Origin of the sequence: Clostridium hominis (assembly GCF_014287825.1) — a bacterium.
Classification (GTDB): Bacteria; Bacillota; Clostridia; order Clostridiales; family Clostridiaceae; genus Clostridium; species Clostridium hominis.
In genome coordinates, this window is sequence record NZ_JACOOO010000001.1 from 1 (window position 1) to 57,671 (window position 57,671).

Consider the following 57,671-nt stretch of genomic DNA (forward strand, 5'->3'; position numbering starts at 1 on the left):
ATTAGATAATTTACCAGATGGAATGCTTATATTCCAAAATAGCATATTAATATATTCGAATAGTGAAGCAACCCAATACTTTAGAAGTTTACTAGAAGTAAATCTTAAGGAATTATTTATGATGAATTTCTTAGATTTTATAATTAAAGATGATATAAGTAAGAAAGAATTAGAATTAGGATTTAAGCGGAATATAATAGTTACAGATGAAATTGGAAAAAAAAGACAAGTTGAAATAGAGTTAATTCCAATAAAGGATGATGTTAAAGTTGTTGTTATTAAAAGTAATGATTATTTAATAAGAAGTTTACAACTTGAAAAAGAATATAGTTTATATTTAGAAGATGAAGAAGTAAAAGATGAGTTTTATTCTAATATTTCTCATGAATTAAGGACTCCAATTAATATTATCTCTTCCGCATTACAACTAAATGAAAAAATTTTAGATGATAATAAATTTGATGTTATAAAAAGAAATAATATTATAATAAAACAAAATTGCAATAGACTAATAAGAACTATTAATAACTTTATTGATACTAATAAGATTACAGAAGGGTATTTACATATTCCTAAAAGTAAAATAAATATTGTTACTATAATAGATAATATTGCTGAGGTTGCTAGCCAATATGTTGTTAAGAAAAATTGCAAATTAGTATTTGATCCTTTTCAAGAAGAAATATATATATATGCAAATTCTGAGAGTATAAACAGAATATTTTTTAATATTATTTCTAATTCTTTAAAATATGGAGAGGAGAATGAAATAATTTTTATATCCGCTAAAGCAAAAAATGATAAAGTGAAAATAAATGTTGAATATAAAAGTAGGGAAATATCTAAAGAGAGAATAAAAAATATGTTTAAAAAGTTTTCTAAATGTGAAAACTACTTAACTAGAGATGCAGAGGGGAGTGGATTGGGGCTTTTTATAACAAAAAAATTAGTTGAGCATAATAGTGGAAATATAAGCTTTAACTATAAAGATGGACAAAATATTTTTGAGATTATTATGCCTATAGATAAGAGTGGACAAGATGGAGATAGTAATTGGAATTTGAATATAAATGATCTTAAAAGGCAAGCTGATATAGAGTTTTCTGATATATATTTCTGAATACACATATATAATTATTTACAATAGTAATTTTATATATCAAGTTATTGTTATGTATAAATTAACATTATAAAACATATAGTATATTGAAAAATATACAAGAGGTGTTTTATGAGAAAAAAAGAAAGTAAAGATATTAAAAATAAAAAGAATATTAGTAATAAAATAGACAAGCAACAAAAAAAAGTAGCAAAGAAAATGAAGAAAAAAGAAAAAGGAAATATATTAGGAAGAATTTTTAAGATTAATAATAAGTTTAATCTTGTAGCTTTAATAAAAAATATTTTATTGGCATTAGGTGGAGGATTATTAATAGGTTTTTTAACTAGGAATAGTATGATAGTCTATAATAATTTGAAGAAACCTATATTTACGCCACCTGCAATTATATTTCCCATAGTGTGGACAATCTTATATATATTAATGGGAATAGCAGCTTATAGAATTTATATGAATAATAAATCAGGAAGGGATGATAAAGGCGCATATTTTTACTACTTAATACAGTTATCTATAAATTTTTTATGGAGTATAATATTCTTTAATTTTAGGCTTTATGGAATTTCATTTATTTTAATAATAGTACTCGTGATTTTAATTATTTTAACAACTATTAAATTCTTTAAGGTGGACAAAATAGCTGGAGCACTTATGATTCCGTATATTTTATGGGTATCTTTTGCCTCTATGTTAACATTTTTTATTTGGATGTTTAATGAAATGTAACTTGTATTATAAAGTTAAAAGTATTGAAAATACAAGGTTTTATAGATTTTAATAACTTGTACAAATAGCAAACGGCATAAAAACGGCATAAATATTTTAAAAGTATGAAATTTTTGAAATAAAAAAGATGAAGATACATTTCTTCATCTTTTTTATAGGTTATTAATTATTTTCTTAGCATTGTCCATCATAGCATCTGTAACATGACTATATGTTTCCATAGTTTCTTTTACATCATGACCTAATATTGTAGCTGCAGTTTTAAAGTCTATATTATTAGCTATTAAATTAGTTGCAAAGGTATGACGTAATTCATGTAGTGTTACTCCAAACCCCTTCTTTAATTGCAAATCGAGGTTAACCGTAAGTGTAACTGTTGCAGCAATAGATATAAGTCTATTATCTATATTAGTTGGATAATCTTTTTTTATTTGCTGAAGCTCGTTACTTAAAAAGGTAGACATTGGAATTATTCTATATGAATTTTTGCTTTTTAAATCGCCAAATACATATTTACCATCTTCTTTACGTCTTTTAAGTTGTCTGCTTATAGTAATGGTTTGGTTTTTAAAGTCTATATCGCTCCACATAAGCCCACATATTTCACCAGCTCTTAATCCAGCTTTAACAGCTAATAGTACGGCAATATAATAATTCAAACTGTAATCTTTCTTAGTTTCATAGATTTTTAATAGCCTTATTACTTCTACAGGCTCTAAAGCCTTTTTTAATGTTTTTTTACTCTTTGGTACATTGATTCCTTTTAGTGATGGGATTTTAACTTCAAAAGTTATACTAGCCCAATTAAGAAATGTTTTAAATATCTCTAATGTTTGAGATATTGTTCCAGGACTAAATTTTGATACCATATTGTCAACTGCATTTTGTATATCAATTCTTTTTAAGTCCTTAATTATAATATCATCAAGATTAAATCTCTTAAAAGCATCATTGATAGATGTATATGTATTAAATTCTTTTTGAACTTTAATATGATTTAGATAAAGTTCCTTAAGATCCTTTATTGGAGCTTGGTTAAAATCATCATTATATTTATAGTTTTCTTTAAGCTCTTCAATAATTTTATCAGCATATAACTTGGCAATAGATTTCTTTTTGAAACCTTGCTTAGTCTTTTGTCTCCATTTACCATACTGGTCCTTATATTGAACTATAACTTGTATTCCCTTATCTTTATCTCTATATGTAACGTTATACTGCATAATTTCCCCCTATATAACTATTTTAGTAGTAAGTATACCCACACATTATAAAACTAAACTAGAATAATTTCATTACTCCAAAATTGGGAGAGAAATATATAATATAATTATTTATTTCATAGTATGTCCCATATTTAGATTTATAATATTCTATTGCATCTATTAGAAATTGGTCAGTTACTCCTAAATATTCAGCTAATTCATATCTATCTCTTACCCCAGATTCATAAGAGTTAATTATTGCAACTATACCGACTTGTTTTTCATATGCCCAATTACGAGCTCTAATTTCTTGTTTTATGTTTCTTATATCATTTTGATCAATTATATCACCATAACTTGTAAAGTGATGTCCAAGTTCTTCTGCAAGTATACAGGCCTTTTCACAGCTTGTCTCTATATTAGAATCTATTATTACTTTTCCGTTTTTATACAAACCTTTAAATCCATACTTTAAAGGTTTTTCTTTAACTCTAACATCTTTATCATATTTTTTTAATAATTTCTCATATGGCATTAAAAACTCCCTTTCCATACAATGTAAACATATGTTCTTAGTGAGTATTATAAGATTTTATTTATTGTATGTAAATAGCAAAATAGAATAATCATTACTTTTTAGGGTATTTATGTTAAAATATTATTAATAAGTATACTAAGGAGGAATTTATGGAAACCATAATAATAGCATTAATTTTTTCAGTCCCAGGAATAATTGTTAATAGAGTATTATTTAGAATTTTCCCTAAATCTATTGAAACAAAATCAGAATATGAAAAAACTATAACAGCAATTATAGATAGTATATTTGTATTAGTAATTAATATGGTTATATTAAATTTATTTTTAAAGAAGAACATATTAACTTTCAATATACTTTTAGATAAATTAAGCTATATAATATTTTTTATGAAGTATGTAATTTTGACTTTATGTAGCTGTATAATAGTAAGTTTAATAAAAAAATTTATATTTAATCCAATAGTATTATTAGTAATAAATAAATATAAAGAATCGAAGGATGGGATTAAAGAGAATGAGTGGCCTAGTGCTTGGGAATCTATTTTTGAAAATTCTAAAATATCCAAAAATGATATGTATATCACATTAGAGAAAAATGGTCAGATTATAACTTCTGGTATGTTAGCAACATATGCACCACCAAATCAAGAAAGAAGAGATATACTACTTAAAGATACACAAGGATTTAAGCTTTATTTAGATAATGATAAGAATCTGCCAAAAGAAAAGAAATTATTAGATATTATTGAATGTGAATATTATGACTTCAATAACGATCTCTTGATAAAAGTTTATGATAATAAAAAATTAGTAAAATATTTAAATGAGCCTTAAAAGGCTCATTTTTATTTGCTATTTGGTGTCGGTGGCAATTTATTACCTGTTGTTGAAGTTGTTGTTGAAGTTGTTTGCCTAGATCCAGGATGATTCCTTATTTCACTTCCACCTCTAGTGCAAGTAGGTTGTCCGTTCTCATACCAATACCATAAACCATGAATCTGATGCCATCCTGGTACAGCCTCCCTATACTTCTGATCTGATTCACTAATAGCTGTGAAATATTTATTAAGTTTTAATGTAAGTGCTGCAGAGGATACTCCTGATAATCCTAGACTATTTAATATTTGAGATACCGCGGCCTGAGTAGCTGTTCCTCCAAAAAAGTGAGCTACTATTGTTACTCCAGCTGTAACACCGACGGCTGTTACTATGTCAGCTGCTGCAGTTATAGTATTATCTGCGGATCTCATAAAATTAATTACTCTCCCTGGAGCATTAGTATATACATCATATAATCCATAACTTTCATTTCCTACTGAATCTCCTATTTTTATATAATCAACTTTTTGATATTTTAGCTTTGCTGCTACATAATAAGTATCATCTAACAATGATAATCTTGATTCGTGGACTTTTTCTATTTCAAATCTGTCTCGTTCAATATCTTTATATTCGTAACCTTCTAATGTTGAGTCAGTATTTATTATATTATCTATTCTTTCCTTATGATTAATTTGAGATAATAATATTCTCTCTAAGTTCTCATAAAAATTTGTATTAACTTGATTTAGTATATTTCCATCAGCATCATATATTGTATGTATAATATCTCCAGTTTCTTTGTTAACTTCATAAGAATAAGTATCATCTATAAAAGTATTATCTATATTCTTATAATTCTCAATAAAATTTTGATAATCAACTCTTTCTTCTTGAGTAAATTCTGGTTCGTTTAGTATTTGCATTATATTAGTATAAGCATCATTAGTTTCATATTTTAAAGTTTGTGCATTTGCAGTTATACTTGTAAAAATACAAATAACTAACATTAAAGATATAGATCTAAATTTTTTCACTATCATTTTTTATTCCCCCTTTATAAACAATTAACATTTTATAACATATTTTACTTTTTTTAAATTATTTTTATATTATTGGTTAATTTGTTTTTTATTTCACTATATGTTAATATAGTAACATAAATAAAAAGGGAGGAATTTGTTTTGCTTAAGAAGAACTTCGGAAAAACTTTATCTATATTTTTGATAGTATTTATTTCGTCTAGTATAACCTATTCCATAATCAGTATCACAAATATACGCAATGATGAAAAATATACTAAACTTCTATTAGCATCTAAATTAAATGAAATTTCAGTATTGCTTAAAGATAATTCAGAAAATAATAATGATCAAAGTTCGTTTACTAATAAATTTTCTTATAAATTAGGGGAATTATCTTCTTTATATTGGAATGGAGTTAATCCAGATGAAAACTTAGGCCCTATAATAGCAGTATTCGAAAGTGCCATAAAAAACTCAAATTTAAATAATAATTTAAGCAGTGATGAATTATTAAGTTTATCAATATTATTCAACAATTTATCTAAAGATCCTTCTGATATAAACTCTTCCAATGATATTGTCGAATTTTTAAAAAAATAGTAACAAAGATAAATTTTAATAAACAACAAAAAATATATATTAAAAAAGACTATGTAGAAATCACAAATACACAGTTTCTTGTTAATTAATAAATGAAAGATTGTTAGTAATAGTTGCTAATAATCTTTCATTTATAAAAATGAGATCTATTCTCTTGTTATTATTCCTTGTTCGTATAGGTTCTTTATTCTATAAAATTTAGATCTAGCTATATCCATGCTTCTTGCAGCAGCTATAACTGAAATTTCATTTCTATTAACCATATCATAATACATAAAAAAGTTATCTGGAATTGTTAATGGTCGGCCTGTAGCTTTAGCAATTCCTTCTGCTTGTTTTATTCTCTCATAAGCTGCTTTAATTAAATATATGCTAAATATATCAGATCCAATAATAATAGTTTTTCTATCTAAATCTACTATCATATCTTTTTTATCTATCATTTATATGTTCCTCCAAATGTTTAATAAAAAATAAGTATTGTTACTAAATATATTATAGCATCAAATTATATTATTAGTTTTAATAAAATTCAACAAAATAGAAGCCAAACTCATGAGACTGATTGAGTTTGGCTTTTATGTCTTGAAAAAAATAAATAAAAAGATATTTAAATTATAGACATACAATCAATAGCTTATTCAATTATTTATCTAGACTCTTTTTAGCTTCTTCATATTGCTCTTGAGTATACGAAATATTATTTCGCTTTAACATTTCTACATACTTATCTAAGTCTACAATTTTTTCACCTTGTCTCATCTCGAAAGGGTTGTTTATATTTTTAAGTTTCAATTTATGCATCTTCAGTACCTCCAATATTAATTAATAAATTTATTATAGCATGACTAGTTAGCAATAAATATTTAATATAAAAACTTATTAGTATGTTCTAAAAATGTATCCATTGAATACAATGTAACATAAAACAATTTTAAAGGGGGTGCCATTGGTGGCAGAAAGGTTAAGAGTTATTATAGAGTTTTCTAAAAAGAAAGAGAGAGATTTAAAATTATACCAAGAATTAATAAAATACTCTAATCCAGGAACAGTTGTTAAAGATATGCTTTATGGGATTATTCCGTTACCAAATGTAATAAATGTATCCAATGAGAATGAAAAGTAGTGGGAGAGTAGTCCGTACAGTACGGAAGTGTACGGACAAGCCTTTTAAAAGAGAGGGAAAAGAGAGCAAAAAAGAGTGGGGGAGTGGTCAAAAATTGAACAGTATTAAAGAATGGGAATTAAGCGGACAACTTACTACAGGAGAAAAAATAGTTTTAGTAATTAAAAATAAAGATTTTAAATTATTGGAATATTTATCAGAACAATTAAATAGAGGAATTTATGATTTAGCTTTTCAAATTTATGAATTTGGATTAGATTCTTTGGAGGTGTCATAAATGAGTTTTATTAGAGATTTAATAGATAAAATTTTAAATACCAATGAAGATGATCCTATATTAGATGCAAGAATAGAGTTTAGATTAAACAATAAAGAAAAGATATTAATTAAAAAATATTGTGATTTAAAAAGAATTACAATAAGTGAATTTATTAGAAGTACTGCAATGAAAGAAATAGATACATTCATAAATGCAAATTATAAGGGGGAATATATTAAATGTTAAACCCTCTAGTAGTAGCAATTCCAATAAATTTATTAATTATATATTGTATTGTAATGGATATAACAGATAATAAAAAAGGAAAAAGAAAAAAATATAAAGATAATAATGAAGATTATGTTGAGAGAAACGATATTGCGAATGAAAGTATTATTCAGATTGTTGAGGCAGTAACTGGCGCTGTGGTAGCAGCTGTTAAAGAAGTTAATAAAGAAAATATTTAAATAGTAATTCGGCATAAAAACGGCATAAAAAAATATTTTTTTTGGGTTGGACAAGTTATATATAAAACATATAAAATCGCATAATATCAATGCTTTTAAAGAATTTGGTTACATATAGTTTTATTAAGTGTACAAGCTTAATACTTGGATGTTTAATGAAATGTAGAAAAAAATATAGTATAATGTAATAGGCTTTCTTTATGGAAGTCTATTTTATTTTAGAAAAAGTAAGGAATGTGATTATGGGAAAAACATTATTTATAGCTGAAAAACCATCTGTAGCAATGGATTTTGTAAAGTTATTAAAAGTAAATGGTAGAAGAAATAATGGCTATATAGAAGGGGAAAATAGCATATTTACTTGGTGTGTGGGACATATGGTTACAATGAGCTACCCAGAAGCATATAATGAAAAATTAAAATATTGGAATTTAAGAGATTTACCTTTTTTGCCAGAGGAATATAAATATCAGGTAATTCAATCAGCAAGTGGTCAATTTAATGTAGTATCATCACTTATGAACAGGGAAGATGTAGATACTATTTATGTTTGTACTGACTCAGGGAGAGAAGGGGAGTATATATATAGATTAGTAGATGATATGGCAGGAAAGCCAAATAAGATCAAAAAAAGAGTTTGGATTGATTCTCAAACAGAAGAGGAAATAAAAAGAGGAATTAAAGAGGCAAAGGATTTATCTTACTATGATTCTTTAGCACATTCTGCTTACTTAAGAGCAAAAGAAGACTATATCTTTGGTATTAATTTCTCAAGACTATTAACTTTAACCTATGGAAAAGCACTAGCAAGTTCCTTGAAAAAAGATAAGAATGTTGTAATAGCGGTGGGCCGTGTTATGACATGTGTTTTAGGAATGGTTGTGGATAGAGAAAGAGAAATAAGAGATTTTAAGAAAACTTCATTCTTTAAAATAGTAGGTTCTTTTAGTAGAGAAAGTGAAGGAAGTATAATAAAAGGTGAGTGGAAGGTGTTAGAAGGATCAAGATATTTAGATTCTCCTAAGCTCTATAATGAAAGTGGATTTAGAAAACGAGAAGACGCTGAAAGCTTAATGCAAGAATTAAGAGATGTAGGTCATGGAATTATTAAGGAAGTTAAAAAGACAAAAGAAAAGAAGAATCCACCATTGCTATTTAACCTAGCAGAATTGCAAAATGAATGCACCAAAAGATTTAAGATAAGTCCGGATGAAACATTAAAGTATGTTCAGATGCTTTATGAAAAAAAGATGGTTACATATCCAAGAACCGATGCTAGAGTATTATCTACGGCTGTAGCAAAGGACATAAAGAAAAATTTGAGTAAATTAACAAACTTACCAATTGGTAAGGCACTACAAGATGCAGCTCAAATGATAATTTCAGAAGATAAAGCAAAATCAATTTTAAAAAGCAAGTATGTTGATGATTCTAAGATTACGGATCACTATGCTATTATCCCAACTGGAGAAGGGAGAGAAGTTATTGGAAAGCTAAGCGAGCTAGAAAGAAAAATATACAGTATAATTTTGAGAAGATTTTTAGCAATATTTTATCCATCAGCTCAATATAGTAAAATGAATGTAATTATAGGGATTGATATAGAAAACTTTACTTTAAGTAAAAAAGTATGTGTAGATAGGGGATATCTTGATATTATTGAAGGTGAGAAGGAAGAGAGTGGAGATGATTTTCCGGAAAACATAAGAAAGGGAAATAAAGTTGTTATTGATGAGCTTGAAATAAAAGAAGGTGAAACTACTCCTCCCAAAAGATATACTACTGGTTCTATGATTATTGCAATGGAAAATGCAGGTAAACTTATAGAAGATGAAGAGTTAAGAGAGCATATAAAGGGAGCGGGGATAGGTACTTCGGCAACTAGAGCTGAAATATTAAAAAAGTTAATTAACATAGACTACATAACTTCAAATAAAAAAACACAGATACTTACACCTACTGAATTAGGTGAAATGATATATGAATCTATAAGAATATCCATTCCGTCTTTATTAAATCCATCATTAACTGCATCTTGGGAAAAGGGATTAAAGCTTGTTAATGATGAAGAAATAAAGCCGGAAGAGTTTATGACTAAGTTAGAAACATATACAAAAAAGAATACACAAAAGGTATTACAAAATACTAATATGGGAATGCTTTTAAGAGAAGTTAATAAAGTTAAAGAGGTATATACAAAATAAAAAAAGTTTCAAGTTATAGATTATTAATCTAAGCTTGAAACTTTTTTTTACTTTATAAAGTTAGCTAGTAAATTATAACATAGAGGAGCTAGAAAAACAGTTATTACACCTGCAATTCCAATTGATAATGAGCTCATAGCTCCTTCGGTTTCTCCCATTTCAAAAGCTTTTGATGTCCCAACAGCATGTGAAGAGGTACCAATTCCAACTCCAATAGCCACAGGATTAGTTATTTTAAATACCTTACAAACTGGAGGAGCTACTATTGCCCCTACTATACCAGAAAGTATTATTGCAAGAACAGTAACTGGTGCCAATCCACCTAATTGATTTGTAATTTCAATTCCAATAGGAGTTGTAACCGACTTTGATAATAATGATATTGTTATAAGGTTATCTAGCTTTAGAAAAACAGATATAGATATAATTGATAATATACCTACCAAACTACCTATAGTGATACCAAGAAGTATAGGTAAAAAGTTTTTCTTTAATAGTTCGAATTGCTTATATAAGGGAACAGCAAGAACAATAGTTGCAGGTCCTAAAAACATATTAATAAATTTACCACTTTCATTGTAGGTATCAAAGTCAATATTAAATAATTTTAAAAATCCTACAACAATAATAATAGCTATTAGAAGAGGATTAAAAAGAGGAAGTTTGGTTTTTCTGTAAATTATTAATCCAACTTCAAAAGCTATTAAAGACACAAAAAGTCCAAAAAATATATTATTAGTGAAGATATCCATTATTTCTAAGCTTCCTTTCTATTATCGTCTATTTCTTTATGTAATTTCCTTTTTGATAACATATTTGAGGTAAATTGTACGACGATTCCAGTGACAGCCATAACAATTATAGTAGTTACTATACATATAATAACTATTTGGATGGCTGAAGATTTAATACTGTCAAATGAGTTCATTAATCCTACACCAGCCGGAATAAAGAAAAAAGCTAAATGATCTAAAAAGAAATTAGAGATAGTATCTACCTTCTCAACTTTTATTATTCCAGTACATAAAGATAAGAAAAGCAATATCATTGCAATTATGTTCCCGGGAATAGGAATATTAAGTGTTTTAGCAAGTAGTTCGCCTATAAAATATAGAACTAGTATTATAAGAAATTCTCTAAAAATTTTCATTTTATGCCTCCAATATAAGTAACATTCTAAAATTTAATTTATCTAATCGAAGTTAACTAAAAGTAAAAATCAATATTTAGGTACTTGAAGTTACACTGTAAGTGTACTTTTATACTTTATCACTAAAATTCTTTATAGTAAATGATATATTTGAAATAGGCAAAATGTAAAAGTTTAAATTATTATTTGATAATTGACAGTATTTTATGACAGGTTTTTACAATGAAAATTAACAAATACTATCTAATAATCATACTATATAAACATAGAAGTAATTAAATATAAGCAAGGAGTATTTATGAAAAAAGGATTGAAAAAAACTATTGCATTTATAGCTTCATCAGTTTTAGCTATAAGCACATTAGTTGGTTGTTCTAGTAATACTACTGCAAAAGATAATGTTGAAGAAACAACTAAAGAACTAAAAACTATAAGATTAAATGAAGTAGTAAGATCTGTATTTTATGCACCAATGTATATTGCGATAAATGAAGGCTTTTTTGAAGAAGAAGGTTTATCTATTGATTTGTCAACAGGACAAGGTGCAGATAAAACAATGCAGCAACTTCTAAGTGGAAATGTTGATATTGGTTTCTCAGGACCAGAGCAAGTTGTATATATTTATAATCAAGGAAGAGAAGATTATCCAGTAGTATTTGGACAACTTACTCAAAAAGATGGATCATTTTTAGTTGGAAAGGAAGAAGAGGAAGATTTCGATTGGAAATCATTAGAAGGTAAAGAACTTATAGGAGGAAGGCCAGGAGGAATTCCAGAAATGGCGCTTGAATACGTATTGAAGAAAAATGGGTTAGATCCAACAAAAGATGTTTCTATGGTTACAAATATTGATTTTACAGCTACAGCAGGTGCTTTTAAATCAGGAACAGGAGAATATGTAGCACTATTTGAACCAACAGCTTCTATGCTTGAAAAAGAAGGAACTGGTCATATAGTAGCTTCAGTTGGGGCATCTGCTGGAGATATAGCTTATACTTGTTTTTATACAACTAAGTCATATATGGATAAAAATCCAGAGATAATTCAAAAGTTTACTAATGCTATTTATAAAGCTCAACAATGGTTTGTAAGTCATAGTGATGAAGAAGTTGCAGATTCTATAATATCATTTTTCCCAGGAACAGAGAAGGATATAATTATGGATGTTGTATCTAATTATAGGGAGATTGATGCTTTAGCTTCTAATCCTGAAGTAAGTGAAGAAGGCTTAAATAAACTAATGGATATAATACAAGGATATGATAAGAGTTTAATTACAGAAAGACCTGATTTTAACACAATAGTAAATAATACTTTTGCAAAAGAGGCAATGAAATAGGGTTTTTAAATGTGGATAAAAAAGATAAATGAGATTCAGTATTGCTAGATTTCAAATTATCTATAAAGTTTAAGAGTTACTAGTTTAAGGCGGTGAGAAAGTGAGTTTGTTAGAAATAAATGACGTAAATATGAATTACCATACCAAAAAGGGTACAACTGAAGCTATAAAGCATTTAAGCTTTAATATAGAAGAAGGGGAATTTCTAAGCATAATTGGACCATCAGGGTGTGGTAAGTCAACTTTACTAAATATAATAAGTGGATTATTAGAGCCATCATCAGGAAAAGTTATCTATAATGATCCTGAGGTGAAAAATAATTTAGACAAAATGGGTTATATGTTTCAAAAAGACTATTTGTTCCCATGGTTAACAGTAAGAGAGAATGTGTTATTAGGATTAAAGATAAAAAATATTTTAACAGAAGAAAATATAAAAAATGCAGATAAGCTTTTAAAAAGCTATGACTTAGAGAAATTTAAGGATCATAAACCAACTCAACTATCAGGAGGAATGAGGCAGAGGGTAGCACTTATAAGAACACTTGCTTTAAATCCTCGAATACTATTATTAGATGAGCCATTTTCAGCATTAGATTATCAAACAAGGCAAAAAGTTACAGATGATGTTTACGAAATAATTAAGAGAGAAGGAAAAACAGCAATTATGGTAACTCATGATCTTGGAGAAGCAATAATAATGTCTAAAAGAGTAATAGTATTAACTAAGAGGCCTGCAACTATAAAAGATGATGTGGAAATTATATTTGCTAATAAGGATGCAACTCCTTTTAAAAAGAGACAAGAACCAGAATTCAATAAGTATTTTGGTGAGTTGTGGAAGGAGATAGATGGCGTAAATGGATAGAGAACATGAATTATATTTAAAAAAGATTAAAAGAGATAAAGTAAAGATTACAATTTATAGAGTAGTAATCTTGGTAGTACTAATAGCTTTGTGGGAGATATTAGCTGATTTCAAAATTATAGATCCATTTTTAACATCAAGTCCTAGTAGGATAGTTAAATCATTTATTAGTTTTGTAGAACAAGGAACATTGACAAATCATATATTAGTGACATGCTATGAGACTATAGTTGGATTTATATTAGGGACAGTGTTTGGAACAATTATAGCAGTTATATTATGGTGTTTTCCAACTGTATCTAAAGTATTAGATCCTTATCTTGTTGTGCTAAATGCTTTACCTAAAATAGCTTTAGCACCAATAGTAATTTTTTGGGCTGGTAATGGAATGCCTGCCATAATAGTAATTACTTTATTAATATCAATAGTAACTACTATTATAAGTGTACTAACAGGATTTAACGAGGTAGATAGTGGGAAGATGCGATTAATGGATACATTCCAAGCGAGCAAATGGCAGAAACTTAAATATTTAATTTTTCCAGCAGCTATTCCTATTTTTATTTCAGCTTTGAAAATAAATGTTGGCTTATCATGGGTTGGAGTAATAATGGGAGAATTTTTAGTTGCTAGAAGTGGATTAGGATTCTTAATTATTTACGGTGGACAAATAGCTCAATTAGATATGGTTATGATGAGCATAGTAATACTATCAATAATTGCATTTATAATGTATGAAATTGTTGCAGTATTTGAAGTTAGATTTACTAAAAAGAATGAATAGTTTTATACGTTAAAATTAACTCTAGCTAATAAAGCTAGAGTTAATTTATAACAATTGAAATTTGAGTATAAGTTTGATAGAATAAGAATTATGTAAAATACTGTTGAAAAAGGCAGGAGGAATTTATGAAAAAGTTAAGTGAAATTTACAAAAGGCTCAATAAAAAGGAATGGTTTGAACCTGTATTTGTAATAGGAATGTCATTAACTGTAACACTAGGAATAGTTGTGGGTGTACATAGTGCTTTTGGACAAGCTGATGTTAGTATAGCTAACAACAAGGGTGAAGAGTATTTTTATGAAGGAAAATATGATGAAGCTATACAAGAATTTGAAACACTTCAAAGAGAAGAAGAATGGCCAATATGGAAAGTGAAACAAGCAGAAATATATTCAATTAAAGGTGATTACGATAAATCTAATTCTTTATTAAAGGAAGCTGTAATAATAAGAAATAAGCTGATTCAGAAAGAACAAGATAAGTATTCTGATAAAGATAATGAGTTTATGAATGAAGTAGTATATTCATTTTTTATAAATAAGGAGTATGAACAAGCTGTATCTTTAGGTGAAGATTATATTCTTAATAATGAAGAGTATAAACCGCTTATGAGAACTATGTTATCTATATACATGTCCTTAGATGAAAAAGATAATGCAAAAGAAATAGTTGAAGAGTATACAGTAGATGAAAATTCATCTTACGATATGTCTGTCTATGCTAATATGCAAATGGTAATAGGTGATATTAATGGAGCTCTTAGTACATTAAAAGAGGCATTTGAACTAAATAAAGATGAAATTAATATATTAGATGTAGTTAGTCAACTTGCTAACTACAATAGGGAAGAAGTTATAAATGTTTTAACAGAATTATCTGAAGATAATGATGAGGTATATAATTTATTCTTAGCAAAAGTTTATTCTATGGATAAAGATAAATATATTGAAGCAATTGATATAGTAGATTCTTTAGATGACTCATTTAAAGAAAGTCTAGTTTATAATGTATTGAAAGCTCAATTGGCATATAATATAGGAAATGAAGAAGAAGCAACTGATATAGTAAATAAGATAGTTGATAGTAAAGATAGTGGATATGCAAAATATTATATTGAAGCCACTAAATATTTAAAACAAGGCAATTATGATAAAGCTATTGAATATTCTAAAAAGAGTATATTAGAAAATAATGATTATGCTGATAACTATGGCGTTTTATTACCGGAAATATTATTAGCTAAAAATGATACTGATTGTATAGAAAGCTATTTTAGAACAGCAATATTAGAAGAGCCTTTTAATATAAGTATGATTATTAATATAGGAAATTATTATGCTAACAACTTAGGTCGATACGATAAAGCGGCACAATATTATGAGTTGGCTTCGAAAATTAATTCTAGTAATGCAGATATTTATTATCTATTAGGGAACATGGAAGTCAACCAAGAAAAGTATGATACAGCTATTGAGTACTTTGAAAAGGCTTTATCATTAGATAAAGAAAATGGTAAATATTTCAGAGCTTTAGGTACTGCATACTATAATATAGGTGATAATGAGGAATCTATAAATAATACAAGAGAGGCATATGCTTTAGATGAGACAGATATATTGGCTCTTAATAACGCAGGGTGTTATTATATGACTGTAGAAAAGGATGTATGGAGAGGATTCTCGAATATTGAAGCTGCATATGAAGAGATGCCTGAAAATATAGATTCTGATACTAAGAAAAAGATAACAGATAACTATAATCAAGCTAAAGAAGTTTTTGATAAATATATAGAAGATGAAAATATAGATATAAATATTCCAAAATTAAATTTATTCTATTAAGCATAAAAGAGTTGTAATTGCAACTCTTTTATTTTTATATTTGAAAAATAAAAATACAAAATAATAATCATGTATACATTTACAAATATTTACATATTTAATATAAAATGTTAATATTATACTGGAGTTTAGAAGTGGGGGATAAATTTAGATGTGTAAGAATTGTATTTTTTCAGAAATTAAAAATGATGAGTATGTATTTTGTAAAAATATCGAAAAATGTGTTATATGTACTGATAAGTGTAAAAGATTTATTAAAGATAGTATAAACTTAAAAGAAAACTAAAAGTAGATTTATATAAAGCTGAAGCAATGTGGATGAAATATTATTATAAGAAGAGATATAATGATATTCTAAATTGTTAGACAATTGTAAAAATTCACAAATAACAAAAAATTTACTTTTCAGATAGTAATCTTTATGATATTATAAAATAAGGAAATATTTACAAATAACTTTACGTATTATGAAATTTTAAGGCGTATATTGTAACATTAAATGAAAAGTTCAAAGAGTTTTTGATGTATTTGGGTGAGGAGGATTTGTGAAATGGCACAAGAAATTAAAAAAATAGCTTTATTAACAGGTGGCGGTGATTGTCCAGGATTAAACGCAGTAATAAGAGCAGTAACAAAAGCTGCAATTTTGAACTATGGAATGGAGGTTATAGGCTATAAATTCGGGTATAGAGGCCTATACAAAAATGATTTTGTTCCATTAACATTAGATAGTGTATCAGGAATCCTTAATAGAGGTGGTACTATACTTTATAGTTCAAATAAGGACAACTTATTTGATTATCAAGTTGAAGAAGATGGTGTAATAGTAAAAAAAGATGTATCAGATGTAGCAGTTGAAAATCTAAAAAAAGAAGGGGTAGATGTACTTATAGTTATAGGTGGCGATGGTACATTAACTTCTGCTAGGGATTTTTCAAGAAAGGGTATTAAAGTTATAGGAGTACCAAAGACTATAGATAATGACTTAGCATCTACAGATGTAACTTTTGGATTTAATACTGCGATAGATGTAGTTACTGAAGCTTTAGATAGGTTACATACAACAGCTGAATCACATCATAGAATCATGTTGTGTGAAGTAATGGGAAGAAACGCTGGATGGATAGCGTTAGAAGCTGGTATTGCCGGGTCAGCAGATGTTATATTGATTCCTGAAATACCTTATGATATAAATAAAATAGCTGAAAAAGTAAGGGAAAGAGAAGCTGAAGGAAAGAACTTTACAATAGTAGTTGTTGCTGAAGGCGCAAAACCCAAAAATGGAGAAGTGGTAGTTTCTAAGATAGTAAAAGATAGTCCGGATCCTATAAGATTAGGAGGGATTGGAAATAAACTAGCGGAAGATTTAGAAAGATTAATAGTAGATCATGAAGTTAGATGTACTGTACTAGGTCATATACAAAGAGGAGGTAATACTTCTACTTATGATAGAATATTATCAACAAGATATGGGGTAGCAGCTGTGGAGCTAATTAGAGAAGGGAAATTTGGTCACATGGTATGTTTAAAAGGTGATACAATATCAAGTGATACATTAGAAAATGTTATTGGACAACAAACAAAACTAGTTAATCCAGAGGGCGAATTAGTACAAATAGCAAAGAAAATAGGAACTACTTTTGCAGAATAATAAATAAGAAAATAGTACCTATAAAAATAGGTACTATTTTTTATAAAATTATTATCAGAAAAATTGTCAGAATACTTCAAAATTTTCTGACAATATGATATAATTTAGTAAAGCAGATTTTGTTATAGAAAGCTGGAGGGTATTATGAAAGAGATTAAGAGATATTTAGAATCAAGAATTGGAACATATGGTTTCTTCTTTGAAGATTTAAAAAGTGGGTTTGTATATGGTTATAATGAAAACGTTTCTATGACTGCAGCAGGATGTATGAAGTTACCAATAGCTGTTTCTTTAATAAAGGCTGTAGAAGACGGGAAAGTAGATTTTTTGGATAAAGTGAAAATAAAAAGTGAAGACAAAGTATATGGTACGGGTATAATACATGAGTTTAATGAAAGAGAGTATACAGTTTTTGAGTTATTGGTAATTATGCTAATACAAAGTGATAATACTGCTGCAAATAAGATTATTGATATCTTAGGAATGGAAAAGATTAACCAAGATATTTTAGAGATGGGATTGAAAAATACAAAATTAAACAGAAAGACAACTGATGAAAGAGATAATCATACAGATGTTGAAAATTTAACTAGTGCATATGATTTAAATTTAATTTGGAAGCATCTTTATAATGGTACTTTCTTAAATAAAGATAATGGTCAAATGTTAATTGATATATTAAGAAGACAACAAATAAAGAATAAATTAGCTTTATATTTATGTGATGATCTAAAATATGAGATTTCTAGTAAGACAGGAGATAAATATGGGGTAGAAAATGATACCGAATTTATTCAAGTACCAAAAGGAGACTTTTCATTTACAGTGTTATCTAGCGGTTTACCAAATAGCGTTTATGGAACAGTTACTTTAGCTAAGTGTGGGAAAATGATGTGGGATGAAGTTGCGAATAATTGGCATTAAGAATATTAGTATCATTTAAAACTATGAAGAAAAATTATCAAAAATAGCTTTCCTAGTAAGGAAAGCTATTTTTGATAATTATAGTATTTACACACAACTTAAGCTAATATTATTTTTGTGATTTTAATAAGAACTTTAATTAAGTAAATAAATGGTGTAAAATATATATAATATAAATATTATATAAAGAAGGTGTGATATGAAGAATAAAAAAGTATATATGGTCATATCAGTTATTATAATTACTATTTTATCTATATTTATAATATTAGCTTTAAAAGGTATATATGGTAATTCGTCTAAGCAAATAAAAGAGAGCTATAAATTTTTACATGATTTGCAAAAAGTTAATGCGATAGATAAAGGCCAAAGCATTGATATAAAAGACTTTCAAGAGATCAAAAGAATTAGTGAATTTTCCAATGTTAAATATACATTAGTAAATAATAACTATGTAACAGAGCTTGACGAAGGATATAATGTAATAGGTTTTTTTGAGCAAAGTGTAAATAAGGTATATAATGTTGAGAAATTAACTGAAGAAGAATGTATTGAATATGCAAATAAGTATTTAAATAGTATTTGTGAAGATGAGATAGTTTTTAAAGAAATAAAAGATAAAGATAGTAAAGAAAATCCTTTTTATACTATCTCTTTTTATAAGATGTATAATGATTATATTTGTTATAGTAGTGAGATGTTAGTTAAGATTAACAAATATGATGGTTCTTTAATTGGATACTCAAATTATTCAACTAATAATGGAGAATTTTTATCAGATATTAATATTAGTGAAGAAGAAAGTAAATATATATTCTCTAATTATATGAAAGAATTAGGATTTGAAGGTGAAATAATTGGGAAGCCTAAGATTGGATATGTGAATATAGATGGAGAGGTTAACCAAATATGTTACCTTATTATTTATAGAATTACTGAAAAAGATAATACGGTAAAGTTTAGTGATGTAATAATTAATGCTGATACAGGTGAAATAATTAAACATAGTAATAATATAATGGAGTTATTACCTGATGAGAATGTTACTAATTAAAGAAATGGACGAGTTATTAATAACTCGTCCATTTCTATTATATAGCCTCGTTAGTATTTGATACAGTATCATCTCTCCATTGTTCAACTTCATCTCCTAATTCAGGAATAGAAGAAGCATAGAATACTGGATCTTTACCAACTTGCTTTTGTGAAGCGTAATCTTTATATGCTTTAATAGCAATTTTACTTAATAGAACTATAGCAATTAAGTTAATTACAGCCATAAGTCCCATGAATACATCGGCGATATCCCATACAAATTGCATTGATGCAATTGATCCAAAGAATACCATTCCTATTACGATTATTCTATAGATATATAAATAAATCTTTTTATTTGAAATAAATTGGATATTTGTTTCTCCGTAGTAGTAGTTACCTATAATAGAACTAAATGCAAATAGTAAGATACATATTGCTATAAATGTACCACCCCAAGATCCAACTTGAGAAATTAAAGCAGATTGAGTTAATTCTATTCCAGTAAGGTTTCCACTAGCGTACTCTCCAGATAATAGTATAATAAATGCTGTAGCAGTACAGATTATTAATGTATCAGTGAATACTCCTAGTGTTTGTATTAAACCTTGTTTAGCTGGATGAGAAACTGAAGCTGTAGCAGCAGCGTTTGGAGCAGAACCCATACCGGCTTCATTGGAGAATAAACCTCTTTTTATACCTTGCATTAAAGCAGCACCTATTCCACCACCAACTATTTGTTCTATACCAAAGGCGTTTTTAAATATAAGTGCAAATAATGAAGGTATAGCAGTTATATTTTTAGCTATAACAAACATTGCAATTAATATATAAGCAGATGCCATTATAGGAACAATAACAGAAGAAATTTTTGCAACTCTATTTACGCCACCCAAAATAATTATTGCAGTTAAAATTGTAAGCACAATACCTACAACAGCTTTATTCATACCAAAAGAAGATTGGAAAGCAGCTGCTATTGTATTAGATTGTACAGAGTTAAATGCAAAACCAAAACAAATTATAATTAATATTGAGAATAATATTCCCATCCATTTTTTCTTTAATCCTTTTTCCATATAGTAAGCTGGACCACCTCTGAAAGAGTCACCATCTTTAACTTTATATATTTGAGCTAAAGTAGACTCTATAAATGCTGAAGCAGAACCAAGTAAGGCGATAAGCCACATCCAAAAAACTGCACCAGGACCACCAACTGCTATAGCGGAAGCTACACCCGCAAGGTTACCAGTACCAACTCTTGAAGCTGTACCTATACAGAAAGCTTGGAAAGATGAAACTGACCCCTTTTCAGCTGAACCCTCTCCAAGAAGTTTAAACATATCTTTTAATCTTCTAAATTGGATAAAGTTTGTTTTAAAAGAGAAATAAATTCCTATAGTGATAAGAGAAATAATTAGGACATAAGTCCATAAAAAATCATTAAAGTGTAGGATTAAACTATGTATTTTATCCATTGTGTACCCCCTATTTTATCTAAAGTTATTTTTGTATTAATATAATAATATATTAAATATGGAAAAAATGCAAGAAGTGAAAATAAAAAATTCATAAAATTATATTTCGTCTGTTAATAATCTTGAAAAATGAAAATATATGAATAACTCTTGAGATAATTATGCATAAAATAAGAGCCACCTTAATGGTAGCTCTTATCAGTTTGTATTTTATGGTGTTGGAGTTTCAGGAGTTGTCGCTCCGTTATTATCTTGACCACCATTATTTTCGCCGTTACCAGGGGTGTTTCCTGGATTTTCTGTGTCAGGATTATCGTTACCGATGCCTGGTGACTCTTCAGGTGGAGTTTCTAATTTTTTTATTGTTAACTCTACAGTACCATCTTTAACTATTTCAGTAGTGAAATTTATTAAGGTATAAGTTTTAGGAGTTAACGTACCTGAAACTGATTCGCCACCAACAAAGGTATACTTGATGCCTTTGTCATTTAAAATAACTATAGCATCATATAAATCCATGTTTTGTTTTAATCCAATTTGTGATAGTTTAATTTTTTCTTCAGGTTTAGTATCATCTTTTTCAGTTGGTATTACGTAAGGGAAGTCTGCAGCATCTTTGCTTGCATTTTCCTTCTTTATAAATACTTTTTCTTCTACTAAACCCTTTGGTGTATTATCGGTAGCAAGTTTATTATTATTCTTATTAACTTTTACTTTTACATGCACATCACAAACTGAATTTGGTTGTGTACCTTCTATAAACATTTCAGTCCTAACTCTGCCACCCCTTTGATCTTGATTACAAAGATCAGTAGCAAGTTTGCCAGAATCAATACAAATTGTTGCATTTACAATTCCAGAAGGCTTTTCAATTTCTTTATATTCTAATCCTTGATGCACTTGAGCCATTACTTTTCCCCAAAGCTCAGCAGCAGCACTACTATATCCAGACATTGGTTGAGGCATATCATAGCCTATCCAAACTGATGCAGAGTAATAAGGTGTTAATCCAGCAAACCAGAATGCATCAACATTATTAGTTGTACCTGTCTTACCAGCAACAGGAATGTCACTAAATTGAGCAGCGCCAGCATCAAATCTAGTTATAGGTCCTTTTAATATATCATACATAATATATGCAGTCTGTGGTGAGAACAATTGAGTTGCTTTTGGTTCTTTTTCAAGTAGAACTTTACCAGTAGCATCTTCAACCTTTGTGTATAATATAGGTTCGTTTCTAACACCATTATTACCAAATGAGCCAAAGGCAGAAGCTAAAATAGTTGTATTTCCACCATCTCTATCTTCAGGACTATTATCATGTTGGCCTAAAGCTATGGCTGACATAGAAGTCTTAGAAACGTCATTGTATACTATTCCAGCTTTTTCCCCGTATTCTAATGCAGTATCCATTCCGATTTTATCTACAAGTTTAACTGAAGTTATATTTTTAGAGAAGGCTATACCATCTCTAGCAGTTATAAAGCCATCAAACTTAAAATTGTAGTTATTAAGACCAGCTGTAAATCCATATTTATTTAAAATTGAAGATGAAACAGGTGCATCGTCTAATGGTGTAGCAGCTGTTATTATTTTAGTATCAATGCCAGGACCATAAACAGTTAATGGCTTAGTAGTTGACGCAATTGGTTTTAAATCATCATAAGCTCTATTTATTGAATGAGGAGGTTGTTCACCTCTACCACCTACTAAAGCAAGAACTTTACCAGTTCTATAATCCATTATTGTTGCTGCAGATTGAAGTAATGGGTATGAAACTTCCCCTTCATCTTGAACACCATTACCATTAGTGTCATCATATGTTACAGCATCTCCAGGATTAGTATCCCAATCGACGTTTAAGTTATTTCTATCATCTAAAACTGCTTGAACGGCATCTTGTATAGAAGTATCTAGAGTTGTATAAATTTTCAAACCACCATTAACAAATAATGTATTAACTTCTTCGTCTGTATATTTATATTTCTCTTTCAAGTCATTTCTTACTTGTTCTAGAGCGGGATATATAAACCACTCATATTTAACTTTATAATCAGTTGAAATTGGTTCAAAAACAAATTGATTTTCAGCAGTGAAATTATAAGCTGAATCATATTCATCTTTACTTATAAACCCTAATTCTAACATTTTCATAAGAACAGTTTCAGTTCTATCTATATAAGTATTTGGATAGTCTTTAGCTTCTGTGTTATAAGCGCTATAGTATGACGGTGCTTGAGTTATACCAGCAATATATGCGCATTCAGGTAAAGTAAGATCTATTGCTTTTTTACCAAAGAAATATCTAGAAGCAGCTTCAACACCATACACATAACCACCAAGTGGAATGGTATTTAGGTAAGCTGTGACAATTTCTTCTTTACTAAGAACTTTTTCAAGTTTTAATGCAAGATAAATTTCTTTTATCTTTCTATTAACTGAAGCTAGAGGACCGCTATCTGCTTTATTTTCATTTGAGGCTTCTTCAAATAATAAAGTATTTTTTATTAATTGTTGTGTTAATGTAGAAGCTCCATGAACACCGCCTTCTCCAGTTAGGATAACTTTTACATCTCTAAGAGCAGCACCTATAATTCTCTTTACATCAATACCTGGATGAGTCATAAAACGCTCATCTTCTATTGCAATATATGCATTTATTAAATTTTGAGGTATTTCTTCGTAGCTTATTTTATATCTTTCTTCTTGTGTTGGAATATTATCAATAACTTCACCTTTATTATCATAATACATTGAGGTTTGATTTAAATCGTGTATAGATTCTACATCTAAAGTTGGTGCAGTTTTTATAACAGCAACAACATAGCCTACCCCTACAACTGATAATAGCAAACCAGTTATTAAAATAGTAAGAAAGAAATATTTAAAAAATCTCTTCGTTTTAGAAGGTGGCAGCTTTTTTTTCTTATTTTTATTGGAGCCACTTTCCTGGTTAACTTTATTATTTTTAGGTTTATCACTATTAGCCATTTGTTCCTCCCTTTATTAAGTTATCAAATTTAAAAAATATAATATTATCTTTTATTATAGCATATTAATTATAATAATAAAATAATAAGTAATTTAAGGTGAAAGATGAGATATTATACTGAAAAACCAAGACGAGGTAAAAATAAAATTCAAATTCCCAATACGATATTTGTTATTATAGCCATTGTGGTGGCGTTTAATTCTTTTTTATATTTATTTCAAAAGAGGATTTTACCAACTGTATTAGATATAGCAGAAATTACAATGAAGGCAGAGGCTATAAAGGTTATAAATGAAGAAACAATGAGGATTTACGAAGAGAATTTTAATTATGATGATATTATGAAAATTGAGAAGGACTCAGAGGGAAACATAACTATGATAAGGTCAGATACTATTAAGCAAAATAAGCTTACTGCAGAAGTTGTATTGGCTTGCAACGAAAAACTTCAGAATTTAGGTGAGTTAGGGGCGAAAGTTCCACTTGGATATATGACTAATAATGCTTTTTTTTATAGGATGGGACCAAAGATAAATGTAAAAATGGAGCAGATAGGTAATCTTAACACAAGTTATGATTCGACATTTGAAAGCGCAGGGATTAATCAAGTTAGACATAAAATTTATTTAAATATAGATGTGAAGATGAGATTAGTAGTTCCGCTTGCTAGCAAAGACGTTGAATTATCCTGTGAAATACCTGTTTCAGAAACAATAATAGTTGGGAAGATTCCAGACACAGCTATAAATATAGGAAGATAATAAATAAAGTGCGAAGCGATTCAATGAAAAATTCTAAGTGATAAATGAAAAATTAAAGGAAGGAATTCTTTGATAGGAATTTCAAAAAAAGAAACTGCCGTAGCAGTTTCATCATTAATTTATAATTGTCCACTAAATGAATTGCTTCGCAATTCTATAAATATGATTTATTCCCAATTAAATACGTAAGGAACATTTCTGTAGAATCCATGGTAATCTAATCCGTAGCCTACTACAAATAAGTCTTCGATTTCAAAACAACAGTAGTCAGGTGTTATTTCAACTTTTCTTCTAGATGGTTTATCTAGTAATACACATGTTTTAACTGATTTTGCACCTAATTTTTTTACGTGATCAACTGCAAATGACATTGTATAGCCAGTGTCGACAATATCGTCAACTATAAGAACATTTAATCCTTCTATATTATCTGGAATATCATTTACTACTTTAACATTTCCAGTGCTAACTTCTCCGTGTCCATAACTAGAAGTAGTCATAAATCCTACTTTAGCTTTCACATCAATAGATTTAAATATATCAGCTCCAAATACAAAACTTCCTCTTAATAAAGGAAGTACATAAAGTTCCTCACCTTCGTAATCCTTAGAAATTTGTTCTCCTAATTCTTTAACTCTAGTTTTAATTTGCTCTTCAGAAAAAAGAATATTACGCTTCTTATCTTCCATTGTAAACCCTCCAGTACTATATTCCTTAAAATCACTTATGTAATAATATAATATACAAATAAGAATATGATAGAATTACTTTTAATGTATGTTTAGAGTATGCTTTAAACTATAATTTGCTTATTTTATATTGTATATATATTTTAAATATTAGCATAAATTAAATTTTTTGCAACTCTAAAATACTAGCACAAGTAAAGTAATATGGAGAATATAATACAATATAGCTTCAGCAGTTTTGTAAACTTTAAGAAACTAAAAAAACTAGATATATTATAAAGGATAAGAAAGATTTTAATAACTGTTAAAGGGGGCGTATTGAGTTGATAAAAGGTATAGATATAAGTAACTACCAAGCTGGATTAAACTTTAGTACGGCAAATAGTATGGGGTTTGATGTTTGTATAATAAAAGCCACAGAATCTACCAATTATAAAAATCCTCTCTTGTATAGTCAAGTGAATGCAGCTTTAAGTAGTAATATGAAAATTGGATTTTATCATTTTTTTAGAAATAATGGAACTGCAGAAGCACAATATTTTGTAAGTAAAATTAAGCCATATTTAAGCAATATGAAAGTTAAACCAACGATTGATATAGAAACAGCTTATTCTTATGGACAGATATTAGATTTTATAAGTTATGTAGAAAGTGCTTTAGGAGTTGAGTGTATGGTATATTGTAATTATTCATATGCTAAACAATTAAGTTTGAATAGTGAAATAGCAAAGAGAACTTTATGGTTAGCTTATTATGGAACAAACGATGGAAATTACTATGCAGCGCCAAGCAACCATGGATTTGCTAAATTTGCAGGACAACAATACTCAAGTGCTAATTATATAGGATCAGTGAATGTTGATACTAATTTATTTAATGAAAATGTATATTTAAATGGAAATGTGGTAACCAACCCTTCTATAGATAGGTCAAGTACAGAGAATACTTACACTGTAGTATATGGTGATACATTAAGTGAAATTGCAGCTAAATATGGTATTGGTACATCAACTTTAGCAAGTTTAAATGGAATTACCAATCCTAATTTGATATATGTAGGGCAGGTTTTAAAGATACCATCATCCTCTAATAATACTACAAGTGTTACCGGTGGAAATTTTAAAAGCTACACAGTAGTAGCAGGTGATACTTTAAGTGAAATTGCAGTTAAGTATGGCGTGAGTATATCTGATTTAGCAGATTTGAATGGAATAAGTAATATAAACTTAATATATGTTGGGCAGGTTTTAAGAATTCCATCAATATCAAGTACAACAACTCAGCAGACACAAAAAATATACTATACAGTAGTAAGTGGCGATACTTTAAGTGCAATAGCTTCAAAATTTGGAACAACAACTGCTGCTATAGCAAGTCTAAATAAAATATCTAATATAAATTTAATATATGTAGGGCAAGTATTAAGAATTAAATAAGTGTTTATATTATTCATTATGGGTTTTTATTAAAAGAGAATATTAAAAAGTTATATCCAATTGTAAGTTGATAAGTATTGATTTATAATTGGATTATTTTTTGAAAATATGCTTTTTATCATCTATATGGATTTATTTACTTTTAATCAGGAATAGTATACAATTAATGAAAGATTTGGGTGTGTAGATAAAAAGATTTAAAAATAAAACTATCTCAAATTAGAAAATTAATATAAATATAATAAAGTGAGTATATTAATTTTAAGGGCTAAAATATTAGTTACGAGGTGATTATATGATATATGGAAATATAGATGGAGTTAAAAAGTCAGCAATAGAAGAATTAGAAAGACTTTATAAAGCTAAATGTCCTAAAGATGAAGTTTGTTCTTTAGAGATTATACAAACTATCTCTAGGGTTTCATCATTTATAGAAAGGGAAATAAGCGTAGCTATAGATAGAAGAGGAAATATTAGGTCTATAGCAATTGGAGATTCTACTTCCGTTGAAATAGAAACTTTAGATATAAGAGAGAAAAGACTTGCAGGAGTAAGAATCATACACACTCATCCAAATGGTATGAGTAACTTATCTGCATTGGATATAAGTGCACTTTCAAAATTAAAGCTAGATGCTATAGTAGCAATTGGAATTTATGAAGATAAGATTTTAGATTGTTCTTTGGGATTATTAACTGTATTTGATGATAAGCTTGATTATGAAGAGTTACAAAATATATCGTTAGAAGATATATCAAAAATACATATTTTAAATAAGATATCTTATATAGAATCTCTTATAAAGGAAAAAGATATAGTTGAAGATGAAGGGGAAAAAGCTATTTTAGTAGGTTCTGACACAAGAGAAAGTTTAGAGGAGCTAAGGGAATTAACAAAGGCTTGTGATATTCCTGTATTAGAAAGTGTGTATCAGAGCAGAAGTAAAATAGATTCAGCTTTTTATATTGGAAGAGGTAAGGTTCTTGAGATTGCACAGCTTAGACAAAAATTAAGAGCTAATGTAGTGATTTTTGATGATGAACTATCAGGATCACAAGTTAGAAATTTAGAAGCAGCAATAGGAGCTAAGGTTATTGATAGAACAACTTTAATTCTTGAAATATTCGCTAGAAGAGCTAAGAGTAGAGAAGCTAAAATTCAAGTTGAATTAGCGCAGTTAAAATATAGAATGAGTAGACTTCAAGGCCTTGGAACTATCATGTCAAGAACTGGTGGAGGAATAGGAACTAGAGGTCCTGGAGAAAAGAAGCTTGAGACAGACAGAAGACATATTAAAGAGGAAATATATGATTTAAATGATGAGTTAAAGAAAATTAAAAAAATAAGAGAAACTCAAAGAGAAAAAAGAAATAAAGAAAGTATACCTAAGGTGTCTTTAGTTGGATATACTAATGCAGGTAAATCTACCTTAAGAAATCACCTTTGTGATGTAGCAGCACAAAAAGATGTTCAAGGAAAAGAAAAAGTTTTTGAAGCAGATATGCTTTTTGCAACATTAGATATAACTACAAGAGCTATAGTGTTAAAAAATAAAGGAGTAATTACTTTAACTGATACGGTAGGTTTTGTAAGAAAATTGCCACATGACTTAGTTGAAGCATTTAAATCAACATTAGAGGAAGTAATATATTCAGATCTTTTATGTCATGTTGTAGATGCTTCATCTAATTATGCTTTAGAGCAAATAGCAGCTGTAGAAGAAGTATTAGCAGAACTAGGTGCATTAGATAAGAAAACATTATTAGTATTAAATAAGATAGATAAAGCTACAGAGGAACAGATTTTATCTGTAGAAGAAGCAACATCAAAATATGAGAAAATAAAAATTTCAGCAAGAACTGGAGAAAATTTAGAAGAATTATTAAGCATAATTGAAGAAAATTTACCTTACACTATGAAGAAGTGTGAATATATCATTCCTTATGATAGAAGTGATATGAATTCATTTTTACATAGGAATGGTAGAGTCTTAGAAGAAGATTATAGAGAAAATGGTACTTTTATATTAGCTGAAGTTGATGACGAAACTTATAATAAAACAAAGGAATTTATTATTAAAGAAATTTAAGAATTTTATTTATAGCTTTTAGATAGGGTATACACTATCTAAAAGCTATATTTTTTTATACTTTATATAGGTATTGAGTATGGTATATAATTTATGAGGAAACGTATTGATACAATTATTATCTTTTGTGATATTAAGGAGTAGTTATGGAAAAATATATTTTTGAATTAAATGAAGAGGAGCCTAAATATATTCAAATAGCAAACCATATAAAAAATTTGATAAATTCTAAGTGTATAAATGATGGCGAAAAATTGCCACCAATAAGAAAGCTAGCTGAATTTTTAAATGTAAATAATGTTACTATTGTTAACTGTTATAAAAAGCTTCAAAGTGAAGGGTACGCATATCAAAAGATGGGGTCAGGTACATTTGCTAAAAGAAGAGAAGTTATGCAGAAATTTAAAAATGAGTATAGTAAAGAAATTAAAAATATAATAAATAAAAATCATGGAGATATAATTGATTTTACTGGGGAAAGTTTAAGTGATTTATACTTCCCTATAAAAGAATTTAAAGAAGTTTTGAATAGAGTGCTTGATAGAGATGGCGCGGAAGCTTTGTTGATACAAGAAACCTTAGGATATGGAGAATTAAGAGAAACTATAAATAATGCATTTTGGAATAAGAGGTTTGATGAAGAAGAAATATTGATTTTATCAGGAGCACAACAGGGGATAGATATAGCAGCTAAAGCTATAGTTAATATTAATGATAATGTAATGGTTGAAAAGCCTACATATGGTGGAGCATTATCGGTATTTAAGTGGAGAAGAGCCAATATATTTGAAGTTCCAATTAATGATGATGGTATAGATATAAAATTATTTGAAAATATTTTAAAGAAAAATAAAATAAAGTGTTTTTATGCAATGAGTTATTTTCATAATCCTACTGGAGCAAGTTATAGTAAGGAATGTAAATTAAAAATTTTAGAGCTTGCAGAAAAATATGATTTTTATATAATTGAAGATGATTATCTTTCAGAGCTAATTTATGATGAAAACCTTAATCATGAGCCTTTTAAGGTTTTAGATAAAGGAAATAGAGTTTTTTACATAAAAAGTTTCTCGAAGATATTTTTACCGGGAATTAGATTGGGATATATGATTTATCCAGATGGGTTTAAAGAAGTTATGCAAAGCTCAAAAATAAATACAGATATAGCTACATCCACACTTATGCAAAGAGCCTTAGAATTGTATATAAGAGAAGGGTACTTTAAAGGTCATATTGAGATATTGAAAAAGGAATATAAAAAACGATATAATATGATGAGAAATTTAATTAAAGATCAACTTTCAGATTATATAGAAATGAAGGAGCCAAGAGGTGGATTATATTTTTATCTTAAATTAAAAGACAAAAATATAAGCTCTAAAGAATTGTTTTATAGATTAAAAGATAAGAAAATTTTTATTACCCCAGGAATAGTTTTTTATAAAGACATAGATGGGGGAGTAGATTCTTTTAGGTTATGTTTTTCTCAAACAAATGAAAATAAGATTAAAGAAGGAATCTATGTTATTAAGGAGGTAATTAATAAATGGCGTATATAACGATAAGACAATATGGGGAAGATGAGTTTATAGAAAAGAAATCTCAATTTATAGGATATGCTAAAAGATGTGAAAGTGAAGAAGAAGCAAAGGCTTTTGTTACGGAGATTAAAAATAAACATAAACAAGCTACTCATAACTGTTGGGCATATGTAGTGGGGAAAAACATGGGAATTCAAAGGTATAGTGATGACGGAGAGCCACAGGGGACAGCAGGAATTCCGATTTTAGAAGTTATGAAAAAAAGTAATGTTACAGATTGTGCAATAGTTGTTACTAGATATTTTGGTGGTATAATGCTTGGGGCTGGAGGCTTAACTAGAGCTTATACAAAAGGAGCATCTATATCATTAAAAGCAGGTGGTGTTGTTGAAAAAGTTGAAGGTGTTAACATATCTTTAGAAATGGATTATGATATGATTGGTAAAATACAATATATGTGCGGACAAAATAATTGGCATATTGAAGATACAGAATATACTGATAAAGTAGTTGTTCATATATTAGCTGAGTTAGATACTGCAAATGAAATAGAAAAATCATCTATTGAAGCTACTAATGGTAAAATAGTGATTAATAAAAGTGGTATAGATATTTATTTTAAAGAAGATAATAGACTGTACAAGATGATTTAGTTATATGAGTTAACTTTTGGTTGGCGATTAATAATTATGTAACACATTTGTAACTATTATTTGAAAATGTTCCTATATAATAGTACATGGCTTAAAAATTGACAATTAGTTTTATGATAAAAAATTATAGACAAGTTAATATTAAGTGTAGAATGACTTTAATTTTATAATTATTTATTAAGGGGGAACTATAAGAGAATATGAATAGTGGAAGTGTAGACTTGAAAAAGAAGTTAAAAAAGAAATATATATACATAATTACAGTATGTACAGTAATGATAATTGCTGTATTAGCAATAAGGAGCTTATCGATTAAAAAAGTAACTGTAGTAGTAGATGGAAAAGAAATAATACATAAGACCAATAAGGATACCATAGGTGAAGTATTAAATGAGTTAGGTATAACATATGGTGAAAATGATAAGTTATCTAAGAGTAGTTCAGAAAGTATAAATGACAAAGATAACATAGTAATTACAAGGGTAACTTTTAAAGATGAAGTTGTAGAAGAGAATATTAACTTTGAAGAAAAGAAGGTAAAGGACTATAAAATACCTTTAGGAGAAAATAGAATATTAAGTGAAGGTGAAGTAGGGAAGAAAAATAGTACTTATAAAGTTACTTATGAAAATGGAGTTGAAGTAAAAAGAGAGTTAATTAATGAAGAAGTTATAGATGAAGCTTCAGATAAAGTTATAGCTGAAGGGATATTTGAGCCTACAAGTTTAACAGTTTGTGTGAATAAATCAAGAAATTTATCTAGTGATTATGAGCCAGGGAATTTAGTAGTTCCAAATGTGAGATCCATAGTAAGTTCAAGTAGAATTATGATGGTACCGGAAGCAGCAACAGCACTAGAAGATTTGTTTTTAGGGGCAGAGAATGATGGAGTGTATCTTTATGCTGTATCAGGATATAGGTCTTATGATTATCAAGCTAGTATTTATAATCCTTATTCAGGATACTCAGCACCACCTGGAGCCAGTGAACACCAACTAGGTTTAGCTATGGATGTTAATTCATCTTATTATGGATCATCATTAACTACTGAGTTTGGATATAGTACTGAAGGGCAATGGGTTAAAGCTAATGCTCATAAATATGGATTTATAGTTAGATATTTAGATGGGAAAGAAGATATTACTGGATATTACTATGAACCATGGCATATAAGATATGTTGGAGTAGATTTAGCTACAGAATTATATAATAGTGGGCTTACATTAGAAGAATATTATGGTGAATATTAAGTGAATTGAAAAAAAAAATTCACTATGATATACTGTTTATGGATATTTAAGTAAAGAACAAATTATTTTAATTTAGGAGGAAGAAAGATGTCAGGACATTCAAAGTGGCATAATATACAAAATAAAAAAGGTAAAGCTGATGCGCAAAGAGGAAAGATATTTACTAAGGTAGGTAAAGAAATAGTGCTTGCAGTAAAAAATGGAGGTCCAGTTCCTGAGAACAACCCTAAATTAAGAGATGCAATAGCAAAAGCAAAGGCTGCAAATATGCCTAATGATACAATAAATAGATCAATAAAGAAAGCTTCAGGAGAATTAGCTTCAGTTGATTATGAAAGAATAGTTTATGAAGGATACGGACCATCAGGAGTAGCTGTTATAATTGAAACATTAACAGATAACAGAAATAGATCAGCAGGTGACGTAAGAGCTGCATTCTCAAAAGGTGGCGGTACTATGGGTACAACAGGATGCGTAAACTTTATGTTCCAAGAAAAAGGTGAAATAGTAATCGAAAGAGCAGATTTAGACGAAGAAGAAATAATGATGATGGCTCTAGATGCTGGTGCAGAAGATTTTGAAGCAGAAGATGAAGTATTTGTAATAACAACATCTCCAGATGATTTTGGTACTGTTAGAGAAGCTTTAGAAGCAGATGGATTAGAATTCTTAGAAGCGGCTGTTAAAATGATTCCGGACACATACACTGCTATTGATGAAGAGGCTGCTAAGAAGATGCAAAAGATATTAAACTTACTTGATGATTCAGATGATGTTCAAGAGGTTTACCATAATGCAGAGTTCCCAGAAGGATGGGATGAATAATATAAAATAAGTCTTTAGGTAATATAGATAAGTAATTTAATTGATTATTATATTCGTATTTTTAAGTAAGATTTTATTATGTATAAATACCGTCATATCAATTTTAATATTGATATGACGGTATTTTTTTATTATCAAGAATAATGATTTATTAACAAAAATTAAATTACAAAATAATCTGATTTTTATGAACCAAAATGATAGTTATGTAATATTATATATTAGGACAAAGAGAATGTTCAAAATATACAGGGAGGTGTTTTAATATGGGAGAAAATATGAGAAGAAATGGTTATGGATATTATCAGGATTCAGATTATTGTAATAATGAAGATGATCATGATAATAGAGATAAAATATGTGATATAAAAAGTATTTGTTGTGATGATTTTGTTAAGGAACAATTTAGTTTGCAAACAATAGCTAGAAATAATGTTGTAATAGTTTATCAATCAATTGATAGTAATATTACACGTGGGACAGTAAAAGTAAAAAATTTATCATCAAATACTTCTATTAACTTTACAGTAAACAGTACAAATATAGTTGTAGGACCAAACCAAGAGGCTGCAATTACTGCAGCTAATCTAGCTTCAGTAAGAGTTCAATCAATTGGACAAGGTGCTTTAGCAAGAGTAAAACTTTGCTTTGATTTACAAGTAAGGTCATTTGAAGGTTAATAAATCTGTATAGAATCTAATATTATTCTGGGCAGAGATTTAATCTCTGCCTTTCATATTAAGATAATAGACAGGAGTTTAATTTTTGTTTTGTATATCATAGTAAATAATAAGTGCTAAGAATCTACTAAGCACACTTAACACAGCTACAATTATACAAAGTTCATGGATGTTTTTAATTTGCTGAAGATGAAGTATTTATAGTTACTATATCACTAGGGGGGGCTGTGGTATCAATAGTTATGATGTACGTTAATACCTCCTTATTAAAAATGTTTATTTAATAAGGAGGTATTTCAAAGTTTTGCTTTTATTTAGTATAGAAGTATAAGAATATTATACATATATAAGGGGTGAGTTTTGACAGTATATTGAATTTTAAAAGGCAAAATAATATCTTTCTGATACTGCCTTAGTATAGCCATAATCAATAATTACAGGTTTTCCATCAAGTATGCCCCAACTACTGCTTCTAAATAAATCACTCCATAATAGATTATATTTTTTTTGAATATTTTGTAATTTTGATAAATTAGCAAGCTCTCTATTATTTCTAATATTAAAATATCTACAAATATATGAAAAATTATTTATTTTTTTGGCCTTCTCCATTATTAGAAAAATAAAATCATCTGAAACTTGTATAACTCTCGCAAATAAATCAGAATTATCATAAAATGAAATTTGATACTCAGTTCTGTTTTGTGCAATCCCTGCTTGATTTTTTGCTATTTTTACTACATAACCATTTTCTAAATCAAAAACGTTTCGTGCAGAGCCTGAACCAATGTATCTGTAATTTCCCATTCTTATATTCGAAATAATTTCTGGGAGTATATTAATCATTTGTAAAACACCTACTTTTTTAGATATATAATTAAAAATATTAAGGCATAGTCCCCATATATTAGATTATTCAATAAGTCGCTATTTAGTTAATAATTATGTATCTATTTTGACTAAATTATTATTAATATCTTATGCAGATAAAAGAACTGAAAAAAAGGGAGATTAAGAAAAAATACTGAATAGAAATTATCAAGAAAGTGGTATAAAAGATCTACTTAGGGTGTTGACGAAATTAGTACATATGATATATTAGAACTACAAGTAAATGGAAATAAAGTTTGTTTGTATCTTTCAAATAAATGTCCATAACTTTGATTTAAAAAATAGGAGTTTAAAATGTTAAGATTAGCGAATGAAAAAAATAAAAGAGAAGTATTAGATTATTGTTTAGAAGAACCTAATATAAACTTATTTATAATAGGCGATATTGAGAATTTTGGATTTGATAAGGATTTTCAAGATGTTTGGATACAATACAAAGAAGAAATTATCACAGGTATAGTATTAAGGTATCATACTAATTTTATAGTTTATAGCAGAAATTTAGATATGAATTTTAATGAAGTTGTGGAATTACTTATAGAAAAAGAGGCTAAAGTAATTAGTGGAAAGTTATCAGTTGTAAATAAAATATATGAATCAATAGATAAGAGTTATAATAAAAGAGAAATGTTTTTCTGTGAGCTTAGAGATGAAAGTAAATTAGAAAAAGTGAGTGAAGAAAATATAGAAATAGCAACATCATATGATTCTATGGATATTGCTAAGGCATATGGAAATATAAAAGAATTTGAAGGTATGTATTCTAACGATATAAATGAACGTTACAATCAAATTAATAATAGAATAGTATCTAAAGAAGGAATACATATTTTTATTAAAGAAAATAATGAAATTATTGCTCATGGAAATACAACTGCCACAACTAGCGTTAACGCTATGATAGGAGGGGTTTTTACCATCCCAGAGCATAGAAATAAAGGATTAGCAAGTAAAATAGTATCGGCTTTAACAAAGAGATTAATAGATGAAGGAAAATCAGCCTGCTTATTCTTTGATAATGAAGAAGCAGGAAAGATATATTATAGATTAGGGTTTGAAGATATAGATAAATGGTGTATGTTAATAAAAAAATAAAACATTATTTGTTTTAGGTGGTAAACCAAAAGATTATTGGATTTTAATGATAAAAAGATGATTTATGTTATAACATAAATCATCTTTTTATTTAAACAATACTACATAAAGCAACTTATGCAATATGTACAGTTTATGAGTGAGTCGCATAATATATAGTAGATAACTATAGCTAATGATTAATATACAAAGGAGGAAAAGGGAATTGGCAAATTATAGAGGTATAGATATCAGTAATTGGCAAGGAAGTATAACATTTTCGGAAGTGAAAAATAGTGGGATACAAATAGTATATATAAAAGCAACTGAGGGAAATTATTATACAGATCCTTATCTCCAAGAATTTTATGATGGAGCTAGAGAGAATGGACTATTAGTGGGTTTCTATCACTTTTTTAATCCTTCAATACCTGTATTAGAACAAGCACAATATTTTGCTGATGCAATAAGTGGTTTATCTTCTGAATGTAGATTAGTTTTGGATTTAGAAGAGGCTAGTGGATATGGATCAAGTGAATTATCGAGCATTGCAGTAGAATTTTTAAAAGAAGTTGAAAAGAGTACAGGATTAGGTGTGGCTATATACACCTATGCAAGTTTTGCGAATAATAATATTACTACTGGATTTGGGCTTGAAAATTATCCATTATGGATAGCTGAATATGGAAGTAGTGAACCAGAAATTAATTCTATATGGGGTAGTAGTTATGCTGGATGGCAATATTCTGATAGTGGAAATATATCTGGAATAAATACAAATGTTGATCTGGATTTATTTAATGATGGTATTTTATTGAGTGATGATGCTGAAATTTCTGGAAGTAGGAAAGAAGAATCTAATCAAAGTGGAGTTAAATATTATATAGTTCAAGCTGGTGATACTTTAAGTAGTATTGCAGCAAGATTTGGGACAACAGTAGCTAGTTTAGTTTCAATAAATAATATAGCTAATCCTAATTTGATTTATGTAGGGGAAACATTAAAAATATATACAAATAAAAAAATATCCAATAGAAGTACTTCATTTAGTAAAACTTATGTAGTAGTTTCTGGAGATACGTTAAGTACTATTGCATTAAGATTTGGTACAACAGTAAGCAAATTAGTTCAGTTAAATAACATTACAAATCCAAATTTAATTTATCCAGGAGAAGTTTTAAAAATACCAACAAGTACTTCGGTTAGAAGTGGATCAGCATCTAATCAACATTTATCAACTTATATTGTACAGTCTGGAGATACTTTAAGTGAAATAGCAAGCAAGTTTGGAACAACAGTTCAATATTTAGTAAGGATAAATGGTATAAGCAATCCAAATCTAATTTATCCAGGAGAGGTATTAAAAATAGAATCTTCAGGTATAGCTAAGCAGCAATCTAGTGAAAATACAACTTATACAGTTAAGGCTGGAGATACATTGAGTGAAATTGCAGAGAAGTTTGGAACGACAGTAAGTACGCTGGCTGGTTTAAATGATATAAGTAATCCAAATTTAATTTATCCTGGTCAAAAGTTAATAATAAGTAAAGGAAATTCTAAGATATTTATAGGAGTAGTAGTAGTGAAAGTTGGAGATACAGTAAGTGGAATTGCATCAAGATATAACACTACTGTAGAAAATATAGTTAATTTAAATGATTTAAAAAATGCAAATTTAATTTATCCGGGACAAACCTTAAGAGTATAGTTTTTATTAATTTATAAAATTAGTTTGTAAAAAAATATGAATTTAAAAATAAGGAGAATGGTATAAGTGTAATGTTTACCATTCTCTAATTAAGAACTTAAATAATAATTAAAGTTATAATTATTATAATATTTTATGAATTTTAATACTATAAATATTACGTAGAGAAATTTCTTTAGGAGGATGAATTATGGGAGAATATGAGTTTTTAGAAAAATTTGAAAAGCATAAAAATAAGATAGTTGAAAATATTAATGCTGCAAAAGATATGGAGCTAAATAAAATAACAGCAATTTTAGTTATTGATAAAGACAATGAAGAGGTTAAAAAAAGATTAATAAATTGGTTGATTATTGAGGGTTATAAGGTTTCTTTAAGAAAAGATGAATATGATATTTTGACTATAGAATGGTAAAAAATAAAGGAGAAATTATTATTTATATTAAAAATTGATCAAAATATGATTAAAAATTGAAAAAATGGAAATTATTATTTATAAAGAGTCTCCGATTCACATGTGTTCATTGGAGTAACTTCAAGATACCAAATCAGAGATTTGGATTTTCAGTTAAGGAGTGTTGGAATATGAATGATAATTTTCAAAATGAAAAAAATAAAAAAGATAAAATGAAAAAATTATATTTTGGTGTTGGTGTAGTTGTTCTAATGGGAATGTGTTTTAGTTTAAGTTATTTAATAACTGATTGGATAACAAATCCTAAATATGATGATTCTATAGAAGAGAGAACAGTTTATAATTCTACAGATGTATTAGAAGATACAACTACCATAGCTCTAATAAGTGGAGATAGTATTGATAAAGAACAAAGCTTAAAGGCGTTTAAAGAAGAAAATAATATTCAAGTTGATGTAAATCAACAATTTTTAATAGACTTTCTTGATGATTCAGGATATAAACTTGAAGCATTAGATAATAATAAAATTGTATTTAAAAAAGAAAATAGTGAAAATGCTCTTGTAGCTAATAAATATTATTTAGGTGAAAAAGATGGATATTTTGCTATTTATAAAACAGATGAGAATGGTAGAGCGTTTATAGAAGCGGAAAATGATGTTTTTAGAGATTATAAAAAAGTAAATACTATACCAGTTTCAGCAGAGGAAGAAATTAAATCATTTAAGCATTATTATGATTCAAAGGAAGAAGCTTTGGAAAGATTGGCTGGTTATATGAATTAGATTTTCTATACTTAGATTATAAAGAAAATTTATATTAAATTGGTGGAAAAGTAGCCATAAACATAGAGAGAATAAGAGAAGATAAAAAAGGGGACAATAGTATTAGAAACGATGGAGAGGAGGTTACAATATGAGCATCATTCCAGAATTTCAATACTTATTGGTTATGCCTGATGGTTATGTAAAGGGATTTAACGACTTGGATACGACTAAAGCATATATTAATCTCTATTATATGAAAAAAGTTAGAAATTCTACTATAATAACTGAAGTAAATGATTTAACGGATAGTAGTGAGCAATTTATCAATACTGTATGTCAAAACTTAGGTGTTATAGAAGGAGAATGTAGAGTATATAATACAAATGATATTATAGAAAAACTTCAAGAGAATATAGTATTCGATGAAGAAAAGGAAGAGATAATATCAAAGTTGTTAAACGAGGATATTACGCTAAATATATATGATTATGCAATTGATAACATATTCAATGATGTTGAGGCTATTGATATAATGGAACCTTATGGAGAATTTTGGAGTTAAGATAAGCTATATTTAGTAAGGCTATCACAAATGTGGTAGCCTTACTTTGTTATTGAAAAAAATATTGTATAATGTTAAAGTAGAAATGTTATGTTTATTAATTCAAGATAAAATAAGGGGGGAATTGTATGTATGAATATATAAAAGGGAAGTATATTGGTATAAACAAAGATTATGTAATTGTTGAAAATAATGGAATTGGATATAGAGTATTCACTTCAGGAGCTACTATGGCAGAAATGCCAAAGGTTTCAGAAGAAGTTATGTTATATTTGGAACAGATAGTTAGAGAAGATTTTATTGGTATATATGGATTCTCCACAAGAGAAGAGTTAGATATGTTTAAATTATTACTTTCAATAAATGGTGTAGGAGCAAAAGCCGCATTATCTTTATTATCAATAAGTAGAATAAATAATTTAAGATATGCTATATTAATGGGAGATGAAAAGCATTTATGTAGAGCTCCTGGTATAGGTAAGAAAACTGCAGGAAGAATAATTTTAGAGCTTAAGGATAAAATCAAAACTGATGATGTAGTAGAAGGTGTAGATATACAAGAAGGATTTAAGGATATTGCACCAAGCAATGCGAATGTTGTAGGTGAGGCTTTAGGAGCCTTATTGGCTTTAGGATATTCAGAGAAAGAAGCGGAAACTGCTCTTAAGAAAGTAGATAAGACACAAACTGTTGAAAATATAATTAAGGAATCATTAAAAGTATTAATGGGATAGAGGTGAAATAATGGAGAGAATTATTACACCAGCAGAAATGCTAGAGGATGGAAATGGCGAATTGAGCTTAAGACCTCAAAGAATAAATGAGTATATAGGCCAAGATAAAGTAAAAGAAAGATTAAATATATTTGTTAAGGCGGCTAAAACAAGAGGTGAAGCTTTAGATCATGTGCTTTTATATGGGCCTCCAGGGCTTGGTAAAACAACTTTAGCTAATATTATAGCTAAAGAAATGGGAGGAGATTTAAAGATAACTTCAGGACCGGCTATAGAGAGAGCTGGAGATTTAGCAGCTATTTTAACTACATTAAAAGATAATGATGTTTTATTTATAGATGAAATACATAGGTTAAATAGAAATGTAGAAGAGATTCTTTATCCTGCAATGGAGGATTACGCTTTAGATATTGTTATCGGAAAAGGTGCTGCAGCGAAGTCTATAAGATTAGATTTACCACAATTTACTTTAATAGGAGCAACTACAAGAATAGGAATGCTTAGTTCGCCTTTAAGAGATAGATTTGGGGTATTATGTGATATGCAGTATTATACTGATGAGCAATTAAAAGAGATAATAGTTAGATCGGCTTTTGTATTAGGATGTGATATCACAGAAGAAGGAGCTTTTGAGATTGCTAGAAGGTCTAGAGGAACACCAAGAATAGCGAATAGATTATTAAAAAGAGTAAGAGACTATGCTCAAGTATACTCAGATTCTTTAATAAGCTATAGAGAGGCAAAAGAAGCATTAGAACTTTTAGAAGTAGATTCTAAAGGATTTGATAGAGTGGATAATAAAATATTAGAAGCTATTATTGACAATTTTAACGGTGGGCCTGTAGGTATTGAAACATTATCTTACTTTATAGGAGAAGAGCTAGGAACTGTTGAAGATGTTTATGAACCATATCTTCTTCAAAAAGGCTTTATAGTAAGAACGGCTAGAGGTAGGGTTGCAACAGATGCGGCTTATACTCATCTAGGGAGGACAAAAAAGAAGAAAAAACATATAAATCAAAAGAGTTTTTTCGATAGTGAGGAGTAAAAAATGAAAACAAGTGATTTTAATTTTGATTTACCAGAAGAGCTTATTGCACAACATCCATTAGAAAAAAGAGATTATTCAAGATTAATGGTGCTAGATAAAGAGACTGGCAAAGTAGAACATAGGCATTTCTATGATATAATAGAATATCTAAAAGAAGGAGATACTTTAGTCTTAAATAATACTAGGGTTATGCCAGCAAGATTGTTTGGGCAAAAGGAAGAAACAGGCTCTAAAATTGAGTTTTTACTGCTTAAAAGAATAGAAGGAGATAAGTGGGAATGTTTAGCTAAACCAGGAAAGAAGGCTAAAATAGGTGCTACTTTTACTTTTGGAGAAGGTAAGTTAAAATGTACAGTAGTAGATATTGTAGAAGAGGGAAATAGAATTATTGAATTTTCTTATGAGGGAATATTTGAACAAGTTTTAGACGAACTTGGAGAAATGCCACTTCCACCATATATAACTGAGAGATTGGATGATAGAGAAAGATATCAAACAGTATATTCTAAGGAAAAAGGATCAGCAGCAGCGCCAACAGCTGGATTACATTTTACTGAAGAGCTATTAGAAAAGCTTCGTGATAAAGGTGTTAACATAGCATATTTAACGCTGCATGTTGGACTTGGAACATTTAGACCTGTAAAGGTTGATGATGTAAATGAGCATGTTATGCATTCAGAATATTATTGTTTAGATAAAGAAAATGCTGATATAATAAATAATACAAAGAAAAATGGTGGTAGAGTAATATCAGTTGGAACTACGTCAACAAGAACTCTTGAAACTATTGGTGATGAAAATGGATATGTGTCTGCGAAAAGTGGATGGACTAATATATTTATATATCCAGGATATAAGTTTAAGGTTGTAGATAATTTAATAACTAATTTCCACCTTCCTGAGTCAACATTAATAATGTTAGTTTCAGCTCTTGCAGGTAAGGAACATGTTATGAACGCTTATAATGAAGCTGTTAAAGAAAAATATAGATTCTTCTCTTTTGGAGATTCAATGTTTATTAAGTAATATAAAAACTAAGGAAGTGAAATTTTGAGTAAAAAAAGATATACGTTACTAAAAAAAGATGGAAATGCTAGAAGAGGAAGATTTGTAACTCCTCATGGAACTATAGAGACTCCAGTATTTATGAATGTTGGAACTTTAGCTGCAATTAAAGGTGCAGTATCGTCTATGGATTTAAAAGAAATAGGATGCCAAGTTGAGCTTTCAAATACATATCACCTTCACTTAAGACCAAGCGATAAGGTAGTAGCTAAGATGGGTGGATTACATGAGTTTATGAATTGGGATAGACCAATACTTACAGATTCAGGTGGATTCCAAGTATTCTCTCTTGCTGGAATGAGAAAGATTAAAGAAGAAGGCGTTTATTTTAATTCTCATATAGATGGAAGAAAAATATTTATGGGACCAGAAGAATCAATGCAAATTCAAAGCAATCTTGCATCTACTATAGCAATGGCTTTTGACGAATGTATACCAAATCCATCAACAAGAGAATATGTTGAGAAATCAGTAGCAAGAACTAACAGATGGCTTGATAGATGTATAGCAGAGATGAATAGATTAAACTCTCTTCCAGAAACAATAAATAAGGAACAAATGCTTTTTGGAATAAATCAAGGTGGATGCTATGAAGATATTAGAATAGAACATGCTAAGCATCTTGCAAGTTTAGATATGGATGGATATGCTATCGGTGGTTTAGCTGTTGGAGAAACTCATGAAGAAATGTATAGAGTAATTGAAGCAGTAGTTCCACACCTTCCAGAAGATAAACCTATATATTTAATGGGTGTTGGTACTCCGGAAAATATAATTGAAGCTGTAGATAGAGGAGTTGACTTTTTTGACTGCGTGCTTCCAGCTAGAAATGGAAGACATGGACACGTATTTACAGGAGAAGGAAAGATAAATCTATTTAATGCTAAATTTGAATTAGATAATAGACCAATTGATGAAGGATGCCAATGTCCTGCTTGCAAGAATTATACAAGAGCCTATATAAGACATTTATTTAAAGCTAAAGAAATGTTAGCTATGAGACTTTGTGTACTTCATAACTTATATTTCTATAATAAATTAATGGAAGATATAAGAGCAGCTATAGATGCTGGAAATTACAAAGAATTCAAAGAGCAAAAGCTAAGAGAGTGGAACATAAAGAAATAAGATGTAAATAAAATATTAAATTTATTTAATATTTGTAGAATAATTGACATACTATTATGTAAATAGTATAGTTTTCATTAGGACTATTTTTAAAATTAATATAGAGAAGGGAATGAATATAATGGGCAATGTAGGTGGAATGTTAGCTACTTTCTTACCATTAGTAATAATGTTCGGTCTTATGTACTTATTACTAATATTACCAGAGAAGAAAAGAACTAAAAAATATAATGCTATGTTATCTGAATTAAAAGTTAATGATGAAATAATAACTAGGGGTGGAGTTGTTGGAAAGATTATAACTCTTGAAGATGAGTATATGGTAGTACAATCAGGTCCAGATAGAACTAGATTTAAAATGCTTAAAACTTCAGTTTCTCAAAAAATAAATAAGAACGAAGAATAGTAGAATAATACCCTCTTAAGTGTCATAAAAATGATACTAAGGGGGTGTTTTTTATGGAATTAAAAAGCTATTTTAACAATGTACTAAAAGGTGTAGTTGGTGCTTTTGCGGTGACAGTATTACTTACAGCTATTTTTTCATTAATGATTTCTTTTATAGAATTTAGTCCAGCGGTTTTTAGTGGGGTATTTGTAGTTATTACTTCATTAGGCTTAATTTTTGGAACAATAGTTGCAGCTAAGTTACATGGAGAGAAAGGTTGGTTAGTCGGATTAGCAGTAGGTGTATTATTTTACATAGCATTATACGCAACAGGAGTTTTATTCGGTGCTGAACCAACGTTAGGAGTATATGATTTAATTAAATTCTCTTTATGTGTTCTTGTTGGAACTCTATCAGGTATGCTAGGGATTAACTTAGGAAAAGAATAGTTAATGATAATAAGAAAAGACTTCATATAAAGATAATGAAGTCTTTTTGTTTTTGTAGAGATAAATCCTATATAAGAATTTGTAAAATATTAATTAGTAGAGATAGTTCAGAATAGACAAAAGAAATGTGAAGAACTATATATAGTTGGTATTGGTGTTTTATAAGTTTTAGGTGGAGCTATAGTTATTATTAGAAAAAAAGAAATGAGTTAACTTAATAAGAAAAACATGATATTAAAATAGGGTGATAAGGATAATGCTTTATTATCATCTTTTTTAGTAGTAAGCAAGGTGTAAAATATTCCTAAGTAAATCTAAATATAGTACAATATAAGTATGAGTATATTATGTTATATTAATAAATTAATTATTTTTACTTAGGGGGTAAAATGAATAAGTTTAAATCTGATGCAATTATGATAATTATTACAATTTTATTTAGTATAGCGATATTTTTATGTTCAAAAAATATTTATAGTGGTGGTTTTATTGCTGATAAATTAAGTAAAAATGTAGAGTATTGCAAGGCTACTGTCACGTCAATAATTAATGAATCCTTAGAAAAGGATCAATACCTAAATAATGTTCAAATAGGAGCTCAAACAATAAGTTTAGAGATTAGTAGTGGCGACTTAAAAGGAAATGAGTATGAGATAGTAAATAGAATCAGTAGGTTATATAATTACAAAGTAAATGAAGGGACCAAAGTAATAGTAGGAATTTATAGAAAAGATGGAGAAATATCTGATTTATCTATTTATTCTTATGATAGAAGTGGTGCACTTATAGGAATTATAAGCATATTTTTAGCTGTAATAATTATCATTGGAGGAATACGCGGATTAAAGGCTATAGTGTCGTTAATATTTACGATAGTATCAATTATATATTTAATGATTCCCCTAATGTTAAGGGGGGTTAGTCCAATATTTTCAGCTATAATTATAGCTATTTTAAGTGTAGTAATTACAATGATATTAATTTCAGGTAAAAGTAAAAAAACGATTGTTGCAATTTTAGGAACCATATTAGGGGTAATAATTTCAGGAACAATTGCACTTGTATTCGGGAAACTAGCCCATTTGTCAGGCATTACTATGGAAGATGCGGAAAGTATAATGTATATAGCCGAAGGTACAGGATTAAAAGTTACTGGAATTATGTTTGCTGGAATTTTGGTTGCATCATTAGGAGCAGTTATGGATGTAGCTATGTCTATATCATCATCTGTTTTTGAAATTTATCAAATTAATCCAAATAGATCTTCAAAAGAGTTGTTTATTAGTGGTATGAATATAGGAAGAGATGTAATAGGGACTATGGCTAACACACTTATATTAGCCTTTGCGGGAGGTTCTCTAACTACATTGTTAATGATATTTACGTCAAGTATGACAGCTGATCAGCTTTTTAATATTGATATTGTAGGAACAGAAATAATTCAAGGTGTAGCGGGAAGTATAGGGATAGTACTTACTGTGCCAATTACAGCATTAATAGCATCCTACTTATACAAAAGTGAAATTAGAAATAAACATAAGAATTATAAAGTTGTTAAAAGTTAAAATATGTTCAAATAAAGGTTATAACATAATATATATTGTTATAACCTTTATTATTTATAAAAGTAAATAAAATAATATGTTTTGTATAAAAAACAAATAAGAAAGTAACGATATTATAACCATTACTTAACATATTTAACAATAAATAGTATATAATTAAAGTGAGGAAAGTTAAGGAGGGGTAAAATGTACAAACTAACCAAAAGTAAAATTTTAAACCTATTTATTGTTTTTACAATGTTAATTGGATTTGTTACTGTACCTACTAAGACAGTAAGTGCAGAAGAAACCACATATGTTGTAATAAGTGAAGTTTATGGAGGAGGAGGTAACTCAGGGGCTACGCTTAAAAATGATTTTATTGAACTTTATAACCCAACTGAAAGTGATATTAATTTAGAAGGTTGGAAGGTTCAGTATGCAGCAAAAACTGGTATGTTTAATAATGAGACAGCTTTAAGTGGGACTATAAAGGCAGGCGGATATTATCTTATACAGCAAGCAGCTGGCGACGGAGGAAGCCAAGAGTTACCGCAACCTGATACAAATGGCAATATAGCTATGGGAGCAAAAGAATGTAAAGTAAAATTAGTGAATAATAACGGTGATGTCGTTGATCTTGTTGGAGTAGGTCCAGCTGCAAATGAAAGTGAAATAGCTCCAACTATAGCTATGTCAAATACTGAGAGTGTTCAAAGAAAAGATAATGATGGAACTTCAAATGGTGTAACAAATGGATGGGATACGAATAATAATAGTGTAGATTTTTATGCTGGAGCACCAACGCCTAGAAATTCATCATATGGTCAAGGTGAAAATCCTGACCCTGAACCAAATCCAGATGATGACATAATATCTATAAGTGATGCCAGAGGAGTTATAGAGAAATCTGTTAAAGTTAAGGGGATAATAACATTTAAGGAGTTATCTGGTAGTTCATATAATTATGCAATTCAAGATGAAACTGCAGGTATTGCGCTTAGGGGGGCAGATAATTTAGAAATAGGTGATGAGGTTATAGTAGAAGGAGCGACTTCAGATTATAATGGCCTTATTCAAATACAATATACAAGTTTAATTAAAAATTCTTCAAATAATATACTTCCTGAACCAAAGGAAGTTACAATTACAGACATAATGAGTAATAACGGTGGAGAAAACTACGAATCACAAAGAGTTAAAATTTCTAATGTGACTATTGGGGAAGTAAATACTTTAGGGAATACTAGCATTACTGATAGCGAGAACAATGTGGCTAATATCTATAAAAGTCCAATATTAACTGATATAATGGCTGGAGATAAAGTAGATGTTATTGGAATATGTTCACAGTTCAACACATATCAAATTAGAGTTAATCAGGCCAACGACATTGTTAAGTCTAATCTTCTTCCAGAAGAAGATAAGGTTGGACCAGAGTTTACGGTAGTATCACCAGCTAATTTAACAACGACAAATAAGATTCCTAAAATAGAAATTAGCTTTAAAGATGAATCTGAAATAAATAAAGATAGCTTAAATTTAAAAATAGATGATATAGATGTAACTTCAACAGTTGATGTTACAGATAAAAATTTAATATATACTCCTAAAGAGGAATTGGCAATAGGGAAGCATAAGCTTTATGTAGAATTAGCTGATATTTTAGGAAATACAACTATTTTAGAAGTAGAGTTTGAAGTTAAGGAAAAAGTAAATGTGGATGGATTGACTCCATACTTTGGACAACTGCATTCACATACTAATATTTCTGATGGAAGTGGCTCTATAGAAGATGCATATAAATATGCAAAAGAAGAATCTGGAGTTGACTTCTTAGCAGTTACAGACCACTCAAACTCACTAGATAATGATACTAGTTCATCTATGGCTGATGGATCAAAGAGTAGTGAATGGGTTAATGCTCATAACGTGGCTAAGAAGTATACAGATGAAAGCTTCCTAGGCGTTTATGGATATGAAATGACATGGTCAAATGGAACAGGGCATATAAATACATTTAATACACCAGGATTTGAGAGTCGTAATAAGACAGGGTTAACAAATAAAGATGCTAATGCACTAGAGAACTATTATGGGATATTAAAGCAATATCCTGAGTCAGTATCTCAGTGGAATCATCCAGGAAAGACATTTGGTGATTTTAATGATTTCTCATTATATGATGAGCAGATAGATAGCCTAATTACGCTAATTGAGGTTGGTAATGGAGAAGGAGGAGTTCGTGGAAGTGGATATTTCCCATCTTACGAATATTATACTAGAGCGCTTGATAAAGGATGGCATGTAGCTCCAGCTAATAACCAAGATAATCATAAAGGTAAGTGGGGAAATGCAAATACAGCAAGAACAGTAATTTTAACAGATTCATTGAATGAAGAAAATCTTTATGATGCTCTAAGAAATATGAGAACTTATTCAACTGAAGATGAGAATTTAAGCATAATATATACATTAAATAATGAAGTTATGGGATCAATATTAAGTGATAAACCAGAGTCGGTAAATATAAAAGTTAATATTAAAGATGAAGATAATGAAAATGTAGGCAAAGTTTCAGTTGTAGTAAATGGGGGATATGTATTAGATAGTAAGGTAATTAACTCAAATGAAGAAGTTGTTGAGTTTACATTACCAGCTGATTATTCATATTATTATATAAGGGTAGATCAAGAGGACAAGGATATAGCAGTAACTGCTCCAGTTTGGATAGGATCAGTAGAGAAGTCTGGTATTTCCAAAACAGAGGCTAGTACAACTATGCCAATAAAGGGTGAAGAATTAGAAATTGAAACATCATTATATAATAATGAAAAGAATGATCTAGTTATTGAAAGCATAGAATATTCAATTGATGGAAAAGTTATTAATAATTCAACTGATAAAATAGTTGTTAATTCATTAAGCACATCAACCTATTCATTTAAATATACGCCAGAAGCAGCTGGTAATTTTAATATAAATGTAAAAGTAAAAGCAACTTTAAGTGGTGTTGAAAAACTATACACTGATGTATTGAAGTTAACAGTGGTAGATCCATCTGTAATAAGTAAGGTAGTTATAGATGCAACGCATTTTAATGATTATGTAGCAGGATACTATGCAAATAACATGGGTAACTTTACAGCTATAGCTAATTCTGAAAATGTTGCTGTAAATATTGAGAAAAATAAAATTACAGATGAATTATTAAAGGATGCACAACTTTTAATAATTTCAGCACCAGCTAAGAAGACAGGAAGTGTAAATGGAGTAAATTATTCACCACAAATATTTAGTGATGAATTCATTCAAACAGTTAAGAGATATGCTGAAAATGGTGGAGATATAATAGTTTGTGGATTAGCTGACTATCAAGATGGAACTGGTGAATATGCATCTTCAACTCAATTAAATAAGTTGTTAGAGGCAATAGGTGTAACTACAAGAATAAATAATGATGAAGTTGTTGACAAAGATAATAATGCGGGTCAAGACTTTAGGTTAAAATTTAAAAATATTAATATGGATTCAGAATTCTTAAATGGCGTAGTATCTGAGCAAGAATATAGTTTCTATAGTGGATGTTCAGTTCAATTAGATGAAAAGGCAGTTAAAGAAGGAAAAGCAACTTGGTTAGTAAAAGGCTTTGATACTACTTATTCATTTGACTCTAATAAAAATACAACAGGTGTATCTATACCAAAAGGTGAAGTAGTTGCATTAGCTACTGAGAAACTTTCTGGTGGTGGAAATATATTTGTTGGTGGAACTGTATTTATGTCCGATTTTGAAGTGCAAGCATCATTAGATAACTATGGTGATTTGCAGTATTCAAATTACAATATTGTTAAAAATATATTAGAAGATATTAAGAAGGACGTAAAAGTAACGCCTATAAAAGATGTTCGTACAGCTGAAATGGGAGAAGTATTTACTATTGAAGCTTATGTTACAGCAGGAACTCAAGAAGGAAATGCTTTCTTTGATACAATCTACGTTCAAGATGAAACAGCAGGAATAAATATTTTCCCTGTAGCTAATATAGATTTAAAAGTGGGACAAAAGGTTAGAATAACTGGTATAGTAAGTGCATATGAAGGCGAAAAACAATTAAACTTAACTAATATAAAAGTAGTAGATGATAGTATAACTGAAATTATTCCAAAAGTGATGAGCACAAATGAGGCTAATTCAGAAGAAAATAAAGGCTCATTAGTATCCGTAACCGGTGAGGTTAAATCTATTGGAAAAAATAATAGTGGCTATATGATTCTAAATGATGGTAGTGGAGATGTTAGAGTATTTCTAAATGGATATATAGGAGCATCTGATGGATCATTAGAAACTGGTAAGTTTAATCCAAATATTAAAGTTGGTGATATAGTAACAGCTATAGGTCTTACTTCAACTGATACTGAAGGTGCAAGAATAAGAGTAAGAGATTCTGCTGAAGTGGTTATATCAGAAGATGAAAAAGAAAATACAGATATAACTATTTTCCATACAAATGACTCTCATGGTAGAGTAAAGGCAGATAATAGTGTTATAGGGATAGACACAATATCAGCTATTAAAAAATCTGTAGAGAATTCTTTGTTGATAGATGCAGGAGATACATTACATGGTCTTCCTTTTGCAACTATGAATAAAGGAGCAGATATAGTTGACTTAATGAAGATGGCTGGATATGATTTAATGGTTCCAGGTAATCATGATTTTAATTACGGATATGAAAGATTATTAGAACTTGCAGATAAAGCTAAAGCTGATAATGGATTTGATATTATCTCTGCTAATGTATTAAAGGCTGGCAAATCTATATTAGAAGCAAATAATATTAAAGAAATAGATGGCGTTAAAGTTGGATTCTTTGGTTTAACAAGTCCAGAAACAACTTATAAGACTAATCCTAATAATGTTAAAGGTTTAGAATTTGCAGATCCAATTAAAATTGCTAAAACTCAAGTTAAGGCTTTAAAGGATGCAGGAGCAGAAATCGTTATAGCAGTAGCTCATATTGGTACTGACGAATCTACAGAAATAACTTCAGAGGATATTGCTAAAGCAGTTGAGGGAATTGATGTAATAATAGATGGACATAGCCATAGCAAATTTGAAAATGGATTTGAGGCGGCAAATGATACTTTAATAGTAAGTACTGGAGAGTATGAAGCAAATTTAGGAAAGTTAACTTTAACTGTAAATGCAGATACTAAAAAGTTAGTTGAAAAGAAAGCTACACTTATAAATAAGAAAGAAGTGTTAGAGGTTACAGCAGATCCAGCTGTGACAGCTAAGATAAAAGAGATTGATGAAGAGCAAAAAGTTATTTTATCAGAAGTTATAGGAACAAATATTACAGAACTTGATGGAACAAGAGAACATGTAAGAGCTGGTGAGACTAATTTAGGTAATTTATTAACAGATGCAATGTTAAATACTACAGGAGCAGAAGTTGCAATAACAAATGGTGGTGGAATTAGAGCAAGTATAGATGTTGGGGAAATAACAAAAGGTGAAGTAATAGGTGTTCTTCCTTTTGGTAACTTTATAGTAACTAAGTATCTAACAGGAAAACAAATTAAAGATGTTATTGAGCATGGTGTTAAAGATGCTCCAAATGTTGCTGGACAGTTCCCTCATGTTGGAGGAATAAAATATGTTTACGACCCTACACAACCAGTAGGAAGTAGAGTTGTTAATATTACACTTAACGGTGAAAAAATAAAACTTGAAAAAGAGTATCTAGTTGCTACTAATGATTTTATTTCAGCAGGTGGAGATGGATATCCTCATTTCAGTTCAATTAAGACAGAAAACGAATTTTCAGCTTTGGATGAAGCATTAGCTGATTATATTAAAGAACTTAAAAAAGTTGATTATAAACTTGAAGATAGAATTTTAGTAGGAGCTGCTGAAGAAATCGAAAATCAAGAAAAAGCAGATGCAGTTATAGAAGTAATTAATGGTATTCCAAAATTATCACAAATTACTTTGGAAAATCTTGATATGATAAAAGCAGCAAGAAAAGCATATGATGAGTTAACAGAAGCTCAAAAGGAACTTGTACCAAAAGAAGTATTAGACAAATTAATAGAAGCAGAAGCTAAGATTGCTGAATTAGAAAAAGAAGATGAAAAACCAGAAATTCCTGTTGACCCTGAAAAACCAAGTGATGGAAATAATTCAGGGAATGGAAATAATAATGGGAACAACAACCAAGAAAATGAAGAAGGTAAAGGAGATCTTCCACAAACAGGTGGAGTTGATTCTACGTACTTCTTGATATTTGGATTACTAATGATAACTACTGGAGCGATAGTAGTATATAAAAAGAAGGATAAAATAAAAGAAGCTAAATAATTATAAAGGACTGTAGCATAAATGTTACAGTCCTATTACATTATTAAGAATTATATAATAAAGATTAATAATATTTTTATATAATTAGATATATTTATAATGTATAATGAAAAATGGAAAAGTAGGTTAAGGAGAGAAAAATGGACAACAATTTATTAGGAATTATAATATCTCTTTTATTTGTATTTTGTATTATAGGGATATCGACAATATTAACTAAGAAGAAAATAATATCTGGTGAGGTAAGTAGAAAGTTTATACATATAGGGGTATGCAATTGGTGGATAATAGCTATGATATTTTTTGATAATAGATATTATGCGGCTATAGTACCAGCTTTATTTGTAGTTATTAATTATATCTCTTATAAATATCAAGTAATTGAAGCAATGGAAAGGGATGGAGGAAAAAAAGATTTAGGAACTGTATATTACGCTATTTCACTATTAATATTAGCTTTATTTACTGTTGGAGAAGGAAACAATGGATATATTGGTGCTTTAGGTATACTTACTATGGGGTATGGGGATGGTCTTGCAGCTGTAGTAGGAACTTTTAAAGGCACTAAATATACTCTTATAGGTGAGAATTTGAAATCTAAAGAAGGAACGTTTACTATGCTAGTAGTTACTTTCACTGTAATAACTTTAGTATTAGGTATTTGCACTGATATAGCGATAGTAGGGGTTATTTTATATTCATTAGGTTTATCAATTGTAGCTACATTGCTTGAGTTATTTACACCACATGGATTAGATAATTTAACTGTACCAATAGGTGTTTCATTAATTTATTACTTAGTCTCTATTTTTATGAGGTGATATAAGATGAAAATAATTATTGGAATAATAATATCTGTAATAATTGCAATTATTGCATATAATAAGAAATCGTTAAATAGGAGTGGAATGATAACAGCTATACTATTAGGAAGTTTAATATTTGTTCTTGGTGGAATCATTCCATTTATGCTTATGTTAGTATTTTTTATTTCTTCATCTATTATTTCAAAAATAGGTAAAATCAAGAAAAGAAATTTAGACAAGATACACGAAAAAGGTGATGAAAGAGATTTTATACAAGTTATTGCAAATGGCGGAATAGCTTTGATATGTGTGTTATTATTTCAAATAACTAAGGATCCAAAGTTTCTTATAGCTTCTGCAGTATCTTTTGCAGCATCTAATTCAGATACATGGGCTAGTGAATTGGGGGTATTGTCAAAAGGAAAGACAATATCTATAATAACAGGAAAAAGAATAGAGAAAGGTGTTTCTGGAGGAGTAAGTTTATTAGGGACATTATCTGCACTTTTAGGATCTACAGTAATAGGATTATCATATACTATTAGCTATATTATTACTTTGGGGTATGATAAAAATATCATAAAAATATTATTATTGATAATATTATTGGGTTTTTTGGGATCAATAGTTGATTCTGTATTAGGGGTAACGATTCAAGGGCATTATATTGACGAATCATCAGGGGATGTTACAGAGAAGAAAGTTAATGGTGATAGAAAGAATCGTTTGATATCAGGGTATAGATTTATTAATAATGATATGGTTAATATTTTAAGCAATTTAATAGTTACAGCTATATTTGTATTGATTTTATAGCTAATAGTATTTCTAGAAATATAAAACATGGACAAGTAACTTTTGCTCATGTTTTATATTTTATCAATATTGATAGAATTTTATTATGTTGTGCTTAAAAAAAGTTATATTTTTTTCTTTTTTAATATATCAATAATTTCGAAAAGTTTTATCTCAAGTTTATTTATATCAGTTTCTAGCCAATCTTGATCTATAGCAGGAGCTTTACTTTTTTTATCAATAGTTCTTTGTAAATCATCTAAAACTCTAATATATTCTAGTGTTAAATCGTAGCAATTCATAATTAATCACTCCTTTATTTAATCTATATTTATATATAGTATTAAATAATGAAAAAAATGCTACCAATTTTAAAAGAATATAGATGAAAGATAAGATTTAAAGATGTAAACGGTTATAATTTGTAGTTTTTAAGATTATAACTAAAAGGAAATTTAAACATTGCAAAAATATTTGTCTACATTTATATTAATAAATATAAAAACTTTACAAGGAGATAAAAATGAAGAAAAAATCAGTTACTAGTTTATTGATATTAGCGTTATTAATTCAACTAGTTTTAAACATGGCACATCCTGTAACTCCAGTACTTATAAGAACATTAGGACTTCCAAGCATTATGTTTGGTATATTTTTTGCATCTATGTCTTTGGGAAACTTTTTCTTTTCTCCAATTTGGGGAGGTCTTTCAGATACTAAAGGAAGGATAAAGTTTCTTGTTTTAGGGTTGTTTGGATATGGAGCAAGTCAATTAGGATTTGGATTTGTAACTAATCCGTTTCTTATAGTGATATTTAGAATACTTGGGGGAGCATTTGTTACAAGCTACTTAACAGTATCACTGGCTTATTTGACAGATATAACTACTAAGGAAAACAGATTAAAGATTATGTCGTATTATGCAGGTGCAACTACTATAGGAGGAGCATTGGGAGCACTTTTAGGTGGGGTATTAGGTAATACAAATTATAAAGTAACTTTCTTATGGCAATTTATTTTGGCAACAATATTAAGCTTAGCTCTATATCTTGTATTAGGAGAAACAGTAGAGAAGAAGAAAGAAAAAGTACATATTAAGTTAAATATATTTTCATTTAGTAAATATGGAGATCTATTAAATAAAAACTTAATAGTTGTTATGATTTTGATTATGATATTCTTTTTTTCATCTACAAGTTATAATTCCTCTATAAATTACTACATAGAATCAATATTAAATTTACCACCGACATTTAATGGAGTATTCCTATCAATAGCTGGAGTTATAGGATTTTTAGCAAATATCTTATTAACGCCTATTATAGGAAAGAGGTTTACTAAAGAAGTTAGCTTTAAATATATAACATTAATTTTATCGTTAAGTATGATGCTAGTAGGGTTATCAAAAAACTTGGTGGTGTTTTTTGGTTCAGTTATATTATTTGTAGCAGTTGCAAGTATTTATGTACCAATACAGCAAAATATAGTTTCAACATTAGCAAAAGAGAATTATGGAACTTTAATGGGATTACAAAATTCTGCTAAAGCTGTTGGAATGGTAATTGGATCATTATTTGCAGGAGCAATTTTTGACTTTGGAGCAAAACTTCCTTTTGTAGCATCAGGTATAATGTTGCTTATAGGATTTGCTATTCTTATGAAGATAAAGATAGAAGTTGAATGATGCTGTTCGCTACACTCACAAAGAGAGATGTTGCCTTTGGCAAGAGAAATATGTAGCTAACATTTCTCTTGTGAGCTTCGCGAACAACTTATTTATTAAAGGTATTTCCGTTATTAGTTATTAAAAACTTAGTTAAGGTATCACTTAGTTTTTCTAAATCACTATAGTCTATATTATCTAAGTTATCTTTATTAGTATGAACAACATCCATTATTGTAGAATCGCCTAGAACTAGGGATGGTGCTCCGTATTTACGTATAACTATGTGATCACTGGTTCCATAACGTACACCATTTTTTGTGGCGTATAAAGAATTGTCATAGATAACATTTTCTTTATCGAATGTTTCTTTCATAGCATTATATAGATTTTCTGAATTAGGATCATCGTTGCCCATAGATAAGGTATTACAATTTTTTTGAGCTACACAGTCAATATTTATATTATAACTTTCAGAGTAATTGTTATAGTACTTATTAAAGAAATTTTGACTACCTAAAAGTCCTAATTCTTCTGCATTAAATGCTACGAAGACTACATCCATGTCTAAGGGGCTTTTATCTGTAAGTTCTTTTACTTTATGAGCAGTTTCGAGAAGGACTGCTATTCCTGATGCATTATCTATAGCACCACTTAAAGGGTTATTATCAACATCATTAACATGGTCAAGATGAGCAGTGATATATACTGCCTTGGAGCTATCAGTACCTTTAATAACTGCAGCAACATTGTTAGTACTTTCATTTAAAGAAATTATTCCGTCCTTATTTGAAATATAATAATTATCGTCAAAAGGCGATATATTTAAATTCTTAAAGTAATCTTTTATATATTCTTGAGTTTTTTCATTTTCTTTTGTTCCTACAACCCTTCCTAAATAAGTATCGGAACATAAATCTTTCATTATTTTTTCAACGTGGCCATCAGTATCTATTTTGTATTGGAAGTTACTCCAATCACTAGTTTGACCTAATAACGTATCAGAAGTTTCAGCAGGCCTTGTGCTTGTTGCTTTGTCACCACAAGAAACTAGTGAAAAAATCAATAATATTATTAGGAGTCTATTTAGAATTTTCATAACACACCTCTCATTTATAAAATTAGTAATTAACTTATTTTAACATATTAAAAAGTTCTAATAGAAGTATTATTGGTAATTTGAAGAAAATAATACATGAATATCTTAATTGATTTAATAGAGGTGTTAATATAAAATTAAAGTAAAATTTCTAATATAGGTATTAAAAGGAGAAAAATGAATATTTATTTAGTTAGACATGGTACTACGAAAAGTAATGAAGAGAAAAGGTATTATGGAGCTTATGATAGTGAATTAGCATCTAGTGGAATAGAAGAGGCTAAGATTTTAAAAGAAAAACTTAAAGATATTAACTTTGATTCAGTTTATATTAGCTCAAAAAAAAGATGTAATGAAACTGCAAGGATAATATTAGGAAAAGATTTTAAATGTAAAGTAGATCCAAGATTAGATGAAAGGAATTTTGGAATATTTGAAAATAAAACATATGAAGAGATATGTAAAGAGTATAGTGGCGAAGTTAAAGCTTGGGAAGAGGATTGGAAAAATTATAAAATTCCTTTAGGAGAAAGTGCAGTTGAAAGTTATTTGCGAACTGAGGAGTTTTTTAAGATGATTCAAAATGAAAAAGCTGAGAATGTCCTTTTAATAACTCATGGAGGATTTATAAGAAATTCTTATTGTTACATACTTAAAAGTTTAGAGCATTTTTGGAAGTTTTCATCAAAAAATGGAGATCTATCAATCATTAAATATGAATATGGAAATTGGTATATAGATTCTATAACTCACATATGAAAGGAGAAGAAATGAGCAAAATAATTTTAGTAACAGGGGGAACTAGAAGTGGTAAAAGTTCCTATGGGGAAAGTCTTTTAAAAGATAAAAATGATGTAGCTTATATAGCAACTTCAATTATTTATGATGAAGAGATGAAGGAGAGAGTTAAAAGACACAAAGAGAGTAGAAACAAACTATGGAGTACTATCGAGGGGTATAAGGACCTTTATAGTAGGGTATGTGAAATAAAAGAGAAGTATATAATGTTAGAATGTATTGGAACTATGATAACAAATTTAATTTTTGATAAATATATGGATGTAGACAACTTAAGCAAAGATGAAATTA

56 protein-coding genes (1 of these 56 running past the window's edge) are annotated in these 57,671 nt (G+C 28.7%); 43 read left to right on the forward strand and 13 right to left on the reverse strand.

Translation table 11 applies throughout. The features are described 5' to 3' along the window. Together H8S20_RS00005 and H8S20_RS00010 are read left to right on the forward strand one after the other, a co-directional pair. Nucleotides 1-1,120, forward strand: a 1,120-nt coding sequence (locus tag H8S20_RS00005; protein WP_186858987.1) for a sensor histidine kinase, incomplete at its 5' end; no start/stop codon positions are given. 198 nt (nucleotides 1,121-1,318) lie between these two features. Further along, entirely contained in the window at nucleotides 1,319-1,846 is a 528-nt protein-coding gene (locus H8S20_RS00010) for a TspO/MBR family protein (RefSeq protein ID WP_042281869.1), read from the forward strand. A gap of 152 nt (nucleotides 1,847-1,998) precedes the next feature. Here H8S20_RS00010 and H8S20_RS00015 read toward each other — a convergent pair whose 3' ends face one another. Further along, nucleotides 1,999-3,069: a site-specific integrase gene (locus H8S20_RS00015; RefSeq protein ID WP_186858988.1), complete on the reverse strand. Its 1,071-nt coding sequence runs from the start codon at nucleotides 3,067-3,069 to the stop codon at nucleotides 1,999-2,001. 58 nt (nucleotides 3,070-3,127) lie between these two features. Then, entirely contained in the window at nucleotides 3,128-3,586 is a 459-nt protein-coding gene (locus tag H8S20_RS00020) for a hypothetical protein (protein ID WP_186858989.1), read from the reverse strand. A 152-nt stretch (nucleotides 3,587-3,738) separates the two neighbouring features. On the opposite strand from H8S20_RS00020, the gene H8S20_RS00025 reads away from it, so the two are divergent. Further along, nucleotides 3,739-4,425: a UbiA prenyltransferase family protein gene (locus tag H8S20_RS00025; RefSeq protein ID WP_186858990.1), complete on the forward strand. Its 687-nt coding sequence runs from the start codon at nucleotides 3,739-3,741 to the stop codon at nucleotides 4,423-4,425. Nucleotides 4,426-4,436: 11 nt separating this feature from the next. Here H8S20_RS00025 and H8S20_RS00030 read toward each other — a convergent pair whose 3' ends face one another. Further along, nucleotides 4,437-5,453, reverse strand: a complete 1,017-nt coding sequence (locus H8S20_RS00030; RefSeq protein WP_186858991.1) for a hypothetical protein — start codon at nucleotides 5,451-5,453, stop codon at nucleotides 4,437-4,439. A 141-nt stretch (nucleotides 5,454-5,594) separates the two neighbouring features. Here H8S20_RS00030 and H8S20_RS00035 point away from each other — a divergent pair, with 141 nt between their 5' ends. Then, the gene (locus H8S20_RS00035) at nucleotides 5,595-6,035 is read left to right on the forward strand and encodes a hypothetical protein (protein WP_186858992.1); all 441 of its coding nucleotides are present in this window, start codon (nucleotides 5,595-5,597) and stop codon (nucleotides 6,033-6,035) included. Between the two features lie 146 nt (nucleotides 6,036-6,181). Here the strand turns inward: H8S20_RS00035 and H8S20_RS00040 are convergent, their stop codons facing one another. Together H8S20_RS00040 and H8S20_RS00045 are read right to left on the reverse strand one after the other, a co-directional pair. Beyond that, nucleotides 6,182-6,478, reverse strand: a complete 297-nt coding sequence (locus tag H8S20_RS00040) for a hypothetical protein (protein WP_186858993.1) — start codon at nucleotides 6,476-6,478, stop codon at nucleotides 6,182-6,184. Between the two features lie 202 nt (nucleotides 6,479-6,680). Then, nucleotides 6,681-6,839: a hypothetical protein gene (locus tag H8S20_RS00045; RefSeq protein WP_186858994.1), complete on the reverse strand. Its 159-nt coding sequence runs from the start codon at nucleotides 6,837-6,839 to the stop codon at nucleotides 6,681-6,683. 148 nt (nucleotides 6,840-6,987) lie between these two features. Between H8S20_RS00045 and H8S20_RS00050 the strand changes: the two genes are divergently transcribed. The 5 genes from H8S20_RS00050 to H8S20_RS00070 all read left to right on the forward strand — a co-directional run bounded on the left by H8S20_RS00050 (nucleotide 6,988) and on the right by H8S20_RS00070 (nucleotide 10,091). Then, on the forward strand, nucleotides 6,988-7,161 hold the full coding sequence (locus H8S20_RS00050) for a hypothetical protein (protein WP_186858995.1): 174 nt from the start codon (nucleotides 6,988-6,990) through the stop codon (nucleotides 7,159-7,161). Beyond that, a complete protein-coding gene (locus H8S20_RS00055) occupies nucleotides 7,145-7,438 on the forward strand; it encodes a hypothetical protein (protein WP_186858996.1) in 294 nt (97 codons plus the stop codon). Before H8S20_RS00050 ends, H8S20_RS00055 begins: the two co-directional genes overlap by 17 nt. Continuing rightward, nucleotides 7,439-7,666 carry a DUF6290 family protein gene (locus H8S20_RS00060; protein WP_186858997.1) on the forward strand — a complete coding sequence of 76 codons (228 nt, stop codon included), beginning with the start codon at nucleotides 7,439-7,441 and terminating at the stop codon, nucleotides 7,664-7,666. Beyond that, nucleotides 7,660-7,887 carry a hypothetical protein gene (locus H8S20_RS00065; RefSeq protein ID WP_186858998.1) on the forward strand — a complete coding sequence of 76 codons (228 nt, stop codon included), beginning with the start codon at nucleotides 7,660-7,662 and terminating at the stop codon, nucleotides 7,885-7,887. Before H8S20_RS00060 ends, H8S20_RS00065 begins: the two co-directional genes overlap by 7 nt. A gap of 242 nt (nucleotides 7,888-8,129) precedes the next feature. After that, the gene (locus H8S20_RS00070; RefSeq protein WP_186858999.1) at nucleotides 8,130-10,091 is read left to right on the forward strand and encodes a DNA topoisomerase; all 1,962 of its coding nucleotides are present in this window, start codon (nucleotides 8,130-8,132) and stop codon (nucleotides 10,089-10,091) included. Nucleotides 10,092-10,138: 47 nt separating this feature from the next. Here H8S20_RS00070 and H8S20_RS00075 read toward each other — a convergent pair whose 3' ends face one another. Further along, nucleotides 10,139-10,843: an LrgB family protein gene (locus H8S20_RS00075; protein ID WP_186859000.1), complete on the reverse strand. Its 705-nt coding sequence runs from the start codon at nucleotides 10,841-10,843 to the stop codon at nucleotides 10,139-10,141. 5 nt (nucleotides 10,844-10,848) lie between these two features. Next, entirely contained in the window at nucleotides 10,849-11,241 is a 393-nt protein-coding gene (locus H8S20_RS00080) for a CidA/LrgA family protein (RefSeq protein WP_032119135.1), read from the reverse strand. A 298-nt stretch (nucleotides 11,242-11,539) separates the two neighbouring features. On the opposite strand from H8S20_RS00080, the gene H8S20_RS00085 reads away from it, so the two are divergent. From H8S20_RS00085 to H8S20_RS00115, 8 genes are all read left to right on the forward strand, one after another. Beyond that, a complete protein-coding gene (locus tag H8S20_RS00085; RefSeq protein ID WP_032119134.1) occupies nucleotides 11,540-12,580 on the forward strand; it encodes an ABC transporter substrate-binding protein in 1,041 nt (346 codons plus the stop codon). Between the two features lie 100 nt (nucleotides 12,581-12,680). Further along, entirely contained in the window at nucleotides 12,681-13,448 is a 768-nt protein-coding gene (locus tag H8S20_RS00090) for an ABC transporter ATP-binding protein (RefSeq protein ID WP_032119133.1), read from the forward strand. After that, a complete protein-coding gene (locus tag H8S20_RS00095) occupies nucleotides 13,441-14,232 on the forward strand; it encodes an ABC transporter permease (RefSeq protein ID WP_032119132.1) in 792 nt (263 codons plus the stop codon). The genes H8S20_RS00090 and H8S20_RS00095 overlap by 8 nt, the downstream gene beginning before the upstream one ends. 125 nt (nucleotides 14,233-14,357) lie before the next feature. Beyond that, on the forward strand, nucleotides 14,358-16,073 hold the full coding sequence (locus H8S20_RS00100; protein ID WP_051986915.1) for a tetratricopeptide repeat protein: 1,716 nt from the start codon (nucleotides 14,358-14,360) through the stop codon (nucleotides 16,071-16,073). Between the two features lie 151 nt (nucleotides 16,074-16,224). Continuing rightward, entirely contained in the window at nucleotides 16,225-16,359 is a 135-nt protein-coding gene (locus H8S20_RS20595; protein ID WP_279288149.1) for a hypothetical protein, read from the forward strand. 264 nt (nucleotides 16,360-16,623) lie between these two features. Continuing rightward, a complete protein-coding gene (locus H8S20_RS00105) occupies nucleotides 16,624-17,724 on the forward strand; it encodes a 6-phosphofructokinase (RefSeq protein WP_032119131.1) in 1,101 nt (366 codons plus the stop codon). 144 nt (nucleotides 17,725-17,868) lie between these two features. After that, nucleotides 17,869-18,648 (forward strand): serine hydrolase, encoded by a 780-nt coding sequence (locus tag H8S20_RS00110; RefSeq protein WP_032119130.1) that lies wholly within the window; start codon nucleotides 17,869-17,871, stop codon nucleotides 18,646-18,648. A 199-nt stretch (nucleotides 18,649-18,847) separates the two neighbouring features. Beyond that, the gene (locus H8S20_RS00115) at nucleotides 18,848-19,702 is read left to right on the forward strand and encodes a hypothetical protein (RefSeq protein WP_032119129.1); all 855 of its coding nucleotides are present in this window, start codon (nucleotides 18,848-18,850) and stop codon (nucleotides 19,700-19,702) included. 37 nt (nucleotides 19,703-19,739) lie between these two features. On the opposite strand, the gene H8S20_RS00120 is transcribed toward H8S20_RS00115, so the two are convergent. After that, entirely contained in the window at nucleotides 19,740-21,161 is a 1,422-nt protein-coding gene (locus tag H8S20_RS00120) for an alanine/glycine:cation symporter family protein (protein ID WP_186859001.1), read from the reverse strand. Between the two features lie 210 nt (nucleotides 21,162-21,371). Then, nucleotides 21,372-24,152 carry a transglycosylase domain-containing protein gene (locus H8S20_RS00125; RefSeq protein WP_032119127.1) on the reverse strand — a complete coding sequence of 927 codons (2,781 nt, stop codon included), beginning with the start codon at nucleotides 24,150-24,152 and terminating at the stop codon, nucleotides 21,372-21,374. Nucleotides 24,153-24,257: 105 nt separating this feature from the next. Here H8S20_RS00125 and yunB point away from each other — a divergent pair, with 105 nt between their 5' ends. Beyond that, a complete protein-coding gene (gene yunB, locus H8S20_RS00130) occupies nucleotides 24,258-24,914 on the forward strand; it encodes a sporulation protein YunB (RefSeq protein ID WP_032119126.1) in 657 nt (218 codons plus the stop codon). Nucleotides 24,915-25,081: 167 nt separating this feature from the next. Here the strand turns inward: yunB and hpt are convergent, their stop codons facing one another. Continuing rightward, the gene (gene hpt / locus H8S20_RS00135; RefSeq protein ID WP_032119125.1) at nucleotides 25,082-25,603 is read right to left on the reverse strand and encodes a hypoxanthine phosphoribosyltransferase; all 522 of its coding nucleotides are present in this window, start codon (nucleotides 25,601-25,603) and stop codon (nucleotides 25,082-25,084) included. 323 nt (nucleotides 25,604-25,926) lie between these two features. On the opposite strand from hpt, the gene H8S20_RS00140 reads away from it, so the two are divergent. The 7 genes from H8S20_RS00140 (at nucleotide 25,927) to H8S20_RS00170 (ending at nucleotide 34,077) form a co-directional block, all read left to right on the forward strand. After that, nucleotides 25,927-27,039 carry a LysM peptidoglycan-binding domain-containing protein gene (locus H8S20_RS00140; protein WP_186859002.1) on the forward strand — a complete coding sequence of 371 codons (1,113 nt, stop codon included), beginning with the start codon at nucleotides 25,927-25,929 and terminating at the stop codon, nucleotides 27,037-27,039. Between the two features lie 295 nt (nucleotides 27,040-27,334). Further along, a complete protein-coding gene (gene hflX, locus H8S20_RS00145) occupies nucleotides 27,335-29,128 on the forward strand; it encodes a GTPase HflX (protein WP_186859003.1) in 1,794 nt (597 codons plus the stop codon). Nucleotides 29,129-29,274: 146 nt separating this feature from the next. After that, nucleotides 29,275-30,687, forward strand: a complete 1,413-nt coding sequence (locus H8S20_RS00150; RefSeq protein WP_032119123.1) for an aminotransferase-like domain-containing protein — start codon at nucleotides 29,275-29,277, stop codon at nucleotides 30,685-30,687. Continuing rightward, the gene (locus H8S20_RS00155) at nucleotides 30,675-31,322 is read left to right on the forward strand and encodes a YigZ family protein (RefSeq protein ID WP_032119122.1); all 648 of its coding nucleotides are present in this window, start codon (nucleotides 30,675-30,677) and stop codon (nucleotides 31,320-31,322) included. Before H8S20_RS00150 ends, H8S20_RS00155 begins: the two co-directional genes overlap by 13 nt. A gap of 200 nt (nucleotides 31,323-31,522) precedes the next feature. Further along, complete coding sequence (locus H8S20_RS00160) at nucleotides 31,523-32,572, forward strand: D-alanyl-D-alanine carboxypeptidase family protein (protein WP_051986913.1); 1,050 nt, start codon at nucleotides 31,523-31,525, stop codon at nucleotides 32,570-32,572. Nucleotides 32,573-32,659: 87 nt separating this feature from the next. Continuing rightward, entirely contained in the window at nucleotides 32,660-33,397 is a 738-nt protein-coding gene (locus H8S20_RS00165) for a YebC/PmpR family DNA-binding transcriptional regulator (protein WP_032119121.1), read from the forward strand. A 266-nt stretch (nucleotides 33,398-33,663) separates the two neighbouring features. Continuing rightward, nucleotides 33,664-34,077: an S-Ena type endospore appendage gene (locus H8S20_RS00170; RefSeq protein ID WP_032119120.1), complete on the forward strand. Its 414-nt coding sequence runs from the start codon at nucleotides 33,664-33,666 to the stop codon at nucleotides 34,075-34,077. A gap of 378 nt (nucleotides 34,078-34,455) precedes the next feature. Here the strand turns inward: H8S20_RS00170 and H8S20_RS00175 are convergent, their stop codons facing one another. Further along, complete coding sequence (locus H8S20_RS00175; RefSeq protein WP_186859004.1) at nucleotides 34,456-34,923, reverse strand: hypothetical protein; 468 nt, start codon at nucleotides 34,921-34,923, stop codon at nucleotides 34,456-34,458. A gap of 339 nt (nucleotides 34,924-35,262) precedes the next feature. Between H8S20_RS00175 and H8S20_RS00180 the strand changes: the two genes are divergently transcribed. The 15 genes from H8S20_RS00180 (at nucleotide 35,263) to H8S20_RS00250 (ending at nucleotide 53,841) form a co-directional block, all read left to right on the forward strand. Next, a complete protein-coding gene (locus H8S20_RS00180) occupies nucleotides 35,263-36,063 on the forward strand; it encodes a GNAT family N-acetyltransferase (RefSeq protein WP_186859005.1) in 801 nt (266 codons plus the stop codon). Nucleotides 36,064-36,268: 205 nt separating this feature from the next. Then, nucleotides 36,269-37,750 (forward strand): LysM peptidoglycan-binding domain-containing protein, encoded by a 1,482-nt coding sequence (locus H8S20_RS00185; protein ID WP_186859006.1) that lies wholly within the window; start codon nucleotides 36,269-36,271, stop codon nucleotides 37,748-37,750. 190 nt (nucleotides 37,751-37,940) lie between these two features. Continuing rightward, nucleotides 37,941-38,165, forward strand: a complete 225-nt coding sequence (locus H8S20_RS00190) for a hypothetical protein (protein WP_032119117.1) — start codon at nucleotides 37,941-37,943, stop codon at nucleotides 38,163-38,165. Between the two features lie 170 nt (nucleotides 38,166-38,335). Beyond that, nucleotides 38,336-38,950, forward strand: coding sequence for a hypothetical protein (locus H8S20_RS00195; RefSeq protein WP_051986912.1), 615 nt, complete (start codon nucleotides 38,336-38,338; stop codon nucleotides 38,948-38,950). 130 nt (nucleotides 38,951-39,080) lie between these two features. Beyond that, the gene (locus H8S20_RS00200) at nucleotides 39,081-39,494 is read left to right on the forward strand and encodes a hypothetical protein (RefSeq protein ID WP_186859007.1); all 414 of its coding nucleotides are present in this window, start codon (nucleotides 39,081-39,083) and stop codon (nucleotides 39,492-39,494) included. Between the two features lie 128 nt (nucleotides 39,495-39,622). Continuing rightward, entirely contained in the window at nucleotides 39,623-40,228 is a 606-nt protein-coding gene (gene ruvA, locus H8S20_RS00205) for a Holliday junction branch migration protein RuvA (protein ID WP_032119115.1), read from the forward strand. Nucleotides 40,229-40,238: 10 nt separating this feature from the next. Then, complete coding sequence (gene ruvB, locus H8S20_RS00210) at nucleotides 40,239-41,276, forward strand: Holliday junction branch migration DNA helicase RuvB (protein WP_032119114.1); 1,038 nt, start codon at nucleotides 40,239-40,241, stop codon at nucleotides 41,274-41,276. Nucleotides 41,277-41,279: 3 nt separating this feature from the next. Continuing rightward, nucleotides 41,280-42,305, forward strand: a complete 1,026-nt coding sequence (gene queA, locus H8S20_RS00215) for a tRNA preQ1(34) S-adenosylmethionine ribosyltransferase-isomerase QueA (RefSeq protein ID WP_032119113.1) — start codon at nucleotides 41,280-41,282, stop codon at nucleotides 42,303-42,305. Nucleotides 42,306-42,329: 24 nt separating this feature from the next. Further along, nucleotides 42,330-43,472 carry a tRNA guanosine(34) transglycosylase Tgt gene (gene tgt / locus H8S20_RS00220; protein ID WP_032119112.1) on the forward strand — a complete coding sequence of 381 codons (1,143 nt, stop codon included), beginning with the start codon at nucleotides 42,330-42,332 and terminating at the stop codon, nucleotides 43,470-43,472. Between the two features lie 121 nt (nucleotides 43,473-43,593). Beyond that, nucleotides 43,594-43,878 (forward strand): preprotein translocase subunit YajC, encoded by a 285-nt coding sequence (gene yajC / locus H8S20_RS00225; protein ID WP_032119210.1) that lies wholly within the window; start codon nucleotides 43,594-43,596, stop codon nucleotides 43,876-43,878. Between the two features lie 53 nt (nucleotides 43,879-43,931). After that, nucleotides 43,932-44,309 (forward strand): TIGR04086 family membrane protein, encoded by a 378-nt coding sequence (locus tag H8S20_RS00230; RefSeq protein ID WP_032119111.1) that lies wholly within the window; start codon nucleotides 43,932-43,934, stop codon nucleotides 44,307-44,309. A 389-nt stretch (nucleotides 44,310-44,698) separates the two neighbouring features. Beyond that, nucleotides 44,699-45,874: a YibE/F family protein gene (locus H8S20_RS00235; protein WP_186859008.1), complete on the forward strand. Its 1,176-nt coding sequence runs from the start codon at nucleotides 44,699-44,701 to the stop codon at nucleotides 45,872-45,874. 186 nt (nucleotides 45,875-46,060) lie between these two features. Next, complete coding sequence (locus tag H8S20_RS00240; protein ID WP_186859009.1) at nucleotides 46,061-52,219, forward strand: 5'-nucleotidase C-terminal domain-containing protein; 6,159 nt, start codon at nucleotides 46,061-46,063, stop codon at nucleotides 52,217-52,219. A gap of 140 nt (nucleotides 52,220-52,359) precedes the next feature. Continuing rightward, nucleotides 52,360-53,040: a diacylglycerol/polyprenol kinase family protein gene (locus tag H8S20_RS00245; protein WP_032119110.1), complete on the forward strand. Its 681-nt coding sequence runs from the start codon at nucleotides 52,360-52,362 to the stop codon at nucleotides 53,038-53,040. Nucleotides 53,041-53,046: 6 nt separating this feature from the next. Next, a complete protein-coding gene (locus tag H8S20_RS00250) occupies nucleotides 53,047-53,841 on the forward strand; it encodes a DUF92 domain-containing protein (protein ID WP_032119109.1) in 795 nt (264 codons plus the stop codon). A gap of 104 nt (nucleotides 53,842-53,945) precedes the next feature. On the opposite strand, the gene H8S20_RS00255 is transcribed toward H8S20_RS00250, so the two are convergent. Further along, nucleotides 53,946-54,122: a hypothetical protein gene (locus H8S20_RS00255; RefSeq protein ID WP_186859010.1), complete on the reverse strand. Its 177-nt coding sequence runs from the start codon at nucleotides 54,120-54,122 to the stop codon at nucleotides 53,946-53,948. 221 nt (nucleotides 54,123-54,343) lie between these two features. On the opposite strand from H8S20_RS00255, the gene H8S20_RS00260 reads away from it, so the two are divergent. Then, the gene (locus H8S20_RS00260; protein WP_186859011.1) at nucleotides 54,344-55,504 is read left to right on the forward strand and encodes an MFS transporter; all 1,161 of its coding nucleotides are present in this window, start codon (nucleotides 54,344-54,346) and stop codon (nucleotides 55,502-55,504) included. Between the two features lie 88 nt (nucleotides 55,505-55,592). Here the strand turns inward: H8S20_RS00260 and H8S20_RS00265 are convergent, their stop codons facing one another. After that, complete coding sequence (locus tag H8S20_RS00265) at nucleotides 55,593-56,582, reverse strand: M28 family metallopeptidase (protein WP_051986910.1); 990 nt, start codon at nucleotides 56,580-56,582, stop codon at nucleotides 55,593-55,595. 177 nt (nucleotides 56,583-56,759) lie between these two features. On the opposite strand from H8S20_RS00265, the gene cobC reads away from it, so the two are divergent. Together cobC and cobU are read left to right on the forward strand one after the other, a co-directional pair. Further along, on the forward strand, nucleotides 56,760-57,341 hold the full coding sequence (gene cobC, locus H8S20_RS00270) for an alpha-ribazole phosphatase (protein ID WP_032119107.1): 582 nt from the start codon (nucleotides 56,760-56,762) through the stop codon (nucleotides 57,339-57,341). Nucleotides 57,342-57,352: 11 nt separating this feature from the next. After that, nucleotides 57,353-57,671: the 5' portion of a bifunctional adenosylcobinamide kinase/adenosylcobinamide-phosphate guanylyltransferase gene (cobU, locus tag H8S20_RS00275; RefSeq protein ID WP_032119106.1), read on the forward strand. Its footprint extends 230 nt past the window's final position; the window shows 319 of its 549 coding nt (coding positions 1-319); its start codon is at nucleotides 57,353-57,355; its stop codon lies off the right edge, out of view.

Bases quoted from the DNA above. Each gene is read 5' to 3' on its own strand.
- H8S20_RS00235 (WP_186859008.1), top strand. From the start codon at position 44,699: ATGAATAAGTTTAAATCTGATGCAATTATGATAATTATTACAATTTTA.
- ruvA (WP_032119115.1), top strand. From the start codon at position 39,623: ATGTATGAATATATAAAAGGGAAGTATATTGGTATAAACAAAGATTAT.
- H8S20_RS00105 (WP_032119131.1), top strand. From the start codon at position 16,624: ATGGCACAAGAAATTAAAAAAATAGCTTTATTAACAGGTGGCGGTGAT.
- H8S20_RS00195 (WP_051986912.1), top strand. From the start codon at position 38,336: ATGAATGATAATTTTCAAAATGAAAAAAATAAAAAAGATAAAATGAAA.
- H8S20_RS00045 (WP_186858994.1), bottom strand. From the start codon at position 6,839: ATGCATAAATTGAAACTTAAAAATATAAACAACCCTTTCGAGATGAGA.
- H8S20_RS00020 (WP_186858989.1), bottom strand. From the start codon at position 3,586: ATGCCATATGAGAAATTATTAAAAAAATATGATAAAGATGTTAGAGTT.
- H8S20_RS00040 (WP_186858993.1), bottom strand. From the start codon at position 6,478: ATGATAGATAAAAAAGATATGATAGTAGATTTAGATAGAAAAACTATT.
- H8S20_RS00025 (WP_186858990.1), top strand. From the start codon at position 3,739: ATGGAAACCATAATAATAGCATTAATTTTTTCAGTCCCAGGAATAATT.
- H8S20_RS00110 (WP_032119130.1), top strand. From the start codon at position 17,869: ATGAAAGAGATTAAGAGATATTTAGAATCAAGAATTGGAACATATGGT.
- H8S20_RS00115 (WP_032119129.1), top strand. From the start codon at position 18,848: ATGAAGAATAAAAAAGTATATATGGTCATATCAGTTATTATAATTACT.
- H8S20_RS00165 (WP_032119121.1), top strand. From the start codon at position 32,660: ATGTCAGGACATTCAAAGTGGCATAATATACAAAATAAAAAAGGTAAA.
- yunB (WP_032119126.1), top strand. From the start codon at position 24,258: ATGAGATATTATACTGAAAAACCAAGACGAGGTAAAAATAAAATTCAA.
- H8S20_RS00060 (WP_186858997.1), top strand. From the start codon at position 7,439: ATGAGTTTTATTAGAGATTTAATAGATAAAATTTTAAATACCAATGAA.
- H8S20_RS00030 (WP_186858991.1), bottom strand. From the start codon at position 5,453: ATGATAGTGAAAAAATTTAGATCTATATCTTTAATGTTAGTTATTTGT.
- H8S20_RS00100 (WP_051986915.1), top strand. From the start codon at position 14,358: ATGAAAAAGTTAAGTGAAATTTACAAAAGGCTCAATAAAAAGGAATGG.
- H8S20_RS20595 (WP_279288149.1), top strand. From the start codon at position 16,225: ATGTGTAAGAATTGTATTTTTTCAGAAATTAAAAATGATGAGTATGTA.
- H8S20_RS00070 (WP_186858999.1), top strand. From the start codon at position 8,130: ATGGGAAAAACATTATTTATAGCTGAAAAACCATCTGTAGCAATGGAT.
- H8S20_RS00255 (WP_186859010.1), bottom strand. From the start codon at position 54,122: ATGAATTGCTACGATTTAACACTAGAATATATTAGAGTTTTAGATGAT.
- H8S20_RS00010 (WP_042281869.1), top strand. From the start codon at position 1,319: ATGAAGAAAAAAGAAAAAGGAAATATATTAGGAAGAATTTTTAAGATT.
- H8S20_RS00265 (WP_051986910.1), bottom strand. From the start codon at position 56,582: ATGAAAATTCTAAATAGACTCCTAATAATATTATTGATTTTTTCACTA.
- H8S20_RS00075 (WP_186859000.1), bottom strand. From the start codon at position 10,843: ATGGATATCTTCACTAATAATATATTTTTTGGACTTTTTGTGTCTTTA.
- H8S20_RS00250 (WP_032119109.1), top strand. From the start codon at position 53,047: ATGAAAATAATTATTGGAATAATAATATCTGTAATAATTGCAATTATT.
- H8S20_RS00065 (WP_186858998.1), top strand. From the start codon at position 7,660: ATGTTAAACCCTCTAGTAGTAGCAATTCCAATAAATTTATTAATTATA.
- H8S20_RS00200 (WP_186859007.1), top strand. From the start codon at position 39,081: ATGAGCATCATTCCAGAATTTCAATACTTATTGGTTATGCCTGATGGT.
- H8S20_RS00170 (WP_032119120.1), top strand. From the start codon at position 33,664: ATGGGAGAAAATATGAGAAGAAATGGTTATGGATATTATCAGGATTCA.
- H8S20_RS00240 (WP_186859009.1), top strand. From the start codon at position 46,061: ATGTACAAACTAACCAAAAGTAAAATTTTAAACCTATTTATTGTTTTT.
- hpt (WP_032119125.1), bottom strand. From the start codon at position 25,603: ATGGAAGATAAGAAGCGTAATATTCTTTTTTCTGAAGAGCAAATTAAA.
- H8S20_RS00055 (WP_186858996.1), top strand. From the start codon at position 7,145: ATGAGAATGAAAAGTAGTGGGAGAGTAGTCCGTACAGTACGGAAGTGT.
- H8S20_RS00080 (WP_032119135.1), bottom strand. From the start codon at position 11,241: ATGAAAATTTTTAGAGAATTTCTTATAATACTAGTTCTATATTTTATA.
- H8S20_RS00015 (WP_186858988.1), bottom strand. From the start codon at position 3,069: ATGCAGTATAACGTTACATATAGAGATAAAGATAAGGGAATACAAGTT.
- H8S20_RS00160 (WP_051986913.1), top strand. From the start codon at position 31,523: ATGAATAGTGGAAGTGTAGACTTGAAAAAGAAGTTAAAAAAGAAATAT.
- ruvB (WP_032119114.1), top strand. From the start codon at position 40,239: ATGGAGAGAATTATTACACCAGCAGAAATGCTAGAGGATGGAAATGGC.
- H8S20_RS00260 (WP_186859011.1), top strand. From the start codon at position 54,344: ATGAAGAAAAAATCAGTTACTAGTTTATTGATATTAGCGTTATTAATT.
- H8S20_RS00175 (WP_186859004.1), bottom strand. From the start codon at position 34,923: ATGATTAATATACTCCCAGAAATTATTTCGAATATAAGAATGGGAAAT.
- H8S20_RS00150 (WP_032119123.1), top strand. From the start codon at position 29,275: ATGGAAAAATATATTTTTGAATTAAATGAAGAGGAGCCTAAATATATT.
- H8S20_RS00245 (WP_032119110.1), top strand. From the start codon at position 52,360: ATGGACAACAATTTATTAGGAATTATAATATCTCTTTTATTTGTATTT.
- H8S20_RS00095 (WP_032119132.1), top strand. From the start codon at position 13,441: ATGGATAGAGAACATGAATTATATTTAAAAAAGATTAAAAGAGATAAA.
- H8S20_RS00125 (WP_032119127.1), bottom strand. From the start codon at position 24,152: ATGGCTAATAGTGATAAACCTAAAAATAATAAAGTTAACCAGGAAAGT.
- H8S20_RS00190 (WP_032119117.1), top strand. From the start codon at position 37,941: ATGGGAGAATATGAGTTTTTAGAAAAATTTGAAAAGCATAAAAATAAG.
- yajC (WP_032119210.1), top strand. From the start codon at position 43,594: ATGGGCAATGTAGGTGGAATGTTAGCTACTTTCTTACCATTAGTAATA.
- hflX (WP_186859003.1), top strand. From the start codon at position 27,335: ATGATATATGGAAATATAGATGGAGTTAAAAAGTCAGCAATAGAAGAA.
- queA (WP_032119113.1), top strand. From the start codon at position 41,280: ATGAAAACAAGTGATTTTAATTTTGATTTACCAGAAGAGCTTATTGCA.
- H8S20_RS00230 (WP_032119111.1), top strand. From the start codon at position 43,932: ATGGAATTAAAAAGCTATTTTAACAATGTACTAAAAGGTGTAGTTGGT.
- cobC (WP_032119107.1), top strand. From the start codon at position 56,760: ATGAATATTTATTTAGTTAGACATGGTACTACGAAAAGTAATGAAGAG.
- H8S20_RS00180 (WP_186859005.1), top strand. From the start codon at position 35,263: ATGTTAAGATTAGCGAATGAAAAAAATAAAAGAGAAGTATTAGATTAT.
- H8S20_RS00155 (WP_032119122.1), top strand. From the start codon at position 30,675: ATGGCGTATATAACGATAAGACAATATGGGGAAGATGAGTTTATAGAA.
- H8S20_RS00085 (WP_032119134.1), top strand. From the start codon at position 11,540: ATGAAAAAAGGATTGAAAAAAACTATTGCATTTATAGCTTCATCAGTT.
- H8S20_RS00120 (WP_186859001.1), bottom strand. From the start codon at position 21,161: ATGGATAAAATACATAGTTTAATCCTACACTTTAATGATTTTTTATGG.